The following is a 57,671-nucleotide window of genomic DNA, read 5'->3' on the forward strand; positions in this document are numbered from 1 at the left end:
CAACTCATAATCAGATAGCAAGGGGGCCGCCGCTATTTTTTCTTATCCATTTACCTAAACAAAATTATTATGAAAAAACTAATTTTAGGTTGCTTTCTAATTTCAGGATTTGCAGCCGCCGAAACTTCCGTTTCTAAAAACATGGAAACTAGAACAAGTGGATGTGATCCAGAGGATATTGTTTTCGTTTCCTTCGATACTAGTTGCGGACCTCCTGCTGTCGCCTCGGGTTGTACCACTGAGGAAATCGTTGCTGATATCATTAATTGGGAAGAATTCCATTGTGGCCCAACGATTGCCCCATAAAAGTAAGCGAAGTATAAAAAGGGAGGGATTCCTCCCTTTTTTTTAATCTTAAAACTCAAAACAAAAAAATGAAAAATCTTTCTGTATTTTCTTTTGTTATTGCATTGCTTTCTTTCATACACGTGTATGGACAAACAAGCAATCAAGCCTTTTTTTATTCTGCGACGTTTACGCCTGATTCAACAAATATAACTATTAAAGGAACTGATTATATGGTTTTGTGGGCAGGAGATAACAACAGTGTTTTTGAGAGCTACTATGGATACCAATTGGATTCTTTTCAAACTGCTGCTTCCTCCAAAAGTAATAATCCGAAGGAGGTAAATATGGATGCTATATTGAATACAGTAATATCTATGAAAAAGCCTAGCTACAAGTATAGAATTCATAAATCATGGAAGGATGAGCAAATTACTTTTTACCAGAATCTCTTTTTTGACAACTATGTGTATTCTCAGCCCCTCAAAATGAATGGGTGGAAAATCGAAAAGGAATTCAAAGATGTTTTAGGTTTTAAATGTCAAAAAGCTTCCATAGCCTATGCAGGCCGTAATTTTATTGCATGGTTTACAGAGGAAATTCCAATGAGTGACGGTCCGTATGTTTTTAATGGACTTCCGGGACTCATATTAGAAGTGAAGGATACACAGAGTCAATACAGCTTTGAATTGGTAGGAATCCAAAATACTGCTGTAGAAATGGACGAACGAGTACTTCCAAAGACAATTGCGCTATCCAAAAACCAGTTTTTTTTGACAAAAAAGGCATTGTACAAAGATGTTCGGAAGGCGCTACTTGGAAAGCCTGCTGGTTCTGCTTCTGATGAGTCTATTAGGATGGTTCAAGAACGTTATGATAAATCAAATAATCCATTGGAACTGGTGGTGGATAAATGAAGGTAGTATGCTTGGGTTTGATTTTTTTGCTGTCAACAGCGTTCTGCTTTTCTCAGTCCATAGTTCGAGGTAAAATCATTGAAGACTCCAAAAAAACTCCTGTGTTTGGAGTAAATATACTGGTCAAAAATCCACTGGATTCAACCACAATTGCATTTGGCTTTACCAATCAATTCGGGCAATTTGAGATAGAGTTCAACTCGGAATTGGATAGTGTTTTTTTGACAATTAACTCAATGACCATCCAAAAGAAACAAGTAGTCCTTTCTCCTAATGGAATACCAGTTGTCATTGAAGTAACAAGTTCCTCGCTAGACCTCAAAGAATTCACTGTTGAAGGTATTAAGAACCCTGTAACTCAAAGAAATGATACCATTTCGTATGATATAAGTGGGTTTACTACAGTGAATGATCGAGTTCTGAGTGATGTGTTGAAGCGACTTCCTGGAATAGAAGTTATGAGTAACGGGATGATTCAATATCAAGGGAGGCCCTTGGTCAAGTTTTATATTGAAGGGTTAGATTTATTACAGGGAAGATATAATCTGGCAAATAACAATCTACCGATAGACGCAATCGAATCCGTGGATCTATTGGAAAACCATCAACCTATCAAAGTTCTGGATTCCTTGGTGTTTTCTGATAGAGCTGCATTAAACATCAATCTAAAACGTAAAAACACTTGGATTGGAACCGGATATGCGGGTGTAGGAGGTAGCCCTTTTCTTTTGGATGCTAAGCTTTCTCCTATGGTCTTTAGAGAAGACTTTCAAGCTTTATTTACTGTTCAGGGGAATAATGTTGGGGAGAATTTAGAAGATCAACAGAGAAATCTGACGTTAGATGCCCTACTGGATTTGTTGAATACCAGAGCAATAAAAGAGTGGTTTACATTTCCAGGGCTGGAGATGTCGGGCTTACCAAAGGAAAGAGCAAGATTTAATGAAAGTATGCTTGGATCTGCAAATGTGCTGTCTAAGAACGGTAAGGAAACTGAGTTTAGGCTAAATATAGATTTTCACCAAGAGAGTTTACTTCAAGAGAAAAATAGTTTTACTTCTTATTTTTTGCCCGATGCTGATACAATTTCCTTTGTGGAAAATACTAGGCTGGAGCATATTAGGAGAAAACTATCGGGAGGATTGAACTGGAATAGAAACACAAAGCGTAATTATTTTGATAACACGACATCTTTTGCAGTTGTCAAAAATGAAGTTGACGGCAATGTGTTTTTTAATCAAACCCCGATCAACGAGACGGCATCCATGCCTATGCTTCGAATTGAAAATAAGTTGAAGCTGCTAACTCCCATAAAAAATAGGCTCTTTGATGTTCGGTCAACTGTTTCTTTTCAGAAGACACAGCAAGAGTTAAATCTAATTCCTTCGGCAAATGATGGTATCGGCCATGCAGGCCAGTCGTACGATTTCCTCGTGCAATCCATCGATTTCCAGAGATTCTTCACAACTAATTCCATTGGGCTGACATTCAAAACAAGAAATGCAATAACTATCCAATCTTCTATTGGGGTAAGTGCATTGATGGATAAGCTGGGTAGTAACTTATCGATTGATTCTCTTGCTAACGATCAATTGTTGGCAGTGAATAGGAATAGTACGGATTTTACAAATCTTTCAACTTTTGTCAAAAATTCGGTTGAGTACAAGAAGGGTGGCTTTCAGTTAAAAGCTGATCTACCATTTTATGTTGCATACCTAGACCGGAATAGTCTTTCTACAAGGCAATCATCCAGTTTTTTAAGAGTATATCTAGAACCCTCCCTTAATGCGAGGTACCAGATTAGTGGTAAGATTTCAACTTCTATATCATTTGCGAAAACAAATGAGTTTGGAACTGGTGAAGATTTTTTTCCCAATCTTATAGTAACGAGCTTTCGGAATATAGATGTGAATGGCAGTAGTCTTCCTGAGTCTGTTAGGTCAAGGGTTAATTATGGATTGAATTATAAGAATCCAGTAAATGGATTGTTTTTTGACTTGAGTACTTCCTATTCTAAAACCTTGGAAAATGTAATTGCTCAGTATTCATTGGCTGATTTTGGTGGATCAGCTAGGTCATTGGTGGATTTTGAAAATGAGACTATTCGACGAGCTTTGAGTTTACGAGGGAGTAAGTATTTGAGTAATCTCTATACTACCCTGACTGTCAGCAATACGATTCAGTTTCAAGATTTTCCTCAAGTAACCAATGACGTACTTCTGGAATATTCCAATAGAATCAATACATCTTACTTTGAAATAGCGATCAAACCAAAAAATTACATTGGATTTGATTTAAAGACGAGTCTTAATCTGATTAATTCGGAGAGTAATCAAAGTGGGATAGCACGAATTAGGCAAGTAAGTACAGCTATGGGTCTCGATGTGTTTCCAATTGAAAATCATTTATTTAGAGCTGATTTTGAGTACGTTTCAAATGAAATTAAGGATAGCAATTCTCCTCAGCGTAGTAGATTTTTGGATTTTAGTTATCGATTTACACCTCCTAAATCAAGAATGGATTTCAGCATTATTTGTAGTAATATTTTGGATGCGGATGTCTATAGAAGTTATTTTTCGAGCAGCTTTATATTAGGAGTTCAAGAACTGCCATTACGACCTAGGCAGCTTTTGCTGAAGGTGAATTTTTCGTTTTAAGAATAAGAAGAGAGGTAGGTGGTTAGGACACTAATCTAGGAGACAAGGGTAATATCATCAATCAGTTGATGGTATGGATGGAATTTTCAATTTTGCTGCTGCCAAAACTTACGTACAGCTGAATTTCTTGATTAGCTATTCAATTGCCCAGATTCCAAAGAAGCCAGTTTGGAATCCCGGGGATTTATTCGGGTCAGGAGGAAATTAAATGAGTTTTAACAACAGAGGAACTCTGGCTTCAGTTAGGAGTACCAAATAACTAACAGACTGGTTCAAGTCTTCGGACTTAGACCTTTTTTTTATAAGGTTCTCGGATTCCCGATTACTACCAAGATGATTTCTCCAAGCGCATAGATCAAATAGCGTGTGACTTTATTTTCTTGGAGGAGCTTTTGGCGGATTTTCCTAAATAATGAAATCATTCTAGCTGACCTTTAAGTTGAGATTTCAAGCCGGTTAATTCTTTTAGGGCAGTTTCCATTCTACCTATTGACCCTTGACGATTATCTTGAAATATCTTAAAAAGAACAATATGGCTTGGGTTTTCAAAAAATTCCTTCGGATTTCGAGGCTCTAGCCGATCTTCATAATCAAAGTCATTAAACTCACTTTTTACCACAGGAATCCAATCCACATTGAAGGAGTCTTCCACATCCAAGATGGACTGATAGACCCGAAACAATATCACATCATAATAATTGATCAAATCAACTTGGAGTTGCTTGTCCGAAAGGAGATCAATTCCCTTGGATTTCAACACCTCGAACCCGCTGGTTTGGGATTTAAAGCGTTCGAACTTGATCACTTTTCCCATCCAGATATTCAATTGCTCATCATAAATACCGAGTTCAACTTGATTTAAAATCGAATCCGTGATTTGATTCGACAGTATAGCATTCTGAAGTTCTATGGAAATCAAGACCGAATCCCGTGAGAGATTTTGATCAATCAAATACAGAATCTCCCTTTCAAATATCTGGGCCTTACGGTTTTCGTTCCAGTTATTCACCTGGAGTGCCAAGAGAATTCCAATCATGACCAAGGCTATCTCACCCAGCGCATAGGCTATGTATTTAGTCAACCGGTTTTGAATTAAAAGTTTTTGGCGGATTTTTCTGAAAAATGAGATCATGGTATTATTTTACAACTAGTTCTTGATTTAAAATTTCGATGATTTCACTGATTTGTACCTTGGTGTTTTGGAGAATATCTAGACAGTAGCCGTAATTTATTTCAAGAAGAAAAATATTGTTAAGAAAGACTTTGTTTCGGTAGAGTTCCCGAATCTCCATTTCCATCAGTTCTCGATGACTTTCGATGTATGCGGAGTCAAATACAAATTCTGATTTTGAGATGTTGGATTTGGGAAGGTTATAATATTTCCCCCAGTCAACATACTGCTCATAATCCTCCAGAAAAAGATTAAAATCATACCTCAAATGCTCTTGAAGGGCTTCTATTTCAATGTAGGTCTTTTTCAAAGTCATCAATTGAAGTTTGAGCGAGTCATTTTGAATCAGACTGAAATTGCCTGAGCTTTTCATTTCTTCGTAAGTATTCTCATTTGGGCGAAATTCTTCTGAAAATATAAGCGTCAACATCTCGTTCGAAAAATCATAAAGGGAGCCTACGGAGTCAAGATCAGCTTTTCGTTTAACCTTTCTGGCAGCAGTCATCTTGCCTTTTGCTACTTCGACCAAAAAGTCCAAGCGTTCAGAATCTGCATTCAGATCATTTTTCAGATTAACAAAGTATTTCAGTTCGACTTGACGTTGTTTCCTTATCTCATTCCAATTATTGACTTGCAAAGCGATTAAGATACCGATGACTACCAATAGAATCTCTCCCATAGCATAGATCAAATATCTGGTGACTCGGTTTTGCTGAAGGAGCTTTTGGCGGATTTTTCGGAATAAACTAATCATGATCCAACTCTTTTTGAATCATTAAAAGGGTTTCTTCACATTGCTGAAACGCTTGATTCACAGCTGTCAATTGAGTTCCTAGAAAGTTCATATGGGTTTGATTTACATAAAAGTTGTCTTTCAATAAATCCCGGATTTCATCTGCGGTAGGGCTGTTGATATTTATTACTTTTTGACTGACATAATCAACTATCAATCGTCCTTTTTCCTGCCCAATTCTGAGTTTTAGAATCAATTCATCATAGTCGTTGTAGAGCGTGACGATTTGCCTTCGCATCGATGGGTTTGAAATGAGGTTAAGTCCATTATTTGACAGTTCGTCTACCGTTGTGGAATTAGGGACAAAGTCTAGCAGGATATTATATTGTTTTAAAAAATGGGCATTTAGCGAATCTGGATCCGTGGACAGCCCTTTCATTTGATTTTCAAAAACTCTCTTGTAGACGACAGCCAACCGTAACGTTTCTTTTATTTCCTTCAAGTGCAATGAGTCAGATCTTAAGTCCTGTTGAAGGTTAAAAAGAAAGGCCTCCTCCCGTTTTGTATTTTTATTGGCCTCATTCCAATTATTGATTTGGAGCGCCAGTAAAATTCCGATCACTACAAGTATGATTTCACCAATTCCGTATTTGAGATAGTTTCCCAACTTATTCTCATGAAGTAGCTTCTGGCGGATTTTCCTGAATAATGAGATCATCTTACTTAAGTTCAGATTTTATTAAGGATAGAATTAATTCAATCTTTTCTTTTACTCCTTCTGACTGCTGATTGGTATAGACAGTATTAGAGATCATTAAGGCAATGTGGTCTTCTAAATCAGGGTGGTACAATAAGGGTTTAAAATCCGCAGGCGGAAAAAGTTCATTTATAGGGATTTCCTTATTTGTGTCACCCAAAGAGTATATAGCCATAAAATCTTCATCCTGTAGAAACTGTGAAATTACTCCTCCTACCTGGTAATGCTCCGAAAAAAAAGGCCGAATCACATTTTCAGAATAATTAAAAATAACTTGTTCTTCCTCAATTAAATCTCCCAAAAAGCCCTCAAAGGATGTCAACTCTTTTCTCAGGTCTGCATTCTGAACGAGGTACAATTTTCCTGAATTACTGAGCTCAGTTGTCACACCTAACATTGGATTAAAAGTGGGTCTGGTGACCATTCTGGATAAATTAAAATTCAAACTGTCCACATCTATTTTATCCGATTCTAGTTTTCGGTAATTCAATAAAATGAGGCAGGATTTTAACATTTCTTTTCGGATAAAAATCTTGCTGTTTAATTGCTCCAAATTTTTGTTGTACTCAATTTCCAGTTGGGCCAAGAGTTGCTGCTCTTGCTTCCGATCCAGTCGATTTTGATTCCAGGTATTGATCTGCAAGGCCAACAAAATACCGATTACCACTAGGACGATTTCACCAAGTGCGTAGACCAAGTATCGGGTGACTTTGTTTTGGGAGAGGAGTTTTTGGCGGATTTTCCTGAAAAATGTCAGCATTAGGATTTGTCTTTGAGGTCAAGTTCCTGATCAATCAATTCTAAGAGTACATTTAATTTGCTTAAAATGCTTTGATGGTAATCAAGGCGATTGATTTCCAGAATGGCTTTTTTCACTAAAACTCCTTGAAAGGATTCATCCTCCATCAGCTTTGACTTAGCCTGATTTAATTCGGATGCAGGATAAGACTTTTCTGTATCGATTAATTGAAACTCTTTAAGCATTTCATTTCCTAAAATAGGTGAAAAGACAGCCCCTTTTTCAACCAAAATAGTGGTCAGATCAATACTTTCATCCTCATCCTCAAATCCAAACTTCAATTGGGCAGCATATTCAGCCAAAAGGCGATTGAATTGGGAGTTTTTGAGTAAGCTTGTTTTGCCAGAACTGATTAAGGCATCATAAGTACCATTAGTAGGTTCAACTTTCCAATAAGACAATGCTCCGCGATAGATGTACATGCCCAAGGTGTCAGGATGCAGACTTATGTCCTCCTCTATTAAGGCTTTCAGAAGTTTGGAATTGAAATTGACTACGCGAGACTGATTAAAAATCGTTCTTTCCACATTGTCTTTACTTTGGAGGAAATCGACTCTTAAGGCCTTCAGTGTTTCTATTTCTTCCTGATTTTCCTGACGTTCTGAATTCCAGGTGTTGATCTGCAAAGCAATCAGAATCCCAATCGTTACCAGCAAAATCTCACCAAGTGCGTAGACCAAGTATCTAGTAACCTTGTTTTGGGAGAGAAGCTTTTGGCGGATTTTTCTAAAAAGTGAGATCATTTGAGTTAGTTCTGCTTAATTCCTGGTCAAGTCCGGATGCTAAGCTTAAGATTTTTCCTTGTTTATTTCTATTTCAAAATCATTTATCAATCGTTCACATCATCAAGATTTTGATTGGTGCAAAACCTCCTGATATCACCCTATTTTCACCCTATTTTTCCCAACTATACAAAAACTCCTATAAGTCTCTTTTATTAGTATTCTATGCATTAGGTGTGTGTCCGCAATTCCCTATCCTCAACTTAAAATAAAGACTCTTAAATTCCTAAATCCTCAGGCTCGGCAGACCAACTTACTTTTTTCATTTTTGAGAATTATCGCTTAAATGCCTTAAAGCTGATATTCATAAAAATCACTAATCCAGGTGAGTCTCTTTAGACAGCTTTGGATGAAATTTGCTTATAGCTTCCCAATTTAATGGAATTACTTTTCGGATGAAGATTTAGAAGTAAAATTGGCCCTATGAGGAACTACTTGAGCATCAAATTAATATAATATGTATATACGTAATTACACCAATATGGAAATATCATTTAGCTTTTTGGTTGGAAGACCGATGACCGAAGACCGAAGTTTGCCAAAACTGGACTTCGCCTGAGCTTTTAGGTCGTTAAATCAAGTTACTGGTAAGAAAGCGTATAATCATAGTATATAATAGCAAAAGGGCTTCTACACATACCTAATCTCAAAAATTAAATTTATGTTTGGATAATGTTGGATAGACGCCCAATTCACCTGAAATTAGTTTTACTAAAAATACTTTACTTTTCCCTTTCTGTCTTCCTTTTATTCTGTATTGGAACATCAAATTCCTATGCTCAAGCTCAAAAGCCACATTTAGACGCAAGCTTATTTAAAGAAGGTTTACTTGAATTAAAATTCCAAAACAGCTGGAGGTATCAACCTGGCGATAATCTGGAATGGGCCAATCCTAACTTTGATGATGCAGGTTGGTATACCTTAGACCCTATTGGTTTAAAAGCATACCAGATGCCAGATAGCTTGTGGAAGGGCTATGGCTGGTGGAGAATTTCTTTTACTGCCGACCCAAGCACAATTGAAAGTATTCAAAGACTATATTTCTATTCTTGGGGGGCAGCGGAAATTTATTTAGACGGAAAGCTCGTAACTACCTACGGAAATTTTTCACCGGACAGCAAACTGGAAAAAACCTACAGTCCCGACTATGATGGGGACCGGCCAATGAAAATTATGGCAAAAGAGGTGCATACATTGGCCATTAGATTTTCAAACCATCAGGCAAAAAAAAACTTTCAGACATTTAGGTACTTTTCTGAAAATCTTGGATTTAACATTGGCTTTTCTTCGGAAGTCCGAGCTAAATTTTCCGATCGCCGGTATGCAAACAGCCTTGCTACGCTGTCAGTAATAGTAGTATTGCTTTCTATTTTGTTGCTACTACATGTTCTACTCTATTTCAAATTTAGGAAAGAGAAAAGTAACCTAGTGATTACACTGATCACCTTCCTGTTTTTATGTGCCGCTATTTGTGCTCATATACTTTTGTTTGTAGATCTCAACGGTTTTTCCAATCCAATTATAAGTGGGATTCTAAATTCCACTGCTTTTGGTTTGGGGTATGGCTTTTTACCTTATTCTTTAAGTTCTCTTTTTAAAATAAAAAAATACTATTGGACCAAGCACCTGGTATGGTTGGCGCTCTTAAGAACTGGCAATTATTTTATAAATATTTTCAATTTCATTCTTTTTGATGCTACCATCATACTTGGGGTCATTATTCTTATGGTTATCATCATGCGAATAGCCCTCAAGGAAAAAAATATTGGGGCACGCTATGTTGCGTTTGGAGCGATAGGAACTTCAGTTTTTCTATTAGTCAATAGAATGATTAATGCCGATATCATTGCTCTAAGCACATCTTTATATTACTTAGACCTCATATTATTATATATCAGTTACCCATTAGGTATTTATATATATATCACCAATCAGTATGGTAGACTCTTTATCGCTATGGAGCAAGAAGTTGGAGAACGAACACACCAACTTAATGCCACGATCAGTGATTTGACTAGGACCAAAAACGAGCTTTCATCAAAGAATAATGAAAATGTATTATTGCTTAAGGAAATACATCACCGTGTAAAAAATAATCTGGAAGTAGTATCGAGCTTGCTCGCCCTGCAGTCTGCCAAAATAGACGACCCCAATATGCAGAAGGTCATGTTAGCCAGCCAAAACAGGGTACAATCCATGGGTATTTTGCACCAAAAACTTTATCAAGGCGAGCATTTGGCTTTTATCGAAATGAAAAATTATTTCGAAAACCTCTGCATTAATATTTTGGACTCCTACAATGAAACTGAACGAATAAAAGTAACTATTGAAATGAATGAATTTGAATTGGATGTTGATACAGCAATGCCTTTAGGCTTGATTGTAAATGAGCTGCTCACCAATTCATTGAAATACGCTTTCCCTAAAGGTGAAAAAGGGAACATTGAGTTAAGTATCAGAGAATTGAGTGAAAACAATTTTCAACTTAAAATCGGTGATAATGGAGTGGGAAAATCTTTGGATACAAAAGCTAATGGTACTGGCTTTGGCTCTCAATTGGTGGATTTGCTAACCCGTCAGATTGATGGAAAATTGTCCCAGGATGTAAGTAATGGAACAATGATTTTAATAGATTTTAAAAAGCAAAGAGTTGGCAGCGGCCATATATCAGCCTAGAAGCTTACAGAATATAGGGTTTTTCAAAAACCTCTATTCATTTCACCAAGCATTTAGGTTCCAATAACTCGATAAGAATCATCACTTCTTCCCTGATTTGCTCATAAAGCTCTAACTGGCGCGCATTGCAGGAAATATAAGTTAACCCACCATTTAATAATTGATAGCTCATTGCATCAGACAATACCTCATCGTAATCCAGCCGCATGGAGTCATAGACATCTTTTTCCATACCAGTTTTGAATCTTTCCGTCAACATTTGGGAATGAATCCGACCGCTTTCAAATAGGTCATTTTCTATCAATTATTGAGTCATGCGAAAAGGCCCTGAAATAGAAAAATCTGATTCAGCCCACTACCCCGTCCCCATCAATATCCTTTCCACTTCGCTCCTCCAGAATGTGTAAGGTCTTTAAAAGGAGGGTCTTGGTTTTTTCAAGCTCTTCTTCCAAATAAAGGACGCGTTGTTCCAGCGAAACAGCCTTGTCTTTTTGCTCCTCAATTTCACTTTGCTGAATTAAATCCCAAAACATTCCCATGATCTTCTAATTTTAATGTTCGTTAAACTATGCCTACTCTACTTTTAAGTAGGGTATTAAGTCGTTTGCCTCATCGACTCTCTCAAATCATTTTTTGAAATAGGCAATTGACGAATTCGAATTCCGGTGGCATTGAAGATGGCATTAGTCACTGCAGGCCCTATCACTGGTGTACTTGGTTCGCCCCCACCTCCTGGAGGATTTCCCGAGTTGATGATATGCGTTTCGATCTTTGGAGCTTCATTCATTCGAGTCACAGGATAATCATGAAAATTACCCTGCATCACTGCTCCATTTTCTATTGAAATCTCCCCAGTCATTGCGGCGGCAAGGCCGTAGATAATCCCACTTTCCATCTGCGCAATAAATCCATCCGGATGAATCGCAAATCCTGCATCCACAGCACAGACTACACGATGTACTTTAACTTTTCCTTCGACGCTTACTTCCACTTCAGCAACTTCAGCCACAATGGTTCCAAAAGATTGGGCGATAGCTATACCTCTACCCCAATTTGCTGGAAGTGCTGTTCCCCAGCCTGATTTTTCCATTACCAAATCCAGAACCGCTTGGAATCGGGGATTATTTTTAGACAGATTTTTTCGATAAGCAAAAGGATCCTGCTTCGCAGCAAAAGCGAGTTCATCAATAAATGACTCGGTCAAAAAACCATGTGTGGAATGATCCACACTTCTCCAATTCCCCCAAGGAACAAAGGTCTCCGGGCTGGAATATTGAATCAACTGGTTTGGAATATCGTATGGCATATCTGCCGCTTCCGGTGGATGATGCTTAAATATAAACTGATGAGTATAAGCAATTGGATTCCCTGATTTATCCAAACCGGCTTTCATTCGACTGAGGGTCGCCTCTCGATATACATCGTGCTGGGTATCTTCTTCTCTGGACCAGATTAATTTCACCGGAAAATCTACTTCCTTCGCGATCATTACTGCCTGCTCGATAACATCCGTTTCGGACCTTCTGCCAAATCCACCACCCAAAAGTTGATTGTGAACAGTGACCTGATCAAAGTCTAGATCCAATAGTTTGGCAGCAGCAGCTTTTACCCCAAGTGGATTTTGACTTCCACACCAGATTTCACATTTCCCGTCATGCACCCAAGTCGTACAATTCATCGGCTCCATGGTGGCATGTGCTAGAAAAGGAAGCTCGTATTCTGCCTCAACCAAGGTTTCTGCACTTTCTAGTTCCTTCAGCGCATCTCCTTTTTTAAAGTGCAGGTCTAGCTCGTCCTCTGCCAAAGCGGTATCCATTGCTTTCTTGTATCCATTGATGATATCTGCTTGGCTGAGCTTATTATTTGCAGTGGATTCAAATTCAATGGGAAGCCCGTCAAGTGTCGTTTTTGCCTGCCAATACCCATCAGCAATAACTGCTACCGCATTTCCCAAGTTCAAAATCTTACTTACTCCAAGCATGCTTGAGGAGATGGTAGTGTCTACAGATTTCACTTTACTTCCAAAAACTGGGGAAGCTTTAATGGTCGCATATTTCATCCCGGCTACTTGCACATCCATTCCGAATTTTGCCTCTCCCGTGACTTTAGCAGGAATGTCGAATCGAGGCTTGGAAGTACCCATGATGGTGAATTCTTCCTGAGATTTTAGCTTAGGTGTCTTTGGACTTTTAACCTTTGCGGCTGCGGGAGCGAGTTCAGCAAAAGTTGCTGTTCGATTACTAGCCTGATGAATTATGGTGCTGTTTTGAGCTTTGAGCTCTTCTGTAGGAACCTTCCAAGTGTCTGCCGCAGCTTGGAGAAGCATTGCCTTAGCCGCAGCACCGGCGATTCGCATGCCATGCTGGCCGGTAAATCTTACCGAAGCCGAACCTCCGGTAATCTGAAAATTCATTGATTTCACCGCAGTGAGAAATACTCCATCGATGGTCCCTTCCAAAAATTTGGGGAATTGTTTATCTCCTGCAATAAATCCTTTTGCCAAAACATAGTTTGCGTATTCTTTATCAGCGGGCGCTTCCAGAAACTTTACTTTTGACCAATCTGCATCCATTTCTTCAGCAAGCATCATCGCCAAAGTAGTATGCACACCTTGGCCCATTTCTGCATGTGGAATGATTGCGGTTACTGTATTGTCTGGAGAGATCTTCAACCAAATATTCATCACTGTTTCATCAGCTGAAGCGATTAAGCCAGCCACTTTGGATGATCGATTTCCGGGACGGATAGCTATTCCGATCACTACTGCACCACTTGCTAAAACTCCTGCGCCGATAAAGGCACGTCTAGTCCATTTTTTCATCGCTAAATAATTTCAGGAGTGGTAGAAGATTGAAGTGATTCAGAAGCACGTTTGATAGCAGACTTGATTCGCCCATACATGCCACAGCGACAGATATTACCAGACATAGCTGCATCAATCTCGGCATCGCTTGGCGATGGGTTTTCATTCAAAAGAGCCACGGCAGACATGATTTGACCGGATTGGCAATACCCGCATTGGGGTGTTTGCTCGTCTATCCAAGCTTGTTGCACGGCATGTAGCGTGTTTTGATCCGAAGCGATACCTTCTATGGTAGTAATGTTCTTTCCTTCTGCAGCAGTCACAGGAGTAATGCAGGAGCGAATAGGCTGCCCATCCAAATGGATCGTACATGCTCCGCACTGTGCGATTCCGCAGCCAAACTTGGTTCCTGTCAATCCGCATTGTTCCCGGATCGCCCAAAGAAGTGGCATTCCTCCGGGTGCATCTACTTCAAAATCTTTCCCATTAATTATTAAGCGTGTCATAAGTCAGCTTTTTTTTTAAAGCAGTTCAATACTTACAATTTATTAAAAATCACCGCAATGGCAATTCTTCGATCAGGCCCTCAGCCAAAGCAAGTTGAGATTTATACTCCTGTAGGGAGCGTCCCATCATAGTTCGGACTACCGCAACTTTATTAATGAAGAGATCCAAGGTGTTTTTGTCTGGAATCTTCAGGTACATTTCTTTGGTAACAGGCAGATTGAACCGTAACTCTCCTGTCACTTCAAAATTCATCAGGGTAGCAGCTATTGGCACAAGTTCCCACTCTGCCTTTTCGATCACTTCATCCCGGAACACTGTTTTCTTCAGCTGATTGTCATACGCATTCATCTTATTTACCAGCTTTTGATTGAAAAAACGAAGCGTCCCCGATGATTTCATTTGGGAGTAAGTTCCGTCTGTTGGAGAAAAAGGAAAAGTGGCAAAAACCATTGTCATGCTTTTATAAAAAGTGAGGGTATCCCAGGAGGTTTTAGGTTTGTGGAGCATCTCTAAGAAATTTTGGATCTTCTCGTCCTTTTCTTGAACGAATCGGATCGCTTCTTCTAAAGCTTCACGATCTTGTTTTAAATCCTCCAGCATGGACTGAGCGAGCACATCTGCACTTTTCTGTTCCACATAGGATTCCCGGAGGTTTTCCACAAAAAATCCAAGTACAATCGCCAAAAACAACATCAGAAATTCTTTGAGATAGGAGTTCCAGTCTCTCTTTTTTTTACCCTTAAAATCCGGATTGGAAGGAGCATCCACTCTGGGATTCGCTTTGGTTTTCAGGGATTTTCCCATGGCTAGTTTAGCTTATATTCAGTTTGAATCAGTTCCAACAAATCAGTAGCCTCCCTTCTTAGAGATTCTGCCCGCTTACTATTTCCAAGTGACATTTTAGATAAAAAATGAATCTGAAATGCCAGCTCATTTATGGTATTGAAATCATCTGTTATCAACTGGGGATTCGTGGTAGGTAAAACAAATTTCATATCGGCATCCATCGTCGCATTCAGTTCATTGGAATTAAAGACTTTTCCTCCCATTTCTCTGAAGGTGGATTTGGTTTTACTGTCATTTTGATCCCAATCTTCCAATATTCTCACCATCTTTTCATACCTGAGTAATTCATCGACGATGTTTCTTTTTTGGATCAGGCGAAGATTTCCTGCATTTTTTAGCTGCTGAATGGTACCATCGGAATAGACAAAGGGCTTCTCGTCAAATACTTGTCTAGCGAAATAATAGATCTGATTGCCATGAAGATTTCTCTCCTCCGAAAGCATCAAGCTTGCAAGAGAGTCCATTAAAAGGGACTTCTCTCTTTTAAAAGCTATATAAGTTTGGAGAGTCGAAGTATCAGTTTTCAAATCCTCGATCAGCGACAGCATATATTCTTTCTCGATCTTTTTTACACTCAGGGATTCCCGGTAATTTTCTGCCAGAAATCCGCAGAAAACAGCCAGAAAGAGCATGAAAAATTCCTTGAAATAGGACTTCCAGTTTTTCGATTTTTGGATTGGTGTGGATTGTTCGGGATCCTCGTTTACTTCCATATTATTCAATTGGCAAAGTGACAAAAAGCTGGGAATGAATTAGCCAGGTCCCGGTTTTCTTGGTCCACTGAGCGGAATACTTTCCTCCCACTACTGGGGATGTTGAATCTTCATAGAAACCTTCCCAGGTCCCTGTTTCCCAAGCCAGCTGAGTTTCTGGATTTACCAGGATCTCATTTGGAGTTCTGACCCAATACATTTTAGGACCGCTATCATTTTTGATATAGTCTTGAAGTGCTTTTTTACCAGCAAGCAATGTTCCCGCTCCTGTAGTAATCAAGGCATCATCCGTTGAAAAAGTAGCATTCAAGTCCTCATCAAAATTTCTGAGCGCCTCATTTGAAGCAATTCGCTGCGCTCGGATTTCTGCTATTTCCCTGTCCATGCTTTGTCCCTTAACCAGACTGACCTGAAAGCAAATCAGAAGTCCGGTAATAATTTGGGATATTATCAAGTAGATTCTCATAGAACTATGATTTGATACCCTTTTTGCAGTAAATCTGTGGTAGCAGTAAATCTTGAGGTCGCCATCCGAACTCCGGGAAAAATATTCGCTGGAAGGAGATCTTGCTTCATCATAGACTGACCACAAACGATAACTTCCACTCCTGCTTTTTCAAATTCTTCTAATAATTGGGCGTTGGGATTGGCTTGCTCAAAGCGCTCCTGATAAGTTTCATTTGAAAGAATCAAGGGCGTGGCACCACTATAAACCACAATGGCAAGATGAATATTCTCTTTCGGGATTCCCGAATAATGATGGAGATTATACATCCTTGCTGCATAATCAAGTAAGTCTCCAACTTGATCTTTATTTTGTATTCGCTCCCCTATTTCCACCACAAGTCGATACTGTTTGGTTGGATCTGGTTTTTCCACTTCAAAAGGAATATCATTCACGGCACCATAGCCTTGAATTATTGGATAGACCAATTGTTGTGCTCCAGAAAACGAAGAAAATCCTAGGAAGAGGAAGAAAAAAAGAAAAGGGCTTTTCATAAAATTTAGATTTAAGAAAAAGGGATCAGCCTATTGCTGATCCCGATAATGATTAAACCAACTCAATATCGCCGCAGACTTACTCATCAGCATGCTTGGACGATTGACCAAACCATGTGAAGCATTTGGAATACGTACCATTGCAGCTTCTACTCCATTCAATTTCAGCGCGGCATAATACTGCTCGGACTCAGAAATCGGTGTTCTGAAATCCTGCTCTCCTGTCAATAGCATGGTTGGTGTTTTCACGTTTCCAACCAGAGAAAGCGGAGATCTTCTCCAGTAATTTTCCTGATCTTCCCATGGCATAGCCCCAAACCAATACTTTGCAAAGAAGGCTGGACTATCTGCATGAAGTACAAAACTTGTCCAATTGATTACCGGCTTGGCCACCACGGCTGCACGGAAGCGGTTAGTCTTTCCTACGATCCAAGCAGTCAAGACTCCTCCGCCAGATCCTCCAGTTACAAAAAGCTGATTGGAGTCAACGTAACCTTTTGCAATCACCGCATCCACACCAGACATCAGGTCTTCATAGTCATGATTTGGATAATCATGATGTATCGAGTTACCAAATTCCTGTCCATAGCCGGTACTTCCGCGCGGATTGGTGTAAAGTACCACATAGCCAGCAGCTGCATATTGCTGCACCTCATAGGAGAAGGAATTGCCATACATGGCGAAAGGACCTCCGTGAATTTCCAAGATAAATGGATATTTCTTGCTTGGGTCAAAGTTTGGCGGAGTCACGATCCAGCCTTGAATGTCCAAACCATCAAAGGAAGATTTCCACCAAAGCTCCTCGACTTTTCCGATTTCTCGGTAAGAGAAAACATCCTCATTTACTGAAGTGATTCGCTTGGTAGATCCATCCACCCAAACTGCTAAATCCGCAGGATGATCTCCGCCACCAAGTGTGTAAGCAAATCGATTATTACTAGAAACTGAATACGAACCTGCATTATATGGCCTTCCCAAATCCAGTCCACCAAGTCCCTCTACTACGGTTCTGATTTTACCGGTCAAGGCCACATGTCCAATTTTGGTATCACCCTTTTCATCGTATTGGAAGTAAATGCCTTTTCCATTGCCTTCCCATTGTGGGTTTGATGCATCACGGTCAAGTGCTTCAGTCATATTTTTCACACCTGAGCCATCTGCATTCATCACGTAAAGATTTCGAACTTGATATCCTTGAAAAGTATCATCAAAACCGATAAAGGCTATCATTTTCCCATCTGGTGAAAATGTGGGATCGCCATCAGGCCCAAAACGGGAGGTCAAAGCGGCGATTTTGCCATCCGCCAAGCTGAGTCGATAGATCTCAGAATTGTTAGGAACCAATTCGTTGTCTTCGTGTAAATTAGTTGAGAAAATCAAGCTTTTGCCATCCCCTGACCAAACAGGCGACCCGTAGTCCTGATCATCGGAGGTCCACTGTCTGGCAGTTCCTCCAGTTAATCCAATCGTGAAAATTTGCTGATAACCCGGCTTCAAATAGCCAGCTCCATCCCCACGATAGTTGAGTTCATCGATGAAAATCGGCGCATCATTCCATTTGGCTCCGGCAGGAGGAGCAGGAATGGAAAGCATTGATTTTTTGGCTGCTGGAACAAAAGATGAAAAGGCCAAGGTCTGCCCATCCGGTGACCAGGCAACGCTGCCCGGAGCATTTGCCGAATTAGTCAAGGCTACCGACTCTTTGGTATCCAAATAGAGGACAAATAGTTTCATTTTTTCGTCCTGCTGATTGGATCGGTAGGCGAGCTTGCTCCCATCTGGTGACCAGACAGGCCCAAAGTCCCGATGATTTCCTTGAGTCAGTGGTCGATTCTGGGAACCATCCACATTGGACATCCAAAGATTGGAGTAATCTCGATCGGTCATCACGTCCTTGAAGTTTCGAACGTAAACTACCTTGCTTCCGTCAGGGGAAATCTGTGGATCCGAAATATACTCCAGATCAAAAAGATCGAGTGGCTGTAAATTGGTTTTCTGCTGGGCATAAACCTGGCTTTGAAAAAGGATTGCGCAAATGGCAATCAGTAAAAACTTTAATCGCATAGCATTAGCTTTTTTTAATGAATGTTGTTTGTTTGTTGCCTTCTCTTCCGATACTAAATTTGATACTTTCAGAGGAGGTGATTTCAAATTTCATGTAAACTTCAAGTCCTTCTGGACTACTGGGGCTCTCAAAAACGTTATTACCACGATAGGAGAATTTATTTCCAAAAACTTCATTTTTGATCCAAAGGTCATTTTCATAGTCAAAGAGTTCTATTGTCCTTTCAGGATCCTCTTCATGTTGATATTCACCTACAAGCTTTTTCAAGGAGGCTGATTCAACAGCTAGTGTTGCCGCCATGCCTACATTGTAAATGACTTTGTTGGAGCCATCCGCAAGTTTTTTCACTTCCAAAACTCGATCGGTCGATCTTGCTGCCCAAGGATCGGTAGCAACCTGTTTGTCTCCTTTGAAATACAATTGAGTCACCAAAGACTGGTAGCCTTCCGCCGTCACCATCAGGTGAAAATGTGCTGGTCGAATCAATCCTCCACCTGCATCATAAGGAACCGGAAGAATGGTTTGGAAAGCATAATTGCCTTCATTATCCGTCATCACGGTGCCCCTGTATCGAAAATCAGCGCTTGAATTGTCATACACTTCCTCTGCATCGCAATGCCAAAGTTCTACTTTCGCATTTTTGTAAGGAGTCGTACAATCCTGATGAAGGATTTTACCACTTAGTTCTACTTTTTCACCTTTTTCTCCAGGAATATGAAGATTCGACCGAACAGGACTTCCCGGCCTGTAAAAAGGTCCTAATATATCTGAAGTGGTGGCGCAATCGCCCACGTACTTTTCGCCATCAAATCGGATGAACCCGAATGAACTCATCGCAGTCACGCTAAGTGCTGCTGCGGAAATAAACTGTCTTCTTTTCATAGCTTTTGGGTTTAAATGAGAAATTGAAAAAGAAACCAAAAACTTATTTCTTTCTGGTTTTAAAATAGTTAAGAATATAATAAAGTATAATCGCAATAGCTAAAAAGGAGCCAATGGCCAACATTTCTTTCTGACTGATCTGGATAAAAACCCAAACCATTGCAACGATTCCAAACAGGGCTACCAGAATTCCTCCCGGAACTTTAAAGCTTACTGAATCCGTAGATTTTGAGGTAATTCGAAATTTTAAAAATGCAAAAAGTCCTCCCAGATAAATCACAAGCATCCCCGCGGTCACCAAAATCAACAAATATTTGAAGCTTCCACTCATGGCCACCACCAAATCCAGAATGCCAAGAAAAAGGATCGCGATTACTGGAGTTTGAAAGTTGGGATGAAGACGGGAGAAAAATTTTGGAATGACTTCATCTTTTGAAGAAGCATATAGAATTCTATTTTTAAGCACAAAAATCGAACTGAACGTACTCCAAACTGCAATAAAAGTGACAATTAGAAGGATACCGAATCCAATAGGACCAATTAAATTTTGTGCTAATTCGGCCAAAGGCGCTTCTTGATTTTCGATCAGTCGATTGCCCAAAACCCCTTGAGTGACGAGATGTATCAAACAAAAAATCAAAATGGCTCCAAGGATTCCGAAGAGAAAACCCAACGGGCCTGTTCGTTTCGGGTCTTTCATTTCCCCACTTGAAGTAAGTGCAAGTTCTCCTCCCATAAAGGCAAAAAATAACAGAATACTTCCTTCTCCTATTTTGGTAAATGCTGGAAATCCTTGCCAGGAAATATTAGCGATTTCAACTTTTGAAAGTCCAAAAACAATCAAGCAAACAATCGCCAAAACCTTTGTCCAAGTCAAAGTTTTAATCAAAACCATGCTGTCCTTCATCCCTCGAATACTCAAAAAGGAGATAATGCCAAGAATAGTGGCGAAGAAGGCAAATCGGATTACTGGCTCTTTGAAAATCTCATTTTGGGTCGAAAGGATATCAATCATCGCATTCAGTAAGGCAGCACAGACCAAAACTCCTATTCCAAAAACATAAAGTATCGTGGCTACAAAACCCGCCATCGGACCAAATGCCCGATCAATGTATACGTACAGCCCACCCGTTTCTGGGATGCGGTTACTGAGTTCTCCAAAGCAAAGCCCGATTGATAAAAATATTAGTCCACAAAAAATATAAGCCAGAATACTTCCGTGACCCAAGATCATGTAAACCAGCGCCGGCAAGAGGAAAATCCCACTCCCTATCGAAATGCTCAGGACATTTGTGACTACGTCACTTATGCCCATTTCTCTTTTCAGAGCTACCTGCTTGCCTTTCATTTAGTCATGATTTTGTTTTTTTTCCGAATAGACTTAACCATGAAATAAATTATGGTAAGTGCAACAAAGAATATGGTAAGTCCGGTTTTTTCATATCCCGTCAAATTGGAAAGGAAAAAAAGAATTATTCCTGCCGACAAAAGGGGAACAGTATAACCAAATGGAATTTTAAAATCTCCTTGCTTTGATTTTTGGGTCTTTCTTAACCAGATCACTGAGAGCGAAACTCCAAAATACACTAAAAGCATACTTGCAGAAGCAATTACCGCCAGTTGGCGAAATCCTCCTAAAGCGGCTAGAATAAAACCAAGACCTGCATAAAGCAAAATGGCCAGATAGGGTGTTTTAAATCTTGGATGGATTGCGGCCAACTTATCCACTGGGATAATCCGATCACTTGCAAATCCAAAAATCACCCTTGGCATATTCAGAATTTCTCCACTCAACATGCCGAACATAGAAACTCCAGCACCAACCAATAAAACTGTATACCCGATTGGTCCAAAAACAACATCAGCCACAGCTGCCAGCGGAGCTTCTTTAAAATCAGGTAACTGACCACCCATTACTCCCTGGGCGACAGTTTGGATTAAAACATACAGGATTAACACGAATAGAATTCCTATGAAAATTGCTTTGGGAACTGTCTTTTGTGGATTCTTGATCTCATCTCCAACTGACAATCCTGCATCTCCTCCCTGAAAGGCAAAAAACAAAATCAGGCAAGCCTGACCAAATTGATCAAAGGTGGGAGCAGCCTCCCAATATAAATTAGAAAACGATACATCTTTCCAACCGAAAAATATCAGCAATAGGATCGGAGTGAGTTTTGCGACGGTGTTAATTTTTACAAGTCCAATTCCTTGTTTGACACCAATGACATTCAGGAAAGCTAATCCTGAAAAAAGGACAAACAACAAAAGAAACCTATTGACGGGGTCGGTAAAAACAGGAAATGCCAAACCTATTAATTCTACCAATGCATTGGCTACAGCTGCATCTGAAAAAACACTTCCAGTTACCAAGAAAATAGCCGCCAAAAAACCAGAATATGGGCCAAATGCGGTTTCAACATAGGCATATCCACCTCCAGATCGAGTTACTTTGCTTCCTGCCTCTGCGAAACATAGCATCACCAAAGCAATCAAAAATCCACAGAAAAGGTATACAATGATACCTGATGAGCCCATGATTTCTGAAATTATTGCAGGCAGAACAAAGATCCCGGCACCTACAATGATATTAACAATATTCGCAGAGAGGCCCCAGACACCGATTTCTCTTTTTAAACCACTCTCTTTTAATTCTGACATTGAAATTTCTCTTCTTTATTTTTTAATAACCTCTCGCAGCTCCATCCTCACTTGCCGAGTCCGATGCTCCCAAATAAACTCCCAAAGTAGCATCGTAAGTAATCCCCATTAATACCCCAATGTTAGTTGTAGGTCTTAAGGTGTGTTCCATTTCTTCCAATGCCTTTCTAGTATCAGGAGAAAGCAAATTCCGCTCGTAGAGGATTTGATCTGGAAGCCATTGGTGGTGGATTTTCATCGCTTCGATCGCCCGGTCAATTCGCATATCGTAGGCGAGGACATTTAGAACCGTCTGAAAAACAGTATTGATGATCGTCCGTCCTCCCGGACTTCCGATGACCAAGTAAGGCTTTCCGTCTTTTGCTACGATCGTCGGGGTCATGCTGGAAAGCATTCGTTTTTCTGGAGCCACCAGATTGGGATTAGTTCCGATTTGACCAGTTGAAGTGGTGATTCCTGGTACAGGATTGAAGTCACCCATTTCGTTGTTGAAGATAAAGCCCAGCTTATCCGAACCCATTCCAGCGCCATAGCTATTTTCCAACGTGTAGGTTAAGGAAATCGCATTTCCATCTTTATCGATCACTGAAAAATGGGTGGTATGATCCCCTCCGTACTCTTGTCCAAACTTTGAAGAATCGCTTTTTGAAGCTTTGGTCAAGTCTAGATTCTCAAATCTAGCTTTCGCAAAATCCTTTGAAATCAACCGATCGATTGGCATGTCCAAATTAAAATCCGGATCACCCAAATATTCTGCCCGATCGGCAAAAGCCCTTCGCATCGCTTCTGCGACCAAGTGAACATAGGCAGTTGAATTGAACTCGACTTTTTCTATGTCGGCGGCTTCCATCAGATTCATCATCTCGATCAAGGCCACTCCTCCGGAACTAGGCGGAGGCATGGAAAAAATCTCATAGTCCTTAAAGGTAGTCTTCAAGGGAGCTCGCTCCACTGCTTCATACTTGACCAAGTCTTCTTGGGTGATGATCCCTCCATTGGCTTTCATATAGCGTTCAATCTCTGCTGCTACGGCACCTTTGTAAAAGCCATCTCTTCCTTGGTCGCGGATAGCTTCCAAAGTTTTGCCTAGAGCCGGTTGCTTCCATAGTTCACCTGGGGCGACCACTTCTCCATTCGTTCCGCGAAAGAAGTTTTGCATGATATCATAGGAAGCATCCATCTTAGAAACTCGGACTGCAGCATTATACAATCCCCAAGACATGGTAAAGCCATTTTTTGCCAAATCCACGGCTGGTTGGACCAAGTCTTTCCAAGGTAACTTCCCGTATTTTTGGTGGGCTTGGAAAAGTCCTGCTACGGTTCCCGGTACGCCTACAGAGAGTAATCCCTTATGATTTGAATTATCTCTGATCTTCCCGTTTTCATCCAAAAACATTTCAGGTCCGGCAGCCAAGGGAGCTTTCTCCCGAAAATCAAAGGTCGTCACCTCTCCGTCTGATTTCATCAAGACGATAAATCCTCCACCTCCAATATTCCCGGCTTCCGGATGCGTCACTGCCAAAGCAAATGCTGTAGCAACGGTAGCATCGATGGCATTTCCACCCTTTTTCAAAATATCAACGCCAACCTCAGAAGCTAAGTAATGATCTGAAACCACCATCCCATTTTTGCCATAGGTTTGGGCATTCAGGGAAGTCCCATTAGCCAGCAGGAGTAGCGCAAAAAGGGAAAGGATAAGTTTAAATTTTAGTCTCATATGTTTTTAGGCATTAAATTTTTATTGGATTGGGAGTGGAGCTAATGAATTTTTGAGAAAAGCCTCATGCTAATTAGGGGTGTTTTACAAAAAAACTTAATCTATCATTCCTTTTAGCTTTTGCCGAGCTTCTTCAAATCGGCCCATCATCACGTTCATTTGGATTTCACCATAAGCTCTTCTTGCGATTTTTTCCGAGGCATCAATCGCTCGAATGAGGTCTGCAGCCGCTTTCTTCTTCGCTTCAGGATTAGTACTGCCAACTGATCCAATCCAAATTGGAGAAGTATGTGCAAAAGGTCTCGCGTGCATGCTTGGCCAAGTATCTTCTTTGAGTTCGCTGGTATAAGCACGGATTGCTACCCATCCGCCCTCAGGGAGAAGAATCTGACCTTGGTACTGTCGAGTCTCACCGGCTTTAACTCCGTCAAAAGTTTCTACTACCTGACCATTGACCACAAGCTCCACCACATCGATGTCGTTTGTGCTGGCCAGAGTAGCGGTCCAGTCTTGTCTTCCACTCCCAATCACATCGCCCGGTTGAGCGTCTTTGCCAACTTTAAATAGCAAAGCAGGCCCGGTGGTCACAAATCCTTTTCCGGCCATCGCTGCCTCGAGTACTGATTCAGAGGAGATCTTTTCACCATCGAGGCGCAGGTAGTTTCTTCCAGTTCCTGCGGCCATGGTTCGGTGAAAATCCACCCACATATCAGTTCCTGACATGGCCGCCACAGGCTGTCCAATATTGAGTAGTCGATACCAAACCTCACTGTTACCTAAAGGACTGGTCCATGCACACACCATTTCCAGACCGATACGGTCGGCTAGGACTGCATCGGAAATAAGCTCGATAGGAATAGGACCAGTTTCGAGCTGATCAAAAGGGTCCGAATCAATTGATATAGGGTGAACATAGGTCGTAAATCCACCCATGCGATCAGCGTATTCCACGACCTCTCCGTTACTTCGATCCGGATCTCCGAGTTTTGGATTTGTTGGTCCCCAAAACCAAGGGGAATAAGGTTTATCTACACCCAGTAAACTCACATGCCCATGGAAATGAGAGCGAACCTCCTGGCTTTGGACAACGATTCGTCCATCTTGAATGGTTTCTTTTCCTAGGATTGAAGCATCTATTCGCCTTTCCCATCGATTCCAAGACATCGGAGCTAGTAAATCCAAATCCTCTCCGGCCATTGCGCGAAGCGCATCTTTATGAGTTGCCCGATGATGCCCGTCTCCATTCAAATGCACGTGATGATCTGCCGAGACGTATCCTGCTGCCACTGCATCCCAAAGAGGCGAAAGACTGAGGCTTACCGCAGATGAAGTATTTTCTTTAATTGAAACAGTGGATTTTACTACGGATGTCATGGGACCACGAGCAGCCGATATTTCATAATTTCCAACGGGCAAATTCAATTCTGTTTTTCCGGAAACATAAAAGTAATGACGTCCCGATTGTGGGTCAGCATAAGTCGCGTCCTCATGAAATGCCACCGGTGAGCCATCCTCCCGGACAATAGAAACCCGCCCCGTGATGGACTTGCCTTTATCATCGCTAAGCGAAAGATTCAAGTTGCCGCTCGCTTCTCCGAGTTCCCAATTCGAAATCATGACTTGCTCTGAAGCTCCTCCGTAGGTAGAAATTCGCATCAGTCGGAACTGACGATTTTCGTCCAGATCGACGAAGTAAATCTGATTTCCATCCGCACTAAAGGCAGGGGTCAGTGCGAAAGGATTCCCATCAGTGAGGCGATGCTTCACCCGGGAATCATCGAGGTCCATAGTCCAAAGATGATAGTCATTGTCAATAGGAGCGCTATACACGATCAGTCTCTGATCAGGGTGTGCATCCGCCGTGAAATGATAAGTCAAGGTCTGAGAAACGGCAATGGTGTCTGTTCCGGCGTCAAAATCTTTGATACGAAGTACCCGATGTGCCCCTTGCCCGTGGAGATACATCAAACTTTTTCCGTCTGAGAGACTTCGTGAATTTCGCTCTACTTGTCCTAGGTTCGTAAGTTCTTCATCAAGTCCTGAAGAAAGATTTCTTCTTCTAAGATTAATCGAACCGCTCATTCCGGATGAATAATAGAGCCACTCTCCATCATCTGAAAACTCCGGGTCTAGCTCGATTGCCTCCGTATCAATTCTGGTTTCTTGCCCACTTTTTAAATCCAAAATAATAATTGCTGTATTTTTCCCTTCATCCCGAACGAATGTCAATTTATTCCCATCCGGGGACCATCGAGGACGTGAATCCATTCCTGGTCCTTTGGTCAATCTGACTGCATTACCTGTCTGGAGGTTCAGATTCCAGAGCCAGCCTCGAGCTGCAAAAGCTAGATGCTTCCCGTCCGGCGCGGGGGCTGGATCGGTGGGGCCATAAGCAAGAATCGGGAGTTCATGCTGCTCCAAGTAAACATGATGACCAAAGTCATTGAGCTTGCTGTATCGATTGGTCCATTGTGCGTTAGCCACACTAGAGAATAGGAAAAAAACTAAAAAGGCAAGTGTTAGTGAAGAATATCGCATTGTTCAGGAGTTTAATTTGAAGTGCCAACAGGCAATCCGAGCGGCGGAAAAAGGGAAAAGAAGAGTATACTTAGATTCATAAATTTAGAATTAATCATTTTCTTTTTTAGGAGTGGGAATGACTACACCAACTTCTTTTGAAAAACTAGCCCACTCAGCCAGCATTTCTTGATATTTTTCTGGATACGATTCTTTCAAATCAACCTGCTCAGCAAGATCTGTTTTTAGATTAATCAGTTGAAAATTCTCCAACAGAAATGGCCGCTCAATATTCACAATTTTCCAATCTCCTTTTCTGATCATCGCATAGCCTCGCTGCTCCAAACCGAAGACATAGCTAGAATCATGTGCTGTTTTCGATTTCCCGGAAAGTAGTGGCATTAATGATTCCCCAAGCAAAGGTTTTACAGCTTTTCCATTCCATTGATCTGGGTAGTCCACGTTGGCTAATTCATAGAATGTCGGCGCAAAATCCATTAGGGTCAAGAAAGAATCGTTGATACTCCCTTTATTTTCGACTCCTGGTCCAGCGATGATCATCGGCGTGTTGATGCCGCCTTCAGTGGTAAATCCTTTATAATATTTGAAAGGGGAAGATCCAGCTTCCGCCCATTGGGGACCATAAGAAATAAACGAGTTCACTTTACCCATTTCAGCATAATCCTCGGAATAGTTTGCCTGGATATATGGGCCGTAAAAGTCACTGGAATAAAAATCCTCTGCGGCGGCGCCGTTGTCCGACATAAATACAATCAAGGTGTTCTCGTATTGCCCGATTTCTTTTAAATAACTGATCAATCTTCCAATGTTGAAATCCAGATTATCTATCATGCCGGCATAGAGCTCCATCTTTCGGGCTTCCTTTTTTTGCTCCTCCGGGGAAAGTGAATCCCAAGGTTTGACACCTGGATGGGAAGGAGGCAAAACCGCATCTTCAGGAATCATTCCAGCCTTTTTCAAACTTTCAAAACGTTGCGCTTTCAATGCCTCATAGCCGTCATCATAGCGGCCTTCGTACTTTTTCCAGTATTTCTCATCCACTTGCAAAGGCCAGTGCGGTGAGGTATAAGCTGCAAATGTGAAAAAGGGCTTCCCATCTTCCCGATGCCGATCGATGTAGGAGATCAGTTTGTCCGTATAGAAATCAGTGGAATAGTCTCCTTCATGCCAGTCTGCTTTTTGTCCATCTTCAGTATATTCGGTTACCGGAGTTTCAGGAAAAATGCCCGCATTACTAAAGTGATTTGCTCCACCTTCTGCATTGATTGAGAATGAATGCTCAAATCCTTTAGCCTGAGGACCATCTTCTAGCCTATCGCCTAGATGCCATTTGCCTGCCATGTAGGTATGATAACCTGCGGATCGAAGTAAATCGGGAAGGGGTATGATTCGATCTGTCAAATGACCTTCATAACCCGCGACTTTAGTTTGGAGCTGTTGTGACCCCATGCCTGCGATATGGTTATTATTCCCAGATAAAAGCATCGCCCGAGTAACAGCACATAAAGGAGCGGTATGAAATCTGCTGAATCGAAGTCCCTGACGAGCCAACTCATCGAGATTTGGAGTCTCAATATCACCCCCAAAACTGCCTAGATCCGCATAGCCTAGGTCATCAGCAACTATGAGGAGAATATTGGGAGGCGCAGTTTTTTGAGACTCTTCTGGTTGTCTCTTTGAACAGCTTGTTATACTTATTAGAAGAAGTACTACTAGGCCAAAATATTTTTTACAAATCATTTCCGTTTGTGTGAGAATCTAAATACCACATTTTCATTTCTCCTTTTCCTTTTACCGGTAACATTCCTCTTTCGGTAAATCTAAAGTCTGGGTCATCTTTAAGCAGCGAATAAGTATTTTCAGAAATGTTGATCCGGTTAATTTCGCAATTTGCTTCCATTCGTTGAGCTACATTTACGGTGTCCCCCCAGATATCATATTGGAATTTTTTTATGCCGACGATTCCTGCCACCACAGGTCCAGTATTGATTCCACATCGCATGTCAAACTTTATCTTTTGGGAAATACTTGGATCAGAATTTCGGTTTTCAATGAAGGTTTTCATTTGAATTGCTGCTTGGGCTACCGCTTTAACGCCCGCTTTAGAATTTAATCCTCCGGCTGCCATGTAAGCATCCCCGATTGTTTTGATTTTTTCCAATCCCAAGTGACTTATAATCTCATCAAATGCTTTGAAGCAGGTATTTAATTCTTTTACAAGTTCCTTTGCGGTTAGCTGTTCTGATTTTTTGGTGAAATCTGCAAAATCTGTAAAAATTACCGTCACCTGATCAAAGTCTTTGGCATCTGAACTTCCTTTTGCTTTAAGCTCTTCTGCAACTTCAGCAGGGAGAATATTCAGTAAGAGTTTATCTGATCTATCCTTTTCTTTGGATAGGGTCTCTTTTGATTTTTTTATAAACTGATATCGGAGGAAAAGTCCAATAGCTAGCACGAAAAGGAATAAACCGGAAATCATGAAGATGATCTTTCGGCTTCGCTCTACTTCAAGACGTTCGTAGAAAACCAGATCCCGCTCTCTCTTTTCCTGCTCATTTTTGATGCTGTCCAGAATCTGTTTTTTCTCGAATTCATAGTTGAGCATCATTTGGGTAATGCTTTTGGTATTTGATTCATTCAAGATACTATCCTTGAGTGAAGTTGCCATCTTTAAATAAGCTAGTTCAGCTCGATAATCACCCGTTTTTTCAGCTATCTCCTGAAGTCTCTCATAGGCCATCCGAAGTACTTTTACTTCGCCTGCTTTTTCGGCATTTTCAAGTGATTTCTCTCCATGATATTTTGCTTTGGAAAGCTGATTGTTCTTTTGATAAAGATTGGCAAGTCGGTTGTGAGTATAGGCCAGACCACGAGAATAGCCCAGAGAATCGCGAATTCGAAGGGCTTCAAGTAGGGTTTCTTCGGCGAGTTTCAGGTCACCTTTGTTTGCATAGTTATTACCCAAATTACTTAGAGCTAAACCTACTGAATACGGGTTTTCAGCCCTTTTGGCATAGTCCAGAGAAAATTTATGGTAATAAATAGCAGAATCAAGTGGACCTGTATGTTCAAAAATGATGGCTAAGTTATTATAGCTACTCTGAATGTTATCAGGGATTCCCATAGCGAGATCCATTTCTAGCCCTTTTCTCGCATGATAAAATGCCTCTTCATAATCGTGCTGATCGTAGTAAAGCAAACTGAGATTCGAATGGGAAGAAGAAACGCCTGTCAAATTACCTGTGGATTCATAAATATCCATGGCGGCTTGATGGTTTTTTACGGCTTTTTCAACATCTCCAAAACGCGCATACGTGTTGGCAAGAAAGTTATGAGCCCTAGCTTGCTCCAGCGTTAAACCTAGCTTTTCCAGTTGAATGATCATCTTCTCGATCAATTCAGTGTCGGATTGGGTAGGGTCGCGTTCTTGAAGACTCAGGGCTTTATAAAATTCTCCAATAAGCAAGGCGGACTCGTTTCCTTCTTTTTTTGCCAGTAAGATGGCTTCATCAGCTAATCGAATAGCTTCCTCATATTTATAATCAGAATAGGCAGAATAAGCATTTGAGATTAAGCTGTCCAAGTTCTGTCCTTTCAAAGAAAAGGAAACGCTAAAAAGTAAAATAAATGCAAGTCGCAATTTTGTCATAGCTAAAAAAAATCTCGTTATCAGACTTTAAGATAGGATTTTAGAGTTATAAAATACAATAAATTGTATTTATCTACACTTATTGACTAAGTTGATTTATTCAAAAAGAGTGGTCTTTTAGCATCATTCTCAGTGCTCATGATCCATTCTATGCTTTTTCAAAATATCTTCTCCGAAGTCATTTCCTTTTTCTCGCCAGATCGCATGGATATGATTCCCATTATTCATAAATCCGACATTGTCATACTCAATGATAAAATGAGGGGTGTGAATCACATAATAATGTGGGGTCCTTGGTTCATATTTACCTATCCAAGCAAAATAGACCTCGCTAGGATCCACTGAGTGGAGTATATCAAGGTATTTTTCTGATTTTTCATGTTCCAAGTTTCCGATATATTCTTCGATTAGATAATGCAAAATTTTTGCTTGTTTTTCATCTAATTCAGCAGCAGGAATCCCCTGATATTCGCTCAGACGCTGCTCTGATCCCGGAGCCGTCAAGATATCACCGGGTACTTCTCTGCTTAGGGTAGCTTTAGTCTTTTGATCTGGATTTAATGCATTAATCAACCAAAACCCATAATCCTCTTCTTTACTCAATGCTCTTAGCCCTGAATACTGAGTCACTTCCACTTCTGCCGGGTCGGTACCCATAAATAGTGGGGTCATGGAGTAAGTATCTCCTGCAACGGAAAGATTGATAGAGAGATGATGTCCTTCGAATTTCAAACCCCAAATCGCGTCAACAGAAGGATCACCCCAAACTGCAAAAAAGTAATTGCCATAGTCCCAATCCAGCGTTCGCACCATCTTGATTGTATTTTCATTGACTTCTCCTTTTTCATATCCTATTTCAAATATCTCATGGAGAATATCATCCAACTGAAGAATCGCAAAAGACTTCAGGTAGCCCTGAGAGCTGAACATCGTAGTGAGCAACCTGTGAAATTTCAATTTACTTTCGTCTGAAAAATCCCCAAATCGGGCTCCGGTCCTTGGCGCCAATCCGATGGGTAAATTGGTCCATTGGGTGCGCATGGAATCAGCAAAACTGAGCATCGCCTGTGATTTGATATCTTCATCAAAGGTTCCTATTAAATCAAGCGTGGATTTTTGTAGCTCTTTAACTGACTGTGTAAAGCCATAAGAAATAGATAAAAGGAATAGCGCAAAAAGAGTCAGAATATTTTTCATTTGAGATAGTTTTGAGTTAGGCCAAAAAAAATGGAAAATTAAATCTGGGCTTAGGAGTTTTAATTTACTAATATAATTCAAAGATTCTTGAAATAATCTCAATTCTTTACTTCGAAGAATTCAATTCTCCAAACATTTGAATCCAGTAACGGTTAGTCTCTTAAACATTCAAAAAAATGAAAAAACTACTCATACTCTTAATTTTATTAACTCCATTCATTTCTTTCGGACAGGATTTGATTCCTACTGCTTCTGGGGATATCAAAGTCACTCCGATTTTACATGGAACTCTTGTGCTGGAATATCAAGGCAAGACTATTTATGTGGATCCTTACGGAGGAGCTGCAGTTTTTGAAGGTCAAAAGAAACCCGACTTGGTATTGATTACAGATATCCATGGTGACCATCATAATCAGGAGACGCTGGATGGTTTAGATTTGAGCAATGCGATCATCGTAGCTCCCCAAGCCGTAGCTGATAAGCTTCCAAGCGGCTCCGGAAAATCGATACAGATCATGAATAACGGACAAACAGAATCTATTTCTGGAATTAGCATTTCAGCAATCCCGATGTACAACTTGCCTGAAACAGCTGATAGCAGACATCCGAAAGGAAGAGGGAATGGCTATATTCTGGAGCTCGGAGGAAAGAAAGTTTACCTATCCGGAGACACCGAAGACATTCCTGAAATGCGTGCATTAACTGGAATAGATGTAGCTTTCGTCTGCATGAATCTTCCGTACACCATGGATGTAGCTCAAGCCGCAGATGCCGTTTCAGAGTTTAAACCAAGTATCGTTTACCCTTACCATTTCAGAGGTGGAGATGGCTTGGCCGATGTGGAAAAATTCAAATCAGCAGTTAACTCCAGTGCCCCTGAAGTGGATGTCAGACTTAGAAACTGGTATCCTGGAAATTAAGGCTCGGAATTAAAAAAAGGCCGTATTGTTCTGCCCCCAAAAAGTTAAACACTTATTGGGGGCATTTTTATGCTTAATCCGATAGAACTCGTTTTTCAAACCAACTGCTCAAGTTATCGGTAAGGAAACAAACCATCGGGAAAAGGACTCCCAGAAACCTGGGTTAATTTTAAAAATCCCAATAGTGTGAATGAAGAAAAAAGTAGCCAAAGCAAGCGGAAATACCCATCGTCCCCTTTTCTCGTTTCGCTCCAAAATGATTAGCACCACTAGGATAATGTAGTCCACAGAAATTGCTAACAAATAGCCGGTTAAGCCCTGAATATCTAAAACATTGAACATAACCCGAGCCATAACTGGTTCGATTAAAGCCATCCCTGCAACTATCATCCCCCGAGCATGGATGGGCATGGAGTTTTTAAACTTTATGGCTATTCCAAAGCCCAACGAAAAAATAATTAAATCTTTAAAGGGAATCCACACCTCAGGTCCAACAAACTCTAGCTCAGGATCTATACGATTATTTGCTAATAGGGCCACTGATACAAACAGAATAGGAACCAATAGATAGGAGAATTTACCCACCGCTTTATGCAGTTCATGTTTTTTTCTCCGAATCAAAATGGGCTGAATAATTAGCATCCCTACCCACAAGAACGCAGTAATTGCATGAAAATGGAAATACTGATTGAAATCGGCTGTTCCATCAAAAAACTTGGAAAAATAGGAAGGCCAAAACCCCAAAAATGTAATTATTAATAAGCCTAAATAGTAATAACCTGTGTTTTGGAACTTCATTTCTCGAAAAGTTAAAAGTGAATTTTTTACTTACTAGTTCTTAGCTGCTTTATGCTTTTGATCTAAGTATTCATAATGGCTATTATCCGGTCCAGTTCGCACTACTTTACTTGGAGGAAGAGGTCCCAATTGTTTTACTGCCAAATCCATCGCTCGCATCATTTGAGCAAGTTTTTCCGGGTTTTCTTTAGCCAGATTAGTGGTTTCTCCAGGGTCATTTTTCAGGTTAAAAAGCAAGGTATCGTGAGCAGCCACTGCTTTCATCCCTCTACTTCCTTCATATCCTTGATAAGGGCGCTTGATCTTCCAGTCTCCTTCACGGAAACCCCGCTGATCTGAAAGCATAAAGTAAAGAAAAGTATCGGCTTCCCGATTCCCATTTTCGAAAAGAACTTGGCTCAGATCTTTTCCATCAATTTCCCGATCTGAAGGGATTTCCGCTCCCACTAGCTTACAAAATGTGGGGAACCAATCCATTTGGGTACCCATTTCTTCATAGACCTGACCGGGAGTGATTTTTCCTTTCCACATGGCGACAGTCGGAACACGCACTCCACCTTCAAAGGTGTACTGCTTTCCCTCTCGGAGTTCACCAGCTGAACCTCCATGATCTTCCATCACCAGCCAAGGTCCATTATCCGAAGAAAAGACGATCAGCGTATTTTCAAGAATTCCTTTTTCTCCCAGTTTGCTTAAAATCTGCCCTACGCTCCAATCGATCTCCTGAATCACATCGCCATAGAGCCCTCGGTCGGATTTTCCCTGAAACTCAGGTGACGCATAAATCGGAACATGGGGCTGATTGTGTGCGAGATAAAGCAAAAAAGGCGCGTCCGATGCTTGATCAATAAAAGTTAAAGCCTCCTCGGTATAGCGTTGTGTGGTATAGGTTTGATCTACTTCAAACTCTTCCACTTCATTATTTCTCAGGTAAACCACCGATGCCATATCATTGGAATAGGGAATTCCAAAGTACTGATCAAAGCCCTGATTGAGCGGCAGAAAGCGCTCCAGATGTCCGAGATGCCATTTGCCAACAGCTGCAGTTTGGTAACCTTTTTCTTTGAGAACCTCCGCAAAAGTGATTTCCTCAGGATCCATTCCTGTTAAGCTTTCCGGAAAAAATACGGCATTGATTCCCATCCGCTGTGGCATCCGCCCGGTCAATAGACCAGCTCTTGAAGGGCTGCAAACGGGTGAGGCGGAGAGAAAAGAGGTGAATTTGATTCCTTCATTGGCGATGCGATCGATATTGGGAGTCTGAATGTCAGTGGCTCCAAAGGCACCAATATCACCGTATCCCAAATCATCTGTAAAGATGAAAACGATATTTGGATAAGAATTAGGAGCAGATTCAAGTGCTTTTTCCTGACAGGAAATCACTAAGAAAAGCAAGCAAAGGTAACAGCCGATTGGTTTCATAGTAGGGAGCTAAGTCCCATTAATTTAGCCAAATTATCTAGAAATCACCCGCATGCTCAAAATCCGAACTTCCTCAATCGGGCGATCTGGAACCTTTGTTTTGACCGCAGCAATAGAATCCACTACCGCCAAACCTGAGATCACTTCTCCAAAAATGGAATAGTTCTGATCCAAATGTGGCGTACCTCCAATTTGCTTGTAAACTTGCCGATGTGCCTCTGGGATTTGATAAGCTTCAAACTTATCGTAGGTCTCATAAATCAATTGGAGGCTATCATTCAAAACCTTGGTTTGGAGGCTATCTTTTTTTGTTCGGGCACTGGCCAAAGAATCGATCAGCGGCTTCAATTCCGGATCATTTACCGCATAGTGTCTTGCGAGCATTTTATTGATTCGCCCTTGATTATGATCCAGCGAACTATCGGTATGAATGATTCCCTGCACAATGTAAAATTGAGTGCTACTGGATGCCCGTGCCGCATTACCGGTTCGGGCCGCAGCCAAGACTCCCTTTTTATGGAAAAGAGCTGGATGAAATTCTGCTGGAATCTGGTAATTCAAATCAGATCCTCCTAGGACGACGGTATCGCTGGCATACTTGCTTTTGGTATCCCCACCTTGAATCATAAAGCCTTTGATCACCCGATGGAAAAGCAAACTGTCATAAACTCCCTGATCTACCAATTTGATGAAATTATCCCGGTGAAGAGGAGTCTCATCGTATAGCCGAAGGACGATCGTTCCGTAATTAGTGATTAGTTCTACTTCCACTGGACTTTTGGAAATGGCTCCAAAAAATAGCAGGGAGGTAAGTAAGATAAAGGCGCTTAATTTTTTCATTGGATCAATTTATAAATCTCTTCGAAATCTTCGATGCGCTTTATTGAATGATTCTGAGATTAAGCGATCAAACTATAGGTCATTTGACGTATGGGTTTGCAAAAAACAGAGTCCCTTATTTGGGATGAATTAATATATTTTCTTAATGAATTGTCCGATCTGCAAGTCAGCCCTTCAAACTGAAAACCTGAACATCGCCACCGATACAGGGCTCTGTACCGAATGCAAGCATATTTTCAAAGTTTCAGAGCTTCTAAATCCTGTAATAGACCCCAAATTTGATATTAAAAATGGACCAAAAGGCACTTGGCTCAGAGCAGAGATTAATGAGCTGATTGTAGGGGGGAGTACCCGTTCGGTCATGGCCTTTTTTTTGGTTCCTTTTATGATTATTTGGACTTCGCTCAGCGTTGGGGGGACATTGTTCGCAGCATTTTCAGACGGAGCGGTGAATTGGTTTCTGGTTCTTTTTTCCATTCCCTTTTTGGCAGGAGCGGTACTTTTCTGGAGTATTGCTTTGATGTTCATTTGGGGCAAAGTGGAAGTTCAGCTCCACAAAACCGGTGGAACAATTTTTACCGGTCTAGGAAAAATTGGTCGACGGAAACACTTCACCTGGCAAGAAGTAGATCGGGTAGGAATTACTCCTACCCTCAAAACTTCAAAAGGTTATTCTGGGGGAGGGCTGTTTTTGGAGGGACCAAATCGAAGAATTGATTTTGGGTCTTTTCTTAATGCGGAGAAGAAAATTTATTTCCAGCAAGCCTTGACTTTTAGCCTTCAAAAGATCAAAAACGACAATCGCTTATTTTAAAAAAAGGAGCGATTTCTCGCTCCTGTCTAAAATTAGAACCCGCAATAATGGGTGAAGGTGTCTTTGTATTCTCCATCCTGGGTTCGTTGGATGGTCTCTACAGTCGCATTTCCAAAGCCAGTGGAGGAAATGGTAAATACATCCATTTGGGTGAATCCAGTTCCATTATTTTCGGATCTTCCGATTTCTCGATAACCCATCCGATTTCCATATTTATCCAATTTTAGGATACCGTAAGTGGAGTAGCTAATACCTCCACTGGAGGCTCGCTTGAGGATCAAATAGCTTTTAGCTTTATCGCATTCTCCTACCAGACCCAAAGCGTAAACATTGGCTCCCCTGCCGAGATTCAATCGATTGGTCAGTGCGAGATTAGTTACCTCATTGCCTTTGATCGAATTGTAATCCAATTTATAGACCTTAGGAAGCGGGGTAAAATAGGCATCCCATTCCTGCTGCTCTTTGATTTGGGAAGCAAAGCGCTCCTGAAGTTGAGACTCATTGGCATATTGTCGCTTCTCTCTGATTTCCTTTTGCATGGCTATTAAATCCAGATTCTCATTTTTTGAGGCTGGGCTGATTCTAGTCGCCGTTTGAAGATTAGTCTTCTTATCCAAAATGATCAAATCAATATCGTTTAAGTCTTCTGCTGCATTATTCTTTGAATCCAATCTCACCATATAGTTCCACATCGGAGTCCATTCATACCTGGTGTTCACATCCGCCGGAGTAAAATTTCCCACCTCGTAAGTTTCTCCATTGATCGCAGCGATTTTGTCTAGACTCCCGCCTTTCATTCGTGTAGCGGCATATACTTTTCCATCCGAGAGGGAAGTGACTAAGGTGTAAAGATCAACTTTAGCGGTTTGAACAGGCTTAAGGGACATCAGATCCACTATATTTCCTTCCTTTCCACTTTTCAGGGCAATCACATTTTTAGCGGCAATCACGTTTGTCATCCCCTGATCAAAAGCATGCGATCGCCACTCACGGGTCATCCAATTGTAGTATTGAATTACTGAGCCGGTGATTTTATCGAAATTATATTCCCCTTTCTTATTTTTTGCGAATTGGTTAAAGGAAAAAATCACCCAATCTCCGATTACATCCTGTACAGGTCCATGATCCTGGGCGAGAAATTGGTCATGAAGCCGAAAAATATCCCTTGCTTCATCCAGAATAAAATAGTGTCCGGGATTAATTCCCCCCTCATAGCCCACTAGAATGACTTTTCCATTCTTAAAATCAAATTGGTGTGGCCTCAAGCGGGAGATATCCTTAGGTACAAGCCCGTCAAGATTCACGGTATGAACCAGCTTGTTAGTAGCTAACTCATAAACCAAACCCAGTTTTTTGTACTCATCGAAAACCATGCAATGCGTCTCATTCTGATCCAACAAAACACTGACATCATTTAAAGAAATTTTTCCAAATAATTTATCGATCTGAGCTTCCGCAAAGAGTGGAACAAAAAGTAAAATGAGGAGTAATTTTTTCATGTGTTTATAATTTTTCTATTTGGCCACATGGAATCTCGCATTTCGAATTATCATCCTACTGTGTGACGTTATCGTCATGCTCGATTTCATCTGTTTATAATTTGATTTTTAAAGGTCATAAAGCTTGTCGCTTCCAGTTACTTCAGGATTGATTCGGGGGAATCACGCACAGCGCAGCCTAGGGCTTTTGAGACGGATCCTAACTTCGATTTAGGACATGTGATTTCATGCTTTCTATTTTTTTCAAACCTAGAAAAGCCCACAATTCATTCATATAGGTCATTTGGCGTATTTCTTTTATGCGAGGGCGAAGCGACTTTCGTAGCTACTCATCCTGAATACTCAGATTTTGATTGATCTCTTATGAATCCTTTTTCTACCAAAACTTCCTCTTTATCAATTTTCCTCAGCATCCCAATACTAACTTTTTTCTTTTCACTTTCGGCTTTCGCCCAAGTGGACTATGCTGCCTTATACCAAAAAGATATGGATGCCAGTGTGGCAGCACTCACCGCGAAGGATATGCCTGCCCTGGCAAAAGCAGCAGCGGATTTTAAGCGGGATTTTCCCCAAGAATATGAGGGATATGCCTTTATGACTTTTTATCATCTCAGTCAAAATGAATTGGACAAAGCCGAGGCTGAAGGAAAGCTGATGCAAGCTTTTAAACCGGTGGACCAAGCGACTTATTCGATTTTGGCAATGCTCCGATATATGCAAGGAAATACTGCTGAGGCGGAAAAGTTGCTTTATTATTATTACCAGACCATTTATCAAGGGGATGTTTCTGCGACATTTGATGATATCGCAATCGTCGAGCAAAACTCTGGACGGGACCTCAGTGGCTTTGGGGAAATGGTAAAGAGGACTTTCGACCCAGCAGCATATGATTATACCCTGGCAAACAATTACTTCGGCTGCAAGTATGCCATGCTTGGGGGTGAAGATTGTCCCGATTTCAAAAAATATGTCGCACAATACAACCAATACCGCCCATTCAATCCTGACATCGCCCTTGATGCAGCCTATGCCGAGGGCACGCTTGCCTATGCAAGGGGTGACTTGGAGGGTTCTCGGAAAATCTTTCGCCAGTTTACCAAAGATGCTGAATCCCAAAACCTGATGCCTTTTCGCCAAGGTACAGCGCTTTATTACCTGAGTGATATCGACCAGCGAAACTTAGACCGAGAATCCGCTTGGCTCAATTCAAAATTAGCACTGCAAAAGCTTCGCCCACTCAATATTCCTTTGGAAACAGAAGCTCGAATTCTCGAAACGAAACTGATCCTAGAGGCTAATCTGGACAAAACAACAGAGCAGCGACAAACCGCCAATGAGCTTCTATTGGTCGGGAAAAAGCTAAACAATTTCTACTATCAAGCTACTGCCCTGAACAGTCTCGGAACCTCCTACTTCGGTCAAGACCTTACCGCTGATCGGGCCAAAATGGCTAACTACTTTGCCGAAGCTTTGGTAGCTGCAAAAGCTAGTGGAAATAAGGATATCGAAATGACCATCAGACAAAACAATCAGATTGTCCTTTTTCAACAAGGAAAGCGAACTGAAGCGATCGCCTCTGGAGAAGAAGTCTATCGCTACGAGCTCAGTAGAAACAACATCTCCCAAGCTGCCAATGTCATGAATAACACCGGATTTATGCAGTATTATGCAAAAGACTATACCGGCGCAAATGAATCATTCAAGAAATCCATTGATCTAGTCGAACAACGGAAAGCAGGGCTAAAACCAGAGCAGCAATTAGCGGTGATGAATCAAGCCAGCTCAGCCTACAGCGGACTGATCATGTCGCTAAGCTATCAGAATAATCCTGCTGAATTATTTGAAATCCAAGAACGAAACCGAAGTGGCTACCTGAGAGAGCAGCTGAACTCTTCAGCCAAAATCCCTTCCTTGGCTGAAGCCAAGGCATTACTCAAATCGGATGAAGTTTTGGTCATGTATTCCCTAGCATCTCCCGGGGAAATCATCATTAATGTGATCACGGCCAATCAGGCAACCATCAGGAGACACTATCCGATCGATGCGTTTATCACAATGAAGAAAACTTTTACAGATCGGGCAAAACAAATTCCTGCTAACCTGATCCCTTCGCTCAAAAATGCCAATATCGATTACCTGGATGGAAATTTGGTCACTTATCAATCCAAGGAGCAATCTTATCAAGCGGAGGATTTTTCCCAATTAGTCCAGTGGACCAGAGAATTGCTGGAAAGTATGGATCCACAACTAGCTGATATGCGAAAAACTTTTCTTAAACATTGGTATAATTTCACCTTAGCTCCAATTTCGGACCTGTTGACAGGCAAAAAGACCGTTCTGATCAGCGCTTCCAATGAACTTCACTTTCTGCCATTTGAGACATTTTTAGATCAAAATGGCAGTTACTTTATCGAGAAATTTGATGTTCGATACATTCCATCTGTGAGTGTATTGCGGGAAGTGTCGCAGCGAAAATATGAGGAAACCCGTAAGCCTATCATTGCCTTTGGAGGAGCAACCTATCAACCCTCGCCCGATCCGAATTCTCCAAGAAGACAGATGAGCACCGAGGACGTATTGCTAGTTGGGCAAGAAATCAGGGAAAAAATCAAAGCTGGAAATTACTTTTTAAAACCTGAACTGGATCAAATGGGTTTTGGAGGAGCTAACTATCTGGAAGGCACACTTCGAGAGGTAAATTACTTTGCCAGCCTAAGTCCCGAAAATAAAATCTATACTGGAGACGGGATGCGAGAGAGCAATATCAAAGCACTCAACGCCTCGGGAGAACTCGCAAATTATCGATTTGTGCACATCGCGACACATGGTTTCACCACGGAGGTGATTCCCGAACTCAGTGGGATCATGTGCACCCAACCCAACGGAGGAGATAGCAAAGAAGACATGTTTTTACTTGCTCCGGAAATCGCTAAGCTCAAGTTAAAATCTGATATGGCCATCCTCAGTGCCTGCAGCACAGGAATTGGAAAACTTTATAAAGGAGAAGGTTTCAGTGGATTGAACACCGCATTCATGCTAGCCGGTGCGAATAGCACTCTACTTTCCCTTTGGCCGGTAAATGATTTTGGAACCATGCTTCTTATGCAGCAAATGTACAAAGACATTCTACTGGAGGGCAGTAATACCACCGCAGCTTTGAACCAAATCAAACGTGACATGGCTACTGGGAAATATGGTGCAGATGCACAGATTCCTTCGATCTGGGCTCCCTTTGTCCTTAACGGGAACTAGCGCTTCTTATAATTTCGGTGGTACTCGGTGCCTCGTCCCTTGCTCATAGCTATAGGAGAGCTTGATCAAAGTAGGTTCCGCGTACATTCTTCCGAGAAACTGTAGCCCTGCTGGAAGATTTCCCGAGCTGAACCCCATGGGAACAGTAAAGGCAGGCTGTCCGGTATGTGGAGCAATGATCTGCGAATTATCCCCGCGATATTCTTCCTCAAATCGCTCAATAAGCGCTGGCCGATTATTCCAAGAGGGGTAAACCAACACATCCACCTGAAGTGAATCCATGGTTTTCTCTATTGCTTCCCGAAAAGCGATTCTTCGTTCATCCTCGTAAGCATTCCCACAGGGGATTTCTGGATTTCCTCTTCTTAGGGAACTTCCCCCTAAAGAGGCAATACGCTGGCGAGTGTATTCCGACTTTGTTCCCACTCGAAGTACATCCTCAAATGTGCTCATCGTATCACGCTTGACATAGGTTTGAAGGAAGTCTTCCAGGTCATTTCTAAAAGTAGGACACCATTGGTCTTGTCTCAGTTCCTCAAAATTTGGAACTGCAACTGAATCCACAATCACCGCTCCTAGGCTTTCCATATCTTTCAATGCTTGATTGAAAAGTTCTGTGATTTCAGGATCAGGATCTCGCTCACTCAAGGTTCGAAAGACTCCGATTCGGGCTCCTTTCAGTCCATCTTTATCCAGATATTGGAGGTAATTATTTTCTGCTTTCCCTTCTGAATAGGCTGTCAACCGATCTTTTGGATCGATTCCAGCCATAACTTGCAGGACTCTAGTGGCATCTTCTACACTTTTGACCATTGGTCCAACTACGTCATTTCGGAGGTAAAGCGGGACAATTCCCTCACGACTGATCAAACCAAGGGTACTTCGGAATCCTACTAATGCATTATGCGAAGAAGGCCCGCGGATGGAATTTCCGGTGTCGGTCCCCAATCCAATTGTACCCAGATTTGCTGCGACTGCAGCTCCCGTACCTCCACTGGAACCTGCTGGCACATAGTCAAGATTGTAAGGATTTCGAGTGATGCCAGCCGTAGAACTCTCTGAATGCATAGGAGAAAAAGCCCATTCGGCCATATTGGATTTTGCCAAAATAATGGCTCCAGCTTGCTCCAATTGGGTGATAATAAAGGCATCTGTCTCCGGATAAAAATCAGCCAAAGCCAGTGAACCAGCGGTGGTCGGCATCCCGATCGTATTGATATTATCCTTGACGATCATGGGAATACCATGAAGCGGGCGGAGTTTTCCGGTTTCCTTGTATTCGGAATCGAGTGCTTTGGCGATCTCCAATGCCTTCGGATTGATGATCGTAAGGGCATTGATTTTTGGATTGACCGAATCAATGCGAGCGAGGTATGCTTCCACCAGGGCAACTGCCGTTAATTCGCCTGAAGCATATTTTTCATGGATAGCCGAAATAGAAAGTGACTCCAGGTCCAGATCAAGCTTTTTCTTCTCTGGCAAACATGCCGAGAATAGAATGAGCAAAATGAGAGCAAAAAGCGAAGTTGATTTTTTCATAGCAGTAGGTAGCATTAAATCTTTTCAAATTTTTGAACCGTTCTTTCCGTCATCACGTCTCCGGTATGCTTGGTACTTTGAGGCTCGAAAAGAAGAACCCAAACTTCCTCTTCGGCAATCGGGTAATGCTCGACTCCTCTGGGTATAATCAACATTTCGCCTTCATTGAGTGTAATACTTCGATCACGAAACTCAATTCTAAGCGTCCCTTTAAAGATCATAAAAAGCTCATCTTCTCCTTTATGATCATGCCAGACAAATTCACCCTTTACTTTGGCGAGCTTGACATCCTGACCATTCAGCTCTCCAATGATTTTGGGAGACCAATGTTCTTTAATCAAATCAAATTTTTCGTTGAGGTTGACTTTGTTCATAGATAGATCAATAAGTTAAGGAGCTCTAATTTATAAGGAAAATTAAGGGAACAACTCTTTGAAATGGTTTTTCTAGATCTTTGATTTAAATTTATTAAGCTTAGTTTGATCGCCTTGGGATCATTAGTTTAATTGATCTTTTGTATTCTTTAATTCCATTTCGCGATTACGAAGTAGTCAAATCATAAACAACCACCTCCAAAACTGAATACAGGAATAATGCGTGAGAATGATAACTCTGAGGGAATTGAACTATTGGATTTAAAGCCAAAACTACTGGGCTACTAAAAATATTAAAGCTAAATCGAGGTTCAATATTAAATCCTCTACCGCTTTTGAGGCACGACCTGCAGAGCCACAATTGATTTTCTCTTATATTGTATCTGTCGGCTGTTGCGGGAATTTGACTATCAAGAGAATGCTTGTCATTAATACCTATTTAATTAAGTATGCGTCTTTCAAAATTAATTCATTTTATAACTGCCACGATAATAACTCTACGCAGCGCATGCAGTAGTCCCAAAACTCAATCTATGAAAGTAAGGGCCACGGCTTACAATTCCTTAAGAGCGCAAACGGACAAAGATCCAAATATCACAGCTTGGGGTGATACCCTAAAACCCGGCATGAAGGCCATTGCTATTTCTAGAGACTTACTTGATTCAGGATTGCGATATAATATGGAAATCACTATTGAAGGGCTAGAGGGGAAATACATAGTCATGGATAAAATGCAAGGTAGATGGACCAAAAAGATCGATATCTACATGGGCGAAGATGTTTCTAAAGCACGGGAATGGGGTAATAAAAAGGTTACGATACACTGGACCCCTGTTGTAGAATAACTTCCAGGATTTTTTTCAACGTATGATAACTCTCTTATTGGAGCTCTCATTTTGCATTCATTTTCTAATAAGGTGTACCTAAAGCTCTTCCCGGTTTAATCAAGGATTATATTTTCCTATTCAAACATATCGTATTTAATCTCAAATCGAGATAGAGATCCTGTATTTTTTGGTTCTTTTAATTCGGATTTAACGACAGTTATATTGGTTGAGTCTTTTGTGATTTTGAGATAATTTATCGTGTTTTTTAATAAAGCTTGATTATAAATAGTAGCAAGAGAATCTGCTGATTGAGGTGTTATCAATTGAAGTGCAGCTTCCTTTGTAGATATGGAGTCGTTATCCACTTTAGCTCTTAGGTAGCTTTCAAAACCTTTTTCATCTTTTAAGTAATCTTTATTGGTATCCTTAAAATATTGATTTCCTAATTCTGACAATGCAATAGCTTCTCGTTGTAATCCTGGATCTACAAAATGCATTAATTCAATTTTAAGTCCTTCCTTCTTGCCTTCCATTTCAAGCAGTTTGTCTAGTTTCCTCAATTGCTTTTCAGAAGGAATTGTATCAGTATAACTGAATGTTATTTCTTCAAATTCTTTTGGGTCACCATCCACCAAACCGGCCAATAAATTGACTGGCGCGGAAGCTGCTCGGACAATTAGGTTCTTGAAAGTATTCCAGATTATTTTCCCAAAACTTACCTCAGGATCATTAAGATCGCCACGAACAGGTATTTCTAAATTCACATCACCATTTTTATCTTTTAATAAGAAGATGGCAAATTTTAGCGGCAGACTATATAAACCTCCTTTTTCATTTGATACAGATACATTTTTAGCTAAAAGATTGTTTTCGCTTTCAATATTTCCATTAGTAATTATTGATTTCGAGTAGTAATAAAAATCGCCTTCTACAATGCTGTGACCAGTATAATATTTAGAGTAAATATTTATATCAGATAACAAGAAGTTCTCAATGCTTAAATCTAGGTTTAAGTTGGTATAATCGGATGGATTGAAACTTAATTTTGCATTCAAAGTACCTCGATCATTTAATAGCATTTCAGAATAAATAGCTATCCATTCTGCATCACTATAGATTTCTTTGGAGTTTATTGTTATACCACTTAAGTGATAGTCAAATATTTCTCCTGTCAAATTATCACTGTAGTCTAAGACTCCGTTTTGAACAATTAGATTATTTATTGCATAGTATATATCGGAATCTGAATCTAATGTATCTGCATATTGTACAAGTTCATCCTGCTCAGAGATTAAACTTCCATCTGGATTAAATTTGAATATTTTGAAAAAGTTATTTGTTATAGAATCCATCTCAAAATAAGCATAGGGTTCTATAAAATTTATGGTATCAAATTCATAGATACTATTGACGTAATCGATTTTCTTTAAATTGAAGCCTACACGTTTGGCTTTTAAAAATTCCTTATCGTTTTGATCGGTCATGATGAAGTCATCCACATCACCTCTCCCTGAAATGATAGACCTAACCGCATCATTTATATTTCCTTTTATTTCGATTTGAGTAGTCAACCTCCCATTAAAACTATTTATATCTGCATATTCCTTTACATATTCTAAGAAAGGCTCTAGATATAAATCTTTCACTGCTATTTTCGTATCAAATTCACCATCTACTGGATTAATATTCAATGAAGATTGAAAATATCCTCCATTTTGAAAGTTAAACTTAATGTCGGCGTTACTTTTTTCTTGCTGATCCCAGCCTATGTATGGAATCAAGAATGATAAATCTTCAATGAGAGTTTCTTTACCGACGTTTTGATTGTCAAAAATGAAATTGGCATCTTTTAGCTCAATATTTGAAATGCTATATTTAAAAGATTCAGGGTTCTTTTCCTCTATAGAAATGGAATCTTGTCTATGAAAAGCAATTAAATCATCAAAATTGAAAGAAGAATCCTGCATAACGATTTTGACTTTTAATCCGTCAATGAAAAATTGTTCTATAACTTTCTCATTGAATAAGAAGCGGTATGGTTCAATGTCAATAACTAGGGTATCAAAAGAGGTGAATTCATCTTTTCCATTTTGCTCAAACATTTTAAAGTTGTAGACTTTTGCAGTGCTTGTGAAATAATTATACTTCAAGCTTCCTATATCGATCTGCCGGCCTAAAAGTTCTAGGCTGTGCGAAATGGCATATTGCTTTATAAAAAATGGCAAAAAAGCCAGGATAATAATTATTATCCCGGCTATAACAGCAATGAAACTATTTACTTTCTTTTTTAAGAAGGACATTTAAAACAAGTATTAGATAATTGTTTTTGATAAAAAAAGTGAAAGTAAGGAAAGCACTATTTTTTGGCAGTGTACCAAATTGGCGAACCCCAAGCTCTTTCTATGATACTTGTAGGAACCTCTTTCGGAAATTTCACGCCTTCTCGCATCGCGTCAAAGAAGGTCCAACGTGCTGTAGGTAACTGAAGCACTCTCATATAATAAAAGGCATGCTCCGAAGAATCAAAGTCCGGGTCTGACCATACTGCAATCAGTTCGCTGCTCCCTTTTGAGCTATTGAAAGCGCCTGTCTGAGGATCAATCGGCGCATCCAGATTGGCTACTTTCCCATCTTTTCCAATCGTTCTGCCATCACTGGCTGCGACATTGTATATTTTCTCTTTCATCACACCATTTTCCACCCATCCTTTGATGATCTGAATCCTATCCAGTCCAGGTCCATTGGGATCTTTCGATGCCCAAAGCAAAAAGCTAGGGCTTTTACCTGCTTCGGCCGTTGGCAAATCTCCTCCCATAGGAATGGCAGAAGCTTGGCCAGCCTTCACCATTTCGGCATAGGAATCATAGGAAGCGGCTAGATCAAATCCTCCAAACATGCGACATTTGATCCGAACTCCGCTGGTGGCAAAAGTCTCTTTCGCTTTCATGGCATCCCAAATATCTTCTCGGGTATTGGCAGGTGCCCAGACTCCAGTAAGTGCTCCTGGATTAATGTCGTAAGCCTCTGCCCATCCGTCTACTGCTTTGGTTGCCCGACTTTCGGCAGTGAGATCTGCAAGTCCATGACTTCCTACCATATAGTTGTCTTCTGCAGTATTGCTTGGTAGACCATTATGGTTATCAGTTCCACCCACAAATCCATATTTATATGGGTTTACGCCCAATTTATCCTGGTAGTCCAAGCCTTTCTTCAAGCCATATCGAACAAAGTTTTTTTCCATGTAGGTTCTACCGCTATACTTCTCCAGAGTAGTGGCATTTTCAAAATTGGCAAATTCATCTTCAGCCCAAAATCGGGGAACCACTTCCGAATTTCCTTTGATCTGCATCATCTCAATCAGCGGTTCGAATTCTTGTCGGGTACTTGCATAGGCTGCGGTAATAGGATTTCCCTCAGAGTCGTTTTCATCAAACATTTTTCCCTTGCTAGCATTGCTATTATGTGGGATCGCCAAGACCGTATGACCAGCCTGATTTTCTTTTTTCAACCATTCCCAAAGTGCTTCTTCCCGAGGAATCTCATAGGAACTCATTGGTAGGTCCGTCACTTGATTGGTTCTGAAAATAATATTCCGATGCAGGTTGGCTCCGCCTGGTGCAGAGGACCATTCGAATGCATGGAGGGTAGTAAATTTCCCGGGCTTATAATACTTTTCAGTAGCCGCCTGAATCTCCTGCCAGCCACTTTTCGTAGTGCCTTCCCCTTGGTAAAATTCGGGATGCGTTGGATTTGCTCCACGATTATTTCCAGCTACGTATTTGATAAATAATTCCATGGCCTCCTCGTAGGTTTTGGCATTACGGATTGCAGTTGTGGCCTCATGATCGTTTCCTGGCGCACCGGGAGTCATCATGCTATACATTTCACCAAGATATTCGGCATGATCGGTGACCGCGCAAAAATCAAGGGGCGCATTGATTCGCATTTTAATATCATGACTAATCACTTCCTCACCCATCGCAAAACGATACGCGTCTTCTGGTCGAAGCCTTGCTCCACCTATGTAAGCATCCAACGAATAGGCTGTATGGACGTGGGTTTCACCAAAATAAGCGTTCTTCATCGGGTTACGTTCCACCGAATCAGCGACAATTTCACCCGCTGCTGTACCCTCATTACTGTCTGATTTGTTCTCCGTACATCCTATGAGGGTGACTAGGAAAACAAAGACAATTGCAATTTTTGATCTTGTTTGATACATAGCTGAATTAGTTAAATTTTTATTATTTACCCCCAAAAACCAATGACCCGATCGATTAGCCAAAAGCCTGCAATCGAGCCTATCGCATAAGCGGGTACTTTTTTTAAGAGGGAATTGAATTTTATTTTTTTGAAAACAAAGTGAATTAAAAGTAGCATTACCCCAATGAACAACAATTGTCCAAGCTCTACCCCAACATTGAAAAATGCCAAAGCAGCAGGAACTTGGGTTTGAGGCAAACCTATATCTGATAAGGCACCTGCAAAGCCCAATCCATGAAGTAATCCAAAACTGAATGCCACAACCCATGGCTTTTGAGATGTAAATGTTTGCTCTCCTTGTTGATATCGGATAAGCTCATAAGCCAGAAACATGATGCTAAGCGCAATAGTCGCTTCTACAGGAGGACCAGGAAGTCCCATAAATCCCAGAGCTGCCAAAGACAAAGTAATACTATGCGCCAGCGTGAAAGCTGTAATCGTCCCAATCAGTCTTTTTGTCCCTGAAACGATCAGCAGCAAAGCCAAAACAAAAAGCAAATGGTCTGGGCCCAACAAGATGTGCTCGACTCCCAGCTTCAAATAAGTTGAGGCCGTGTTAACCCAGGTCTCTTTTTCGGGGATCACCGCAGTAGCACTGCTTGGTCGGATCGTAAATGAGAAAGTTTCCCCATTGAGCAAGGAAACATACACGATCACATCGACGACGGTTTCTTGTAGCCCTTTGATAAAAATGGGCATGGTATGAATGTCCTGCCCACTTGAAAATTGATATCGCAATAAAGCGCCTCCTCCTGCTTGAGTCGGGGCTTCTTCTTTGACCAACTGAAACCAATCCGGAAAAACAGGTCGAATATTCAAAACCATATCATCAATGCGCGGGATCTTCCACAGCACTTCGTATTGATTTTCTTGAGTTTGATTGATTTGCAGTAAAGCTGGACGCATCTCATGTGCCATCGCTGATTTGGAAGTCATCAGCAACGCAATCATCACCAAGAAATAGCGAAAAACCAGCTTCATTCCTTAGCTTCATTAGGTACTTGCAATACGTTTTCCTTCAATATTTGGTCAGAGACTTGAATTCGGATATCGTATTGCTTTTTAAAATCCTCGTAAATTTTATCATTGTATTCCTGATAGAGCGCGTATTGATAATCCCGCAAGACATCATCCCTAACCGCTGCCAAAGGAAGAATCTCTTCAGGCAATTTCTCAAGGACATAGACCAGATGTGTTCCATAGCCTGACAATACCGGGCCTGACCATTGCCCTTCTGGCAAATCCAAAACAGAGGCCGCAAACTCATCTCCCATCTGGCTGGCAATTTCTCCTTGATTCGCTCTTCTGACCTGACTTAAGAAGGGAAAAGCGTCTCCCAATTTTTCAATTCTGATGATCGTTGGCGCTTGATTCGGCAGGGTTTTTAGCAAGTTTTCGGCATCGCTTCTAGCCGTGGTCCGCTTATCAGGATTGAAATAAATATGGATATAGCTTACTCTAGGAGCGAGAATATACTTGGATTGATTTTTCTGATAATAGGCTTCCAACTCCGCGTCAGTAGGATCATCCATAGTGGCCAAATCGTTGGTGATAAAATTCAACTTTTGTTCCATTCTCCGTCTGATCAGCTCATCATTGTGATCCAGATTCATTTTTAATGCCTGACGATACAGCACTTCTTGTTTGACCTGACGAGCGATCAATCCATCCAATTCCTCTTGCGTAGGAGGCCGACCCCATTCTTTTTCGAAAATAAGCACACTACGATTGACAATTTCATCATCAATTAGGATGATGTCTTCTCCGCTTGCTGCCGGGCTTACTAGTTCGTATAGCAAGAAAAGTCCTGCCCCAATGAGCAGAAAATGAAGAAGTGGATTGCTTATTAATTTTTTCAAAATATGCTTTTACTAAATCTTAACTGATTCTTACAAGTCAACTGGAGTATACCAAATCGGTGATCCAAAGCAACGCTCTTGAATGGTCATTGGCACAGAAGGATCCATTTTTATCTTGTAGCGCATCGCATCCCAAGCCGTCCAACGAGGGGTAGGAATTTCGAGTACTCTCACATAATAAACAGCAGGCAAAGAAGGATCGAAATCAGGATCCGTCCATACCGTTTTGAGTTCAGAATCTCCAATGGTATTGGAAACTTCACAGGTCTCCAAATTCACGGTATTGCCTACGGCAGGAAGCTTGCCTTTTGCATCAAGTTTACGTGTATCAGCATCTCCCCAAACTACCTCATAGATTTTTTCTTGCTTTTTCCCTTTAGCGTCAACCCAACCTTTGATCACCTGAACACGGTCAAGGTTGGCTCCAATCGGATCTTTGACAGCTGCGATCATAAATGTTGGGCTTTTACCTTTTGGGGCCGCGACTAAATCACCTCCCATTGGAACTCCCTTTTTATATCCACGCTCTGCCATATTGGTAGCCTTCAAATCTTCATCCGTATAATCGAATCCACCAAAAAAGCGGAGCGTCATCCTAGGCCCAGTGGTAGCGTAAGTTTCCCGACGATGCATCGCATCCCAGATCGCTTCTCGGGTATTCGCTGTAGCCCAAACTCCAGTCCATCCGCTTGCCCCATATTCCCAGCCTTTAACTGTTCCATACTCTGTTTTAGAAGAAGTTTCATCCCAACGTTCAGCATTTGGTTCAACAATCTTAAACTTACTGCCGAAGTTATCCTCCTCTGGAGCGGATAATCCTGTATGGGAATCAGTACCTCCTGCAGCTCCATATTTAAAAGGATTGGTGCCTAAAGTTTGCTCCAGATTAATTCCATCCTTAAGTGCCTCTCTGTAATACTCCGTTTCCAACATTTTAGGATTCTTAGGATCCTGAATTCCCAGATTCCCCTTATCCCAAATTTCAAAATTGGCAAACTCATCCGTCGGAGAAAGCGAAGGATGTGCTTCACTCGTTCCTTTGTATTGGCTTATTTCATAGAGGCGCTCCCATTTGTTTCGGGCTTCTGCATATTCCTTTGTCAAGGGCTTTCCTGCCAAGGTGGTCAAGGAAAACATCAATCCATTGCTGAGGTTGCCATTATGAGGAATTGCTAAAATTTTACCCCCTGTTTTCTTTTCATAGGCAGTCATCCATTCCCAAAGAGTTTCTGGATCTGAGGAGGCAAAAGTATTTGCCGGAAGCATTTGAGTAGCCTCCGCCCCATTTCCCCGGTAAATGATATTTCGGTGTAGATTATTTCCTCCACCGTAATTACTGGTCCATTCGTAAGCTATAAAAGCGGTAAACTTGCCCGGCTTGTTGTACTTCTCAACAATTGCAATGTTCTTATCCCAAACGGTTCGTGCAAAGCTCGAATCCAGCAGCTCCTTCGGTAACTCTCCTCTGCTTTGGGTTTGAGTAATATCCACACTCGTTGCTTTTTGAACCGCATTATCGGAGGAGTTCATACCATCGTGCCACTTCTTGACCAGCGGAATCTTCATCAATTCTGGATCTCCATCTTTTATAAAAGAAATCACACCCATCCCATCTGAGTGGTCGCTGACACAAAGCCAGTCCAAAGGACGATGAAGTTTAGCTGGCTGGCCTGAGTTATTGGTCACTTCCTCACCCATCGCAAAGCGGAGTGCCTCTTCCGGTCCGATAACCGTTCCCGCTGCACCGGCGTCCCCACTCCAAGCAGTGTGAAGGTGCTGATCTCCCCAGTAGACATTTTCGGGAAAAGCCGTTTCTACTACTACATTTTCTTCCGATGAGGTCAGGTTTGCAGCATCTTGATCTTCACTTCCAGTTTTGTTGTTATTACACCCCCCTAAGAGTGAGAGGGTAGAAAAAATAGCTAAGGCTTTGAATTGCGTTTTCATAAATGACTTAGTTAACGTTTAATTAGAGTTGGCCGCTTGGAGTTTTTTCAAATTAGCATAAGTAAACACCACACTTACTCTCAGCATATTTCCTTTTAATGCTTCGCTACTCGCAAATACGCCCCCGTAATCCATTTCAAGACCTAATGGAGCCAAAAGCTGGTAGCCGAGTCCAAGTCCTCCACCAAGACCAGTTACGGTATTATTATCTTTTTTGCCATCCGCAGCAGTTTGTCCTCCTGTTTGGAATCGTAGGTTTGCTACTGCCCAAAATTTCGGAGTAAAATTATGCGACAAATGACTTTCCAGAATAAACATTGGGGCTTGCTCCACCAATAGAGCCGAAGAAGATCGCGCAGGATCCGTATTGTCTGTAAAAAACTGAAGTGCGGGAGCGACTTCTAGCCAAGTTGCTTTGGCCCGAGTATGATTTAGAGGAATAGCCATTGGTAATCCAAAATGGAGAATACTTCGGTTTGTCCCCAGATTGAATAGATTTTCTGAATCATAGGTGCCCGAATACCAATATCGAAACTCTCCAAAAAGCGAAAATTGCATGTCACTTTTTGAAAATGCGATCACATCAAGTGCCGGAGCCCCAAAAAGGCCCAATTTAAAAGCAAGAAAACCATCAGAATTCCCGCTGGCTGAGATTTGATTTACTGGAACCGGACCGATCGGCGGGCCAATTCGAGCCTTAGCTGTTGAAGAACCCGGAGGAATCATGCCATACACCTGTGCGAACCTTCCTCCGATTGAAAAAGTGTGAAAAATCGTAGTGGGGAAAATATTCGCAGTGATATCAGCACTAGGAATCAGCACCGATCCTGAGGGGATTAGATTTCCTCCCATACTCAACCATTTCACATTGATTCCTGTGACTCCTTTTGGGGCAAGCAAATATGCTCTTGGACCATCGCCTTGGCCAAAACCATCCATTGAAACTGTTAAAAAAAATAGAACGATAAGTAGTCTATTGACTGAATTTTTCATTTGCTTACTGAGAATTGATCAATTGTTTAGAAATGAGTTTGAAAAAGAATTACAAACATCATTGCCAAATAAAGATAGTAAGACTGAAAAGCCCAGTAGAATTCAGGGATTGAAAAAAGTATCAATTTGGCTAAAAGCCTCTAATTGATAGGATTTTTGGCTTGCATCTCCTTTATAAATGCTCCAGGGGTTATTCCTTTTTCTTTTTTGAAGGAATTGATTAAGGTGGTCCTGGATCTGAATCCACAGTCTTGAGCAATAGAATCGAGAGTATATTTCTCTGCCGCTCCATTTTCTACCAAGGAGATAAAATGATCAATTCGAAATGAATTTATCCAAGCTGAAAAGTTTTGATTTTTGATTTTATTGATCACGTATGAAATTCGATAAGCTGGAATATTGACGTCCGAAGCCATTTTGTGAATCGAATATCCTGCCATCAAAAATGATTTATGGTTTGAAAAGTATGCTGTAAGCTCTTTAAATATCCTCTCCTCTTCTAATGAATTTTTGAATTCGTCAGCCGATTCCTCTTCATTTTTATTCTGTAGACCAGCTTCCTGCGGCACAACTTCAAACTCCCAATAAAAACCGTAAAGCAGTCTAGGATATGCCAATAAGTTAAGCGTGATAAGGATTAAGGTAAGCGATAGGGTGATTATAAGAAATGAGACAGTGTAAGATTTAGTGGTGATAATCAAATTCATCACGGCAGGAACCATGAGAAGAATGATCAAAATAAGCCAGAGTATCCCCAACTTTTTAAACAAAGAGAAATCGACTTTTGAGTTCGAAATCTTGAAATCATCTTTGAAATCATAGAGGATTTTCCCTATTAGTAAAAGAAAAAATGAAGAAGAAACTGTTCTGAAAATTAGATGAAAATTTTTCAGTTTGAACATGCCCTCATCAACTGAAAATAAGGCTGAGGTGTCTCCAATCTTTGGAGAAAATAAGGCTATTTTTTCATCAGCACTCAGTAAAAAAAACGGGAGAAAGTCGATCAGATAAATAAAAGCGGGAATAAATAGTAGAAAATAGTGGTTTTTCCATCGACTTTCACTTTTGAAAACTCCCTTGTAAAAGAGATATAAAAATGGGAACAGTAAATAAACCGAAAGATTGCCAGTTCGAATCAAATGGGGATATTCTAAGGCACTGCCATTGAGGTTCAATAAACTCATCAAAAGACTGTGAGTCAAGCCCAATACTGCCAAACCCAAAAACCAGTTAGGCGACTTTCTGGAATTTGGAAAGCCCAATAGAATAAAGCTAGTTAGCAAGCCGCAGACAATGCCTACTATCGTAAAATAAGTCATAATCTATACAAGATTAGCTAAAAATTAGCTGCTGATGGCTTTTATCGTTTCCGAAAGTTACTATTTGATTTGAGATTTAAAGGCCTTTTGCAACTTACCATTGGTATTTCCATGGGCTACTATTTTTTCATTTTTTCCAAATCACCAAATTTTTAACCAATCCAAAACTTGTTCTTTAGGCAAAGCCTCCACAGTATTGTTATCTCTTCCATTCATGCTTTCCGCAGCAAAAAGTGAATTGATAATTGCTTCTTCGGTTGCCTCAATCACTGCTAAAAATAGGGAAGTCATGTCATCATTTCGAAGACTTTCGGTTGATGCTAACTTTCCGTTTTCTTCGGAATAGGGAATTCGCAAACCCTCAGCTGTACTGAAAGCAATCACATAATCCCCAGATCCATTCGATGCTATTCCACCTGTTTTTGCCAGACCCATCATAGCACGTTGGGCCATTCGCTCGAGATTTCTCTCCAAAACTGGTGCATCTGTCGCGATTACGATCATGCAGCTCCCGTCTGATTTTTCCAGTGCATCTCGGAAAGGATATTTACCTAGTTTTTCACCTACCGGAACCCCAGCTATCTGAAGGTTTCCCCCAAAATTGGTTTGAACTAATACCCCTATAGTATAGCCTCCCAAACTTTCAGGAAGCTTCCTTGAGGAAGTCCCAATTCCTCCCTTCCAACCAAAACACACAGTACCGGTTCCTGCACCTACATTTCCTTCTTTTACCATTCCGGATTTCGCAGATTCAATGGTTTGGATGACCTCTTGGGGGGAAATATGCATACCTCTGATATCATTCAAGTAGCCATCGTTGGTTTCTCCCACCACTGCGTTCACAGATTGCACTCGCTCATTTCCCGGCTGTGCCAAAGAATAACGAACCAAACCTTCAATTCCGGCTGCCACACTAAGTGTGTTGGTAAGGATGATCGGGCTTTCCAGATTCCCTAATTCCTGTACTTGGGTGACTCCAGCCAGCTTCCCAAAACCATTTCCAACGAAAATCGCCGCGGGTACTTTCTGCTGAAATAAATTGTCTTGATGGGGAAGGATAGCAGTAATCCCGGTCCGGATATTTTCCCCTTCAATTTTTGTCAAATGTCCTACCTGAACGCCGGAAACATCGGTAATACTATTTAATTTTCCTGTTGGAAGTATCCCAAAAGAGATTCCTAAATCTCTTGGGCGGGACTGTGAAAAAGAAATCGAACTAAGACTCAAAATTAAAATCGATAGTAAAAGTGGAGTTTTCATTTTGGAAATTTAATAATCAAGGTAAGTAAAAAGAGGTTTGATGATAAAAATCGGAATATTGAATTTTCTCAAATCCTCACCTAAGTTTTAAATTTTTTTTAACTTCCGAACTCAAAAGTCAATAAACTACCCCATGCTTAAAAAGGAACGGTACGAGGCATTTATCAAACATTTTTCGGAAAATCAACCTATCGCAGAAACGGAGCTACAATATGAGACTCCATTTCAGCTTTTGGTAGCTGTAGTACTTTCAGCTCAATGTACCGATAAGCGGATCAATCAAGTCACTCCGGCATTATTCAAGGAGTTTCCTACACCGGCGCATTTGGCAGCTTCAAATTTTGATGAGTTATTTCCATACATCAGGTCCGTTTCCTATCCAAATAATAAAACTAAACACCTCCTTGGTTTAGGAAAAATGCTGGTAGAAGATTTTGGAGGTGAAGTCCCCTCCACCGTAGCTGAGCTGGTTAAACTTCCGGGAGTTGGAAGAAAAACGGCTAATGTAATTACCTCAGTCGTTTGGAATCAGCCCAATATGGCAGTAGATACGCATGTTTTTCGGGTATCAAGAAGATTAGGATTGGTGACTCAAACCGCCAAAACTCCACTGGAGGTGGAAAAGCAACTCATCAGGCATATTCCAAAAAAGTATGTTCATATAGCTCATCATTGGTTAATCCTGCATGGGAGGTATGTCTGCTTGGCCAGAACACCAAAATGCGATTCATGTACGATTAGCTACTTTTGCAAGTACTACGAAAAGAAACACCAATCAAGTAATAAAGAAGCCTAAGTTCCGATGTGTGGTATTCATTTAATTTGGGGTAAAGGAGCTAATAAGGAATCCATTGATGTTCTATTAGCAGCTGGACGACATCGTGGTCCGGATCAGGAAGCTTCTTTAAGCCCCTGGCCAGGATTATGGGTGGGAGTGAATCGATTAAAAATCAAACATCCGGGTCCAGAAGCAGATCAACCATTCTGGTCTCCTGATGGGAATTATTTTTTGATCTGGAATGGAGAGATCTATAACTTCCAATCACTTGGGAAGCAACTCCAAATGATGGGAGTAACACTGTTGACTAAATCAGATACCGAAGTTTTGATGCATTGGCTAAGGATTTTTGGAAACAAGGGCTTAGAGACTATTGAGGGAATGTATTCCTTGATTTTGGTGAATTTGATCGAAAAATCAATTTTAGTAGCACGGGATAAAAATGGAGAAAAGCCACTTTATTTTTCCCAAGACCCTGATCGTTTGATTATTTCTTCAGATGCAAGAGGAATTCACAAAATCAAAAAGACCACTATCGATCCAGATCAATTCGGTTATTATTTTTACCTAAGGACTCCACTTCCCGGAAAAACACTTTTCAAAGGAGTCAGAGAATGGAAAGCAAACCGTAATAGTTGGATTCATCAGCATTCGACGTTCCGCTGGGACACGATTGCCACAAAGATCAATAAGGAGCCTAATCCATCAATTTCAACATTCAGGGAAGAATTGCAAATTGCTGTCGACAGACAATTTCAGGCAGATGTTCCTGTTGGGATTCAACTGAGCGGTGGTGCAGATAGTGCATTACTTTATGCTCTTTGGTATCAGCAATCAGGAATAAAACTTCAAGCCTACACGATTCAAACTGAGGAAAAATACAGAAAGAAATATAGTGACGGCATTGCAGCAGCTCGATTCCTTTCCCAAATGCCTGCCGATCATCAGCTTTTGGAAGTAAACCAACAATCTTTTCTTTCGAATTGGGAAGATTACCTTCAAAGTATAGATGTACCAGTGGGGGACTCAGCAGGTTTTCTCACTTGGATGATCGGAAAAGAAGCCAAAAAAACAGTGAAAGTACTGGTCTCCGGGGCTGGGGCTGATGAACTTTGGGGAGGCTATCGAAGACATCAGGCTTTTGACTTTTATCTCAAGAATAAAAAAGTATTGCTTTCCTTGAGACAAGTACTTCAAAAACTTCCTCTGGGAAGAGAAGGCCAAAAATTCTTCTCTTCAATAAGGTCAGATTCCCGTCGTACTTTCTTGAATTTTGAAGCACTTCGACCGGTTCCACATGAACTGGCAGAAGACTTTGAGCGCTTATTTCAAGCTAAAGAAATATCTTATACAGATGCGCTGGATTTTGATAGGCAAAATTATCTAGTTCAGGATATTCTTCGAATTCAAGACAGCGCATTGATGGCTCACGGTATCGAAGGCAGAGCTCCTTACTTGGACGAAAGAATGATTAAGTTACAAAAAAGCGTTGGGGACCCTGAAGTTCTGAAAGGTAAACCTTGGATCAAATCATGTTTACGGGATCTGGATTTGGCCTGGATAGCAGACCGGAAAAAAACTGGATTTGGGCTGCCTTTAGCAGAATGGTTCCG

At 41.0% G+C, this 57,671-nt stretch carries 48 protein-coding genes (1 of these 48 running past the window's edge); 11 read left to right on the top strand and 37 right to left on the bottom strand.

What is annotated here, in order from left to right; all coding sequences use genetic code 11:
• Positions 1-69 precede the first annotated feature (69 nt).
• From BVC88_RS00005 to BVC88_RS21640, 4 genes are all read left to right on the top strand, one after another.
• Positions 70-306: a hypothetical protein gene (locus tag BVC88_RS00005; RefSeq protein ID WP_075348596.1), complete on the top strand. Its 237-nt coding sequence runs from the start codon at positions 70-72 to the stop codon at positions 304-306.
• A gap of 68 nt (positions 307-374) precedes the next feature.
• Complete coding sequence (locus tag BVC88_RS00010; RefSeq protein WP_075348597.1) at positions 375-1,202, top strand: GLPGLI family protein; 828 nt, start codon at positions 375-377, stop codon at positions 1,200-1,202.
• The gene (locus BVC88_RS00015; RefSeq protein ID WP_075348598.1) at positions 1,199-3,859 is read left to right on the top strand and encodes a peptidase associated/transthyretin-like domain-containing protein; all 2,661 of its coding nucleotides are present in this window, start codon (positions 1,199-1,201) and stop codon (positions 3,857-3,859) included. Before BVC88_RS00010 ends, BVC88_RS00015 begins: the two co-directional genes overlap by 4 nt.
• Positions 3,860-3,932: 73 nt before the next feature.
• The gene (locus BVC88_RS21640; RefSeq protein ID WP_262481230.1) at positions 3,933-4,067 is read left to right on the top strand and encodes a hypothetical protein; all 135 of its coding nucleotides are present in this window, start codon (positions 3,933-3,935) and stop codon (positions 4,065-4,067) included.
• A 91-nt stretch (positions 4,068-4,158) separates the two neighbouring features.
• On the opposite strand, the gene BVC88_RS21645 is transcribed toward BVC88_RS21640, so the two are convergent.
• The 6 genes from BVC88_RS21645 to BVC88_RS00040 are packed head-to-tail and all read right to left on the bottom strand — an operon-like array spanning position 4,159 to position 8,062.
• Positions 4,159-4,281, bottom strand: coding sequence for a hypothetical protein (locus tag BVC88_RS21645; protein ID WP_262481231.1), 123 nt, complete (start codon positions 4,279-4,281; stop codon positions 4,159-4,161).
• Complete coding sequence (locus tag BVC88_RS00020) at positions 4,278-4,991, bottom strand: hypothetical protein (RefSeq protein WP_075348599.1); 714 nt, start codon at positions 4,989-4,991, stop codon at positions 4,278-4,280. Before BVC88_RS00020 ends, BVC88_RS21645 begins: the two co-directional genes overlap by 4 nt.
• Before the next feature lie 4 nt (positions 4,992-4,995).
• Complete coding sequence (locus BVC88_RS00025) at positions 4,996-5,784, bottom strand: DUF6090 family protein (protein WP_075348600.1); 789 nt, start codon at positions 5,782-5,784, stop codon at positions 4,996-4,998.
• Positions 5,777-6,481, bottom strand: coding sequence for a DUF6090 family protein (locus tag BVC88_RS00030; RefSeq protein ID WP_075348601.1), 705 nt, complete (start codon positions 6,479-6,481; stop codon positions 5,777-5,779). The genes BVC88_RS00025 and BVC88_RS00030 overlap by 8 nt, the downstream gene beginning before the upstream one ends.
• A 1-nt stretch (position 6,482) precedes the next feature.
• A complete protein-coding gene (locus BVC88_RS00035) occupies positions 6,483-7,280 on the bottom strand; it encodes a DUF6090 family protein (RefSeq protein WP_075348602.1) in 798 nt (265 codons plus the stop codon).
• Positions 7,280-8,062, bottom strand: coding sequence for a DUF6090 family protein (locus tag BVC88_RS00040; protein WP_075348603.1), 783 nt, complete (start codon positions 8,060-8,062; stop codon positions 7,280-7,282). The genes BVC88_RS00035 and BVC88_RS00040 overlap by 1 nt, the downstream gene beginning before the upstream one ends.
• Positions 8,063-8,773: 711 nt before the next feature.
• Between BVC88_RS00040 and BVC88_RS00050 the strand changes: the two genes are divergently transcribed.
• Entirely contained in the window at positions 8,774-10,777 is a 2,004-nt protein-coding gene (locus BVC88_RS00050; RefSeq protein ID WP_075348605.1) for a histidine kinase dimerization/phosphoacceptor domain -containing protein, read from the top strand.
• Between the two features lie 37 nt (positions 10,778-10,814).
• Here the strand turns inward: BVC88_RS00050 and BVC88_RS00055 are convergent, their stop codons facing one another.
• The 17 genes from BVC88_RS00055 to BVC88_RS00135 form a co-directional block, all read right to left on the bottom strand.
• On the bottom strand, positions 10,815-11,036 hold the full coding sequence (locus tag BVC88_RS00055; protein WP_075348606.1) for a hypothetical protein: 222 nt from the start codon (positions 11,034-11,036) through the stop codon (positions 10,815-10,817).
• 88 nt (positions 11,037-11,124) lie between these two features.
• Complete coding sequence (locus BVC88_RS00060) at positions 11,125-11,310, bottom strand: hypothetical protein (RefSeq protein ID WP_217694733.1); 186 nt, start codon at positions 11,308-11,310, stop codon at positions 11,125-11,127.
• Positions 11,311-11,372: 62 nt separating this feature from the next.
• Positions 11,373-13,598, bottom strand: coding sequence for a xanthine dehydrogenase family protein molybdopterin-binding subunit (locus BVC88_RS00065; RefSeq protein ID WP_075348608.1), 2,226 nt, complete (start codon positions 13,596-13,598; stop codon positions 11,373-11,375).
• A gap of 2 nt (positions 13,599-13,600) precedes the next feature.
• Positions 13,601-14,086: a (2Fe-2S)-binding protein gene (locus BVC88_RS00070; RefSeq protein ID WP_075348609.1), complete on the bottom strand. Its 486-nt coding sequence runs from the start codon at positions 14,084-14,086 to the stop codon at positions 13,601-13,603.
• Between the two features lie 49 nt (positions 14,087-14,135).
• Complete coding sequence (locus BVC88_RS00075) at positions 14,136-14,891, bottom strand: hypothetical protein (RefSeq protein ID WP_075348610.1); 756 nt, start codon at positions 14,889-14,891, stop codon at positions 14,136-14,138.
• A gap of 2 nt (positions 14,892-14,893) precedes the next feature.
• Positions 14,894-15,646 carry a hypothetical protein gene (locus tag BVC88_RS00080; protein WP_075348611.1) on the bottom strand — a complete coding sequence of 251 codons (753 nt, stop codon included), beginning with the start codon at positions 15,644-15,646 and terminating at the stop codon, positions 14,894-14,896.
• Position 15,647: 1 nt separating this feature from the next.
• Positions 15,648-16,112 carry a YybH family protein gene (locus tag BVC88_RS00085; RefSeq protein ID WP_245803564.1) on the bottom strand — a complete coding sequence of 155 codons (465 nt, stop codon included), beginning with the start codon at positions 16,110-16,112 and terminating at the stop codon, positions 15,648-15,650.
• Positions 16,109-16,645 carry a DsrE family protein gene (locus BVC88_RS00090; RefSeq protein ID WP_075348612.1) on the bottom strand — a complete coding sequence of 179 codons (537 nt, stop codon included), beginning with the start codon at positions 16,643-16,645 and terminating at the stop codon, positions 16,109-16,111. Before BVC88_RS00090 ends, BVC88_RS00085 begins: the two co-directional genes overlap by 4 nt.
• 30 nt (positions 16,646-16,675) lie before the next feature.
• Positions 16,676-18,709: an alpha/beta hydrolase family protein gene (locus BVC88_RS00095; protein WP_075348613.1), complete on the bottom strand. Its 2,034-nt coding sequence runs from the start codon at positions 18,707-18,709 to the stop codon at positions 16,676-16,678.
• A 4-nt stretch (positions 18,710-18,713) separates the two neighbouring features.
• On the bottom strand, positions 18,714-19,592 hold the full coding sequence (locus BVC88_RS00100) for a dioxygenase family protein (protein ID WP_083638998.1): 879 nt from the start codon (positions 19,590-19,592) through the stop codon (positions 18,714-18,716).
• A 43-nt stretch (positions 19,593-19,635) separates the two neighbouring features.
• On the bottom strand, positions 19,636-20,940 hold the full coding sequence (locus tag BVC88_RS00105) for an APC family permease (protein ID WP_075348615.1): 1,305 nt from the start codon (positions 20,938-20,940) through the stop codon (positions 19,636-19,638).
• On the bottom strand, positions 20,937-22,253 hold the full coding sequence (locus tag BVC88_RS00110; RefSeq protein ID WP_075348616.1) for an APC family permease: 1,317 nt from the start codon (positions 22,251-22,253) through the stop codon (positions 20,937-20,939). Before BVC88_RS00110 ends, BVC88_RS00105 begins: the two co-directional genes overlap by 4 nt.
• Positions 22,254-22,275: 22 nt before the next feature.
• A complete protein-coding gene (gene ggt, locus BVC88_RS00115) occupies positions 22,276-23,970 on the bottom strand; it encodes a gamma-glutamyltransferase (protein ID WP_075348617.1) in 1,695 nt (564 codons plus the stop codon).
• 96 nt (positions 23,971-24,066) lie between these two features.
• A complete protein-coding gene (locus BVC88_RS00120; RefSeq protein ID WP_075348618.1) occupies positions 24,067-26,508 on the bottom strand; it encodes a CehA/McbA family metallohydrolase in 2,442 nt (813 codons plus the stop codon).
• A 90-nt stretch (positions 26,509-26,598) separates the two neighbouring features.
• Positions 26,599-28,248: an arylsulfatase gene (locus tag BVC88_RS00125; protein ID WP_075348619.1), complete on the bottom strand. Its 1,650-nt coding sequence runs from the start codon at positions 28,246-28,248 to the stop codon at positions 26,599-26,601.
• Complete coding sequence (locus tag BVC88_RS00130) at positions 28,238-30,157, bottom strand: adenylate/guanylate cyclase domain-containing protein (RefSeq protein ID WP_075348620.1); 1,920 nt, start codon at positions 30,155-30,157, stop codon at positions 28,238-28,240. Before BVC88_RS00130 ends, BVC88_RS00125 begins: the two co-directional genes overlap by 11 nt.
• A gap of 129 nt (positions 30,158-30,286) precedes the next feature.
• Positions 30,287-31,354 (bottom strand): DUF3500 domain-containing protein, encoded by a 1,068-nt coding sequence (locus BVC88_RS00135; RefSeq protein ID WP_075348621.1) that lies wholly within the window; start codon positions 31,352-31,354, stop codon positions 30,287-30,289.
• Positions 31,355-31,530: 176 nt separating this feature from the next.
• Here BVC88_RS00135 and BVC88_RS00140 point away from each other — a divergent pair, with 176 nt between their 5' ends.
• Positions 31,531-32,274, top strand: a complete 744-nt coding sequence (locus BVC88_RS00140; protein WP_075348622.1) for an MBL fold metallo-hydrolase — start codon at positions 31,531-31,533, stop codon at positions 32,272-32,274.
• Positions 32,275-32,382: 108 nt separating this feature from the next.
• Here BVC88_RS00140 and BVC88_RS00145 read toward each other — a convergent pair whose 3' ends face one another.
• Genes BVC88_RS00145 through BVC88_RS00155 form a run of 3 tightly spaced genes read right to left on the bottom strand, consistent with a single transcriptional unit; the run spans position 32,383 to position 35,334 of the window.
• On the bottom strand, positions 32,383-33,072 hold the full coding sequence (locus tag BVC88_RS00145) for a hypothetical protein (protein WP_075348623.1): 690 nt from the start codon (positions 33,070-33,072) through the stop codon (positions 32,383-32,385).
• A 33-nt stretch (positions 33,073-33,105) separates the two neighbouring features.
• Entirely contained in the window at positions 33,106-34,494 is a 1,389-nt protein-coding gene (locus BVC88_RS00150; protein ID WP_075348624.1) for a sulfatase family protein, read from the bottom strand.
• A 33-nt stretch (positions 34,495-34,527) separates the two neighbouring features.
• Positions 34,528-35,334 (bottom strand): peptidylprolyl isomerase, encoded by an 807-nt coding sequence (locus tag BVC88_RS00155; protein WP_075348625.1) that lies wholly within the window; start codon positions 35,332-35,334, stop codon positions 34,528-34,530.
• Positions 35,335-35,479: 145 nt separating this feature from the next.
• Here BVC88_RS00155 and BVC88_RS00160 point away from each other — a divergent pair, with 145 nt between their 5' ends.
• The gene (locus tag BVC88_RS00160) at positions 35,480-36,148 is read left to right on the top strand and encodes a hypothetical protein (RefSeq protein ID WP_075348626.1); all 669 of its coding nucleotides are present in this window, start codon (positions 35,480-35,482) and stop codon (positions 36,146-36,148) included.
• Positions 36,149-36,180: 32 nt separating this feature from the next.
• Here BVC88_RS00160 and BVC88_RS00165 read toward each other — a convergent pair whose 3' ends face one another.
• Positions 36,181-37,647 (bottom strand): hypothetical protein, encoded by a 1,467-nt coding sequence (locus tag BVC88_RS00165; protein ID WP_075348627.1) that lies wholly within the window; start codon positions 37,645-37,647, stop codon positions 36,181-36,183.
• Between the two features lie 363 nt (positions 37,648-38,010).
• Here BVC88_RS00165 and BVC88_RS00170 point away from each other — a divergent pair, with 363 nt between their 5' ends.
• Positions 38,011-40,899, top strand: a complete 2,889-nt coding sequence (locus tag BVC88_RS00170; RefSeq protein ID WP_075348628.1) for a CHAT domain-containing protein — start codon at positions 38,011-38,013, stop codon at positions 40,897-40,899.
• A 6-nt stretch (positions 40,900-40,905) separates the two neighbouring features.
• Here BVC88_RS00170 and BVC88_RS00175 read toward each other — a convergent pair whose 3' ends face one another.
• Together BVC88_RS00175 and BVC88_RS00180 are read right to left on the bottom strand one after the other, a co-directional pair.
• Entirely contained in the window at positions 40,906-42,438 is a 1,533-nt protein-coding gene (locus tag BVC88_RS00175; protein WP_075349400.1) for an amidase, read from the bottom strand.
• Between the two features lie 14 nt (positions 42,439-42,452).
• On the bottom strand, positions 42,453-42,812 hold the full coding sequence (locus BVC88_RS00180) for a cupin domain-containing protein (protein WP_075348629.1): 360 nt from the start codon (positions 42,810-42,812) through the stop codon (positions 42,453-42,455).
• Between the two features lie 533 nt (positions 42,813-43,345).
• Between BVC88_RS00180 and BVC88_RS00185 the strand changes: the two genes are divergently transcribed.
• Complete coding sequence (locus BVC88_RS00185; protein ID WP_217694734.1) at positions 43,346-43,657, top strand: 3D domain-containing protein; 312 nt, start codon at positions 43,346-43,348, stop codon at positions 43,655-43,657.
• Positions 43,658-43,773: 116 nt separating this feature from the next.
• Here the strand turns inward: BVC88_RS00185 and BVC88_RS00190 are convergent, their stop codons facing one another.
• The 8 genes from BVC88_RS00190 to BVC88_RS00225 form a co-directional block, all read right to left on the bottom strand.
• Positions 43,774-45,939 (bottom strand): DUF748 domain-containing protein, encoded by a 2,166-nt coding sequence (locus tag BVC88_RS00190; protein WP_075348631.1) that lies wholly within the window; start codon positions 45,937-45,939, stop codon positions 43,774-43,776.
• 56 nt (positions 45,940-45,995) lie between these two features.
• Positions 45,996-47,861: a DUF3604 domain-containing protein gene (locus BVC88_RS00195; protein ID WP_075348632.1), complete on the bottom strand. Its 1,866-nt coding sequence runs from the start codon at positions 47,859-47,861 to the stop codon at positions 45,996-45,998.
• 26 nt (positions 47,862-47,887) lie between these two features.
• Positions 47,888-48,883: a HupE/UreJ family protein gene (locus BVC88_RS00200; protein WP_089153047.1), complete on the bottom strand. Its 996-nt coding sequence runs from the start codon at positions 48,881-48,883 to the stop codon at positions 47,888-47,890.
• Positions 48,880-49,761, bottom strand: a complete 882-nt coding sequence (locus tag BVC88_RS00205; protein ID WP_075348633.1) for a peptidyl-prolyl cis-trans isomerase — start codon at positions 49,759-49,761, stop codon at positions 48,880-48,882. Before BVC88_RS00205 ends, BVC88_RS00200 begins: the two co-directional genes overlap by 4 nt.
• A gap of 30 nt (positions 49,762-49,791) precedes the next feature.
• Positions 49,792-51,708 carry a DUF3604 domain-containing protein gene (locus BVC88_RS00210; RefSeq protein WP_083638967.1) on the bottom strand — a complete coding sequence of 639 codons (1,917 nt, stop codon included), beginning with the start codon at positions 51,706-51,708 and terminating at the stop codon, positions 49,792-49,794.
• A gap of 18 nt (positions 51,709-51,726) precedes the next feature.
• A complete protein-coding gene (locus BVC88_RS00215) occupies positions 51,727-52,701 on the bottom strand; it encodes a transporter (protein WP_075348634.1) in 975 nt (324 codons plus the stop codon).
• Positions 52,702-52,841: 140 nt separating this feature from the next.
• Positions 52,842-54,020 (bottom strand): helix-turn-helix domain-containing protein, encoded by a 1,179-nt coding sequence (locus tag BVC88_RS00220; RefSeq protein WP_075348635.1) that lies wholly within the window; start codon positions 54,018-54,020, stop codon positions 52,842-52,844.
• A 141-nt stretch (positions 54,021-54,161) separates the two neighbouring features.
• Positions 54,162-55,280 (bottom strand): DmpA family aminopeptidase, encoded by a 1,119-nt coding sequence (locus tag BVC88_RS00225; RefSeq protein WP_075348636.1) that lies wholly within the window; start codon positions 55,278-55,280, stop codon positions 54,162-54,164.
• 133 nt (positions 55,281-55,413) lie between these two features.
• Between BVC88_RS00225 and nth the strand changes: the two genes are divergently transcribed.
• Entirely contained in the window at positions 55,414-56,076 is a 663-nt protein-coding gene (nth, locus tag BVC88_RS00230; protein WP_075348637.1) for an endonuclease III, read from the top strand.
• A 6-nt stretch (positions 56,077-56,082) separates the two neighbouring features.
• A protein-coding gene (gene asnB / locus BVC88_RS00235; protein ID WP_075348638.1) for an asparagine synthase (glutamine-hydrolyzing) crosses the window boundary here: on the top strand, positions 56,083-57,671 show its 5' portion. It continues 187 nt past the right edge of the window; 1,589 of the gene's 1,776 nt are visible here — the first part of the coding sequence; it begins with the start codon at positions 56,083-56,085; its stop codon lies off the right edge, out of view.

Origin of the sequence: Algoriphagus marinus (genome assembly GCF_001936475.1) — a bacterium.
GTDB lineage: Bacteria > Bacteroidota > Bacteroidia > Cytophagales > Cyclobacteriaceae > Algoriphagus > Algoriphagus marinus.

Excerpts from the sequence above, each read along its gene's own strand:
- BVC88_RS00005 (WP_075348596.1), top strand. The coding sequence starts at position 70 with ATGAAAAAACTAATTTTAGGTTGCTTTCTAATTTCAGGATTTGCAGCC.
- BVC88_RS00010 (WP_075348597.1), top strand. The coding sequence starts at position 375 with ATGAAAAATCTTTCTGTATTTTCTTTTGTTATTGCATTGCTTTCTTTC.
- BVC88_RS00015 (WP_075348598.1), top strand. The coding sequence starts at position 1,199 with ATGAAGGTAGTATGCTTGGGTTTGATTTTTTTGCTGTCAACAGCGTTC.
- BVC88_RS21640 (WP_262481230.1), top strand. The coding sequence starts at position 3,933 with ATGGATGGAATTTTCAATTTTGCTGCTGCCAAAACTTACGTACAGCTG.
- BVC88_RS21645 (WP_262481231.1), bottom strand. The coding sequence starts at position 4,281 with ATGATTTCATTATTTAGGAAAATCCGCCAAAAGCTCCTCCAAGAAAAT.
- BVC88_RS00020 (WP_075348599.1), bottom strand. The coding sequence starts at position 4,991 with ATGATCTCATTTTTCAGAAAAATCCGCCAAAAACTTTTAATTCAAAAC.
- BVC88_RS00025 (WP_075348600.1), bottom strand. The coding sequence starts at position 5,784 with ATGATTAGTTTATTCCGAAAAATCCGCCAAAAGCTCCTTCAGCAAAAC.
- BVC88_RS00030 (WP_075348601.1), bottom strand. The coding sequence starts at position 6,481 with ATGATCTCATTATTCAGGAAAATCCGCCAGAAGCTACTTCATGAGAAT.
- BVC88_RS00035 (WP_075348602.1), bottom strand. The coding sequence starts at position 7,280 with ATGCTGACATTTTTCAGGAAAATCCGCCAAAAACTCCTCTCCCAAAAC.
- BVC88_RS00040 (WP_075348603.1), bottom strand. The coding sequence starts at position 8,062 with ATGATCTCACTTTTTAGAAAAATCCGCCAAAAGCTTCTCTCCCAAAAC.
- BVC88_RS00050 (WP_075348605.1), top strand. The coding sequence starts at position 8,774 with ATGTTGGATAGACGCCCAATTCACCTGAAATTAGTTTTACTAAAAATA.
- BVC88_RS00055 (WP_075348606.1), bottom strand. The coding sequence starts at position 11,036 with ATGTTGACGGAAAGATTCAAAACTGGTATGGAAAAAGATGTCTATGAC.
- BVC88_RS00060 (WP_217694733.1), bottom strand. The coding sequence starts at position 11,310 with ATGTTTTGGGATTTAATTCAGCAAAGTGAAATTGAGGAGCAAAAAGAC.
- BVC88_RS00065 (WP_075348608.1), bottom strand. The coding sequence starts at position 13,598 with ATGAAAAAATGGACTAGACGTGCCTTTATCGGCGCAGGAGTTTTAGCA.
- BVC88_RS00070 (WP_075348609.1), bottom strand. The coding sequence starts at position 14,086 with ATGACACGCTTAATAATTAATGGGAAAGATTTTGAAGTAGATGCACCC.
- BVC88_RS00075 (WP_075348610.1), bottom strand. The coding sequence starts at position 14,891 with ATGGGAAAATCCCTGAAAACCAAAGCGAATCCCAGAGTGGATGCTCCT.
- BVC88_RS00080 (WP_075348611.1), bottom strand. The coding sequence starts at position 15,646 with ATGGAAGTAAACGAGGATCCCGAACAATCCACACCAATCCAAAAATCG.
- BVC88_RS00085 (WP_245803564.1), bottom strand. The coding sequence starts at position 16,112 with ATGAGAATCTACTTGATAATATCCCAAATTATTACCGGACTTCTGATT.
- BVC88_RS00090 (WP_075348612.1), bottom strand. The coding sequence starts at position 16,645 with ATGAAAAGCCCTTTTCTTTTTTTCTTCCTCTTCCTAGGATTTTCTTCG.
- BVC88_RS00095 (WP_075348613.1), bottom strand. The coding sequence starts at position 18,709 with ATGCGATTAAAGTTTTTACTGATTGCCATTTGCGCAATCCTTTTTCAA.
- BVC88_RS00100 (WP_083638998.1), bottom strand. The coding sequence starts at position 19,592 with ATGAAAAGAAGACAGTTTATTTCCGCAGCAGCACTTAGCGTGACTGCG.
- BVC88_RS00105 (WP_075348615.1), bottom strand. The coding sequence starts at position 20,940 with ATGAAAGGCAAGCAGGTAGCTCTGAAAAGAGAAATGGGCATAAGTGAC.
- BVC88_RS00110 (WP_075348616.1), bottom strand. The coding sequence starts at position 22,253 with ATGTCAGAATTAAAAGAGAGTGGTTTAAAAAGAGAAATCGGTGTCTGG.
- ggt (WP_075348617.1), bottom strand. The coding sequence starts at position 23,970 with ATGAGACTAAAATTTAAACTTATCCTTTCCCTTTTTGCGCTACTCCTG.
- BVC88_RS00120 (WP_075348618.1), bottom strand. The coding sequence starts at position 26,508 with ATGCGATATTCTTCACTAACACTTGCCTTTTTAGTTTTTTTCCTATTC.
- BVC88_RS00125 (WP_075348619.1), bottom strand. The coding sequence starts at position 28,248 with ATGATTTGTAAAAAATATTTTGGCCTAGTAGTACTTCTTCTAATAAGT.
- BVC88_RS00130 (WP_075348620.1), bottom strand. The coding sequence starts at position 30,157 with ATGACAAAATTGCGACTTGCATTTATTTTACTTTTTAGCGTTTCCTTT.
- BVC88_RS00135 (WP_075348621.1), bottom strand. The coding sequence starts at position 31,354 with ATGAAAAATATTCTGACTCTTTTTGCGCTATTCCTTTTATCTATTTCT.
- BVC88_RS00140 (WP_075348622.1), top strand. The coding sequence starts at position 31,531 with ATGAAAAAACTACTCATACTCTTAATTTTATTAACTCCATTCATTTCT.
- BVC88_RS00145 (WP_075348623.1), bottom strand. The coding sequence starts at position 33,072 with ATGAAGTTCCAAAACACAGGTTATTACTATTTAGGCTTATTAATAATT.
- BVC88_RS00150 (WP_075348624.1), bottom strand. The coding sequence starts at position 34,494 with ATGAAACCAATCGGCTGTTACCTTTGCTTGCTTTTCTTAGTGATTTCC.
- BVC88_RS00155 (WP_075348625.1), bottom strand. The coding sequence starts at position 35,334 with ATGAAAAAATTAAGCGCCTTTATCTTACTTACCTCCCTGCTATTTTTT.
- BVC88_RS00160 (WP_075348626.1), top strand. The coding sequence starts at position 35,480 with ATGAATTGTCCGATCTGCAAGTCAGCCCTTCAAACTGAAAACCTGAAC.
- BVC88_RS00165 (WP_075348627.1), bottom strand. The coding sequence starts at position 37,647 with ATGAAAAAATTACTCCTCATTTTACTTTTTGTTCCACTCTTTGCGGAA.
- BVC88_RS00170 (WP_075348628.1), top strand. The coding sequence starts at position 38,011 with ATGAATCCTTTTTCTACCAAAACTTCCTCTTTATCAATTTTCCTCAGC.
- BVC88_RS00175 (WP_075349400.1), bottom strand. The coding sequence starts at position 42,438 with ATGAAAAAATCAACTTCGCTTTTTGCTCTCATTTTGCTCATTCTATTC.
- BVC88_RS00180 (WP_075348629.1), bottom strand. The coding sequence starts at position 42,812 with ATGAACAAAGTCAACCTCAACGAAAAATTTGATTTGATTAAAGAACAT.
- BVC88_RS00185 (WP_217694734.1), top strand. The coding sequence starts at position 43,346 with ATGAAAGTAAGGGCCACGGCTTACAATTCCTTAAGAGCGCAAACGGAC.
- BVC88_RS00190 (WP_075348631.1), bottom strand. The coding sequence starts at position 45,939 with ATGTCCTTCTTAAAAAAGAAAGTAAATAGTTTCATTGCTGTTATAGCC.
- BVC88_RS00195 (WP_075348632.1), bottom strand. The coding sequence starts at position 47,861 with ATGTATCAAACAAGATCAAAAATTGCAATTGTCTTTGTTTTCCTAGTC.
- BVC88_RS00200 (WP_089153047.1), bottom strand. The coding sequence starts at position 48,883 with ATGAAGCTGGTTTTTCGCTATTTCTTGGTGATGATTGCGTTGCTGATG.
- BVC88_RS00210 (WP_083638967.1), bottom strand. The coding sequence starts at position 51,708 with ATGAAAACGCAATTCAAAGCCTTAGCTATTTTTTCTACCCTCTCACTC.
- BVC88_RS00215 (WP_075348634.1), bottom strand. The coding sequence starts at position 52,701 with ATGAAAAATTCAGTCAATAGACTACTTATCGTTCTATTTTTTTTAACA.
- BVC88_RS00220 (WP_075348635.1), bottom strand. The coding sequence starts at position 54,020 with ATGACTTATTTTACGATAGTAGGCATTGTCTGCGGCTTGCTAACTAGC.
- BVC88_RS00225 (WP_075348636.1), bottom strand. The coding sequence starts at position 55,280 with ATGAAAACTCCACTTTTACTATCGATTTTAATTTTGAGTCTTAGTTCG.
- nth (WP_075348637.1), top strand. The coding sequence starts at position 55,414 with ATGCTTAAAAAGGAACGGTACGAGGCATTTATCAAACATTTTTCGGAA.